At 45.5% G+C, this 57,671-nt stretch carries 44 protein-coding genes, 2 tRNA genes, 3 rRNA genes and 1 pseudogene (1 of these 50 running past the window's edge); 24 read left to right on the top strand and 26 right to left on the bottom strand.

The features are described 5' to 3' along the window. Positions 1-11 precede the first annotated feature (11 nt). Both ftsZ and lpxC read left to right on the top strand, forming a co-directional pair. Positions 12-1,184 carry a cell division protein FtsZ gene (ftsZ, locus tag FM037_RS26135; RefSeq protein WP_144048406.1) on the top strand — a complete coding sequence of 391 codons (1,173 nt, stop codon included), beginning with the start codon at positions 12-14 and terminating at the stop codon, positions 1,182-1,184. Positions 1,185-1,349: 165 nt separating this feature from the next. Continuing rightward, complete coding sequence (gene lpxC, locus FM037_RS26130) at positions 1,350-2,270, top strand: UDP-3-O-acyl-N-acetylglucosamine deacetylase (RefSeq protein ID WP_144048405.1); 921 nt, start codon at positions 1,350-1,352, stop codon at positions 2,268-2,270. 7 nt (positions 2,271-2,277) lie between these two features. Here the strand turns inward: lpxC and FM037_RS26125 are convergent, their stop codons facing one another. Next, on the bottom strand, positions 2,278-2,730 hold the full coding sequence (locus tag FM037_RS26125; RefSeq protein WP_144048404.1) for a DUF721 domain-containing protein: 453 nt from the start codon (positions 2,728-2,730) through the stop codon (positions 2,278-2,280). 27 nt (positions 2,731-2,757) lie between these two features. Between FM037_RS26125 and FM037_RS26120 the strand changes: the two genes are divergently transcribed. The 7 genes from FM037_RS26120 to rrf all read left to right on the top strand — a co-directional run bounded on the left by FM037_RS26120 (position 2,758) and on the right by rrf (position 12,736). After that, the gene (locus FM037_RS26120) at positions 2,758-3,657 is read left to right on the top strand and encodes a M23 family metallopeptidase (protein ID WP_144048403.1); all 900 of its coding nucleotides are present in this window, start codon (positions 2,758-2,760) and stop codon (positions 3,655-3,657) included. A 60-nt stretch (positions 3,658-3,717) separates the two neighbouring features. After that, positions 3,718-6,441, top strand: a complete 2,724-nt coding sequence (secA, locus tag FM037_RS26115) for a preprotein translocase subunit SecA (RefSeq protein WP_144048402.1) — start codon at positions 3,718-3,720, stop codon at positions 6,439-6,441. A gap of 740 nt (positions 6,442-7,181) precedes the next feature. Continuing rightward, positions 7,182-8,726 (top strand): 16S ribosomal RNA (locus FM037_RS26110). 205 nt (positions 8,727-8,931) lie between these two features. Then, positions 8,932-9,008, top strand: a tRNA-Ile gene (locus tag FM037_RS26105). 135 nt (positions 9,009-9,143) lie between these two features. Next, positions 9,144-9,219: transfer RNA gene (locus FM037_RS26100), tRNA-Ala, on the top strand. Between the two features lie 322 nt (positions 9,220-9,541). Beyond that, positions 9,542-12,446 (top strand): 23S ribosomal RNA (locus FM037_RS26095). Between the two features lie 174 nt (positions 12,447-12,620). Further along, positions 12,621-12,736, top strand: a 5S ribosomal RNA gene (rrf, locus tag FM037_RS26090). Together the 16S, 23S and 5S rRNA genes with 2 tRNA genes alongside form the textbook arrangement of a ribosomal RNA operon. A gap of 804 nt (positions 12,737-13,540) precedes the next feature. Here rrf and FM037_RS26085 read toward each other — a convergent pair. The 5 genes and pseudogenes from FM037_RS26085 to FM037_RS26065 all read right to left on the bottom strand — a co-directional run bounded on the left by FM037_RS26085 (position 13,541) and on the right by FM037_RS26065 (position 21,091). Further along, positions 13,541-14,983, bottom strand: coding sequence for a phosphomannomutase (locus tag FM037_RS26085; protein WP_144048401.1), 1,443 nt, complete (start codon positions 14,981-14,983; stop codon positions 13,541-13,543). A gap of 121 nt (positions 14,984-15,104) precedes the next feature. Beyond that, positions 15,105-16,544 (bottom strand): mannose-1-phosphate guanylyltransferase/mannose-6-phosphate isomerase, encoded by a 1,440-nt coding sequence (locus FM037_RS26080; RefSeq protein ID WP_144048400.1) that lies wholly within the window; start codon positions 16,542-16,544, stop codon positions 15,105-15,107. A 501-nt stretch (positions 16,545-17,045) separates the two neighbouring features. Next, positions 17,046-17,843, bottom strand: coding sequence for a substrate-binding periplasmic protein (locus tag FM037_RS26075; protein ID WP_144048399.1), 798 nt, complete (start codon positions 17,841-17,843; stop codon positions 17,046-17,048). Between the two features lie 45 nt (positions 17,844-17,888). Next, positions 17,889-19,534: pseudogene (locus tag FM037_RS26070) on the bottom strand (hypothetical protein). A gap of 336 nt (positions 19,535-19,870) precedes the next feature. Next, a complete protein-coding gene (locus tag FM037_RS26065; protein WP_144048398.1) occupies positions 19,871-21,091 on the bottom strand; it encodes a threonine/serine exporter family protein in 1,221 nt (406 codons plus the stop codon). A 161-nt stretch (positions 21,092-21,252) separates the two neighbouring features. Between FM037_RS26065 and FM037_RS26060 the strand changes: the two genes are divergently transcribed. From FM037_RS26060 to FM037_RS26050, 3 genes are all read left to right on the top strand, one after another. Then, positions 21,253-21,669 (top strand): MAPEG family protein, encoded by a 417-nt coding sequence (locus FM037_RS26060; RefSeq protein WP_144048397.1) that lies wholly within the window; start codon positions 21,253-21,255, stop codon positions 21,667-21,669. 265 nt (positions 21,670-21,934) lie between these two features. Further along, entirely contained in the window at positions 21,935-24,235 is a 2,301-nt protein-coding gene (locus FM037_RS26055) for a YgiQ family radical SAM protein (RefSeq protein ID WP_144048396.1), read from the top strand. Positions 24,236-24,561: 326 nt separating this feature from the next. Beyond that, positions 24,562-24,909, top strand: a complete 348-nt coding sequence (locus FM037_RS26050) for a YkvA family protein (protein ID WP_144048395.1) — start codon at positions 24,562-24,564, stop codon at positions 24,907-24,909. Between the two features lie 19 nt (positions 24,910-24,928). On the opposite strand, the gene FM037_RS26045 is transcribed toward FM037_RS26050, so the two are convergent. Beyond that, positions 24,929-25,870: an isochorismatase family protein gene (locus FM037_RS26045; protein ID WP_144048394.1), complete on the bottom strand. Its 942-nt coding sequence runs from the start codon at positions 25,868-25,870 to the stop codon at positions 24,929-24,931. Between the two features lie 87 nt (positions 25,871-25,957). Between FM037_RS26045 and FM037_RS26040 the strand changes: the two genes are divergently transcribed. Then, positions 25,958-26,884: a LysR family transcriptional regulator gene (locus FM037_RS26040; protein WP_227993212.1), complete on the top strand. Its 927-nt coding sequence runs from the start codon at positions 25,958-25,960 to the stop codon at positions 26,882-26,884. Positions 26,885-26,902: 18 nt separating this feature from the next. On the opposite strand, the gene FM037_RS26035 is transcribed toward FM037_RS26040, so the two are convergent. The 6 genes from FM037_RS26035 to FM037_RS26010 all read right to left on the bottom strand — a co-directional run bounded on the left by FM037_RS26035 (position 26,903) and on the right by FM037_RS26010 (position 33,821). Further along, entirely contained in the window at positions 26,903-27,961 is a 1,059-nt protein-coding gene (locus tag FM037_RS26035; RefSeq protein ID WP_144048393.1) for a porin, read from the bottom strand. A gap of 165 nt (positions 27,962-28,126) precedes the next feature. Further along, entirely contained in the window at positions 28,127-29,092 is a 966-nt protein-coding gene (locus FM037_RS26030; protein WP_144048392.1) for a formate dehydrogenase subunit gamma, read from the bottom strand. A 109-nt stretch (positions 29,093-29,201) separates the two neighbouring features. Continuing rightward, positions 29,202-29,819, bottom strand: coding sequence for a TorD/DmsD family molecular chaperone (locus FM037_RS26025; RefSeq protein ID WP_324617101.1), 618 nt, complete (start codon positions 29,817-29,819; stop codon positions 29,202-29,204). Further along, positions 29,816-30,361 carry a 4Fe-4S dicluster domain-containing protein gene (locus FM037_RS26020; RefSeq protein ID WP_144048391.1) on the bottom strand — a complete coding sequence of 182 codons (546 nt, stop codon included), beginning with the start codon at positions 30,359-30,361 and terminating at the stop codon, positions 29,816-29,818. Before FM037_RS26020 ends, FM037_RS26025 begins: the two co-directional genes overlap by 4 nt. 10 nt (positions 30,362-30,371) lie before the next feature. After that, entirely contained in the window at positions 30,372-32,588 is a 2,217-nt protein-coding gene (locus FM037_RS26015) for a molybdopterin-containing oxidoreductase family protein (protein ID WP_144048390.1), read from the bottom strand. A gap of 267 nt (positions 32,589-32,855) precedes the next feature. Continuing rightward, positions 32,856-33,821 (bottom strand): LysR family transcriptional regulator, encoded by a 966-nt coding sequence (locus FM037_RS26010; protein WP_144048389.1) that lies wholly within the window; start codon positions 33,819-33,821, stop codon positions 32,856-32,858. A gap of 527 nt (positions 33,822-34,348) precedes the next feature. On the opposite strand from FM037_RS26010, the gene FM037_RS26005 reads away from it, so the two are divergent. The 3 genes from FM037_RS26005 (at position 34,349) to FM037_RS25995 (ending at position 38,798) form a co-directional block, all read left to right on the top strand. After that, positions 34,349-35,044, top strand: coding sequence for a 4Fe-4S dicluster domain-containing protein (locus FM037_RS26005; protein WP_144048388.1), 696 nt, complete (start codon positions 34,349-34,351; stop codon positions 35,042-35,044). A 9-nt stretch (positions 35,045-35,053) separates the two neighbouring features. After that, positions 35,054-38,092: a molybdopterin-dependent oxidoreductase gene (locus FM037_RS26000; protein WP_144048387.1), complete on the top strand. Its 3,039-nt coding sequence runs from the start codon at positions 35,054-35,056 to the stop codon at positions 38,090-38,092. A gap of 112 nt (positions 38,093-38,204) precedes the next feature. Next, positions 38,205-38,798: a hypothetical protein gene (locus tag FM037_RS25995; protein ID WP_144048386.1), complete on the top strand. Its 594-nt coding sequence runs from the start codon at positions 38,205-38,207 to the stop codon at positions 38,796-38,798. A 514-nt stretch (positions 38,799-39,312) separates the two neighbouring features. On the opposite strand, the gene FM037_RS25990 is transcribed toward FM037_RS25995, so the two are convergent. The 4 genes from FM037_RS25990 to FM037_RS25975 form a co-directional block, all read right to left on the bottom strand. Next, on the bottom strand, positions 39,313-39,879 hold the full coding sequence (locus tag FM037_RS25990) for a lipid-binding SYLF domain-containing protein (protein ID WP_144048385.1): 567 nt from the start codon (positions 39,877-39,879) through the stop codon (positions 39,313-39,315). A 167-nt stretch (positions 39,880-40,046) separates the two neighbouring features. Next, positions 40,047-42,110, bottom strand: a complete 2,064-nt coding sequence (locus tag FM037_RS25985; protein ID WP_144048384.1) for a S9 family peptidase — start codon at positions 42,108-42,110, stop codon at positions 40,047-40,049. Positions 42,111-42,221: 111 nt separating this feature from the next. Further along, on the bottom strand, positions 42,222-43,136 hold the full coding sequence (locus FM037_RS25980; RefSeq protein ID WP_144048383.1) for a hypothetical protein: 915 nt from the start codon (positions 43,134-43,136) through the stop codon (positions 42,222-42,224). A gap of 377 nt (positions 43,137-43,513) precedes the next feature. Beyond that, on the bottom strand, positions 43,514-43,909 hold the full coding sequence (locus FM037_RS25975) for a nitrous oxide-stimulated promoter family protein (protein WP_144048382.1): 396 nt from the start codon (positions 43,907-43,909) through the stop codon (positions 43,514-43,516). Between the two features lie 382 nt (positions 43,910-44,291). Between FM037_RS25975 and FM037_RS28705 the strand changes: the two genes are divergently transcribed. From FM037_RS28705 to FM037_RS25940, 6 genes are all read left to right on the top strand, one after another. Beyond that, complete coding sequence (locus tag FM037_RS28705) at positions 44,292-45,107, top strand: hypothetical protein (RefSeq protein ID WP_185976915.1); 816 nt, start codon at positions 44,292-44,294, stop codon at positions 45,105-45,107. A 101-nt stretch (positions 45,108-45,208) separates the two neighbouring features. After that, positions 45,209-45,508 carry a hypothetical protein gene (locus FM037_RS25960; RefSeq protein WP_144048380.1) on the top strand — a complete coding sequence of 100 codons (300 nt, stop codon included), beginning with the start codon at positions 45,209-45,211 and terminating at the stop codon, positions 45,506-45,508. A 132-nt stretch (positions 45,509-45,640) separates the two neighbouring features. Then, positions 45,641-45,934 (top strand): DUF3630 family protein, encoded by a 294-nt coding sequence (locus FM037_RS25955; RefSeq protein ID WP_144048379.1) that lies wholly within the window; start codon positions 45,641-45,643, stop codon positions 45,932-45,934. Next, entirely contained in the window at positions 45,931-46,935 is a 1,005-nt protein-coding gene (locus FM037_RS25950; protein ID WP_144048378.1) for a serine/threonine protein kinase, read from the top strand. Before FM037_RS25955 ends, FM037_RS25950 begins: the two co-directional genes overlap by 4 nt. Positions 46,936-47,070: 135 nt before the next feature. Further along, positions 47,071-47,682, top strand: a complete 612-nt coding sequence (locus FM037_RS25945; RefSeq protein WP_144048377.1) for a thiol:disulfide interchange protein DsbA/DsbL — start codon at positions 47,071-47,073, stop codon at positions 47,680-47,682. 735 nt (positions 47,683-48,417) lie between these two features. Then, positions 48,418-48,630, top strand: a complete 213-nt coding sequence (locus FM037_RS25940; protein WP_077753430.1) for a DUF1107 domain-containing protein — start codon at positions 48,418-48,420, stop codon at positions 48,628-48,630. A 49-nt stretch (positions 48,631-48,679) separates the two neighbouring features. On the opposite strand, the gene FM037_RS25935 is transcribed toward FM037_RS25940, so the two are convergent. From FM037_RS25935 to FM037_RS25910, 6 genes are all read right to left on the bottom strand, one after another. Further along, on the bottom strand, positions 48,680-48,883 hold the full coding sequence (locus FM037_RS25935; RefSeq protein ID WP_144048376.1) for a cell division protein ZapB: 204 nt from the start codon (positions 48,881-48,883) through the stop codon (positions 48,680-48,682). A 236-nt stretch (positions 48,884-49,119) separates the two neighbouring features. Continuing rightward, positions 49,120-49,404 carry a Rho-binding antiterminator gene (locus FM037_RS25930; protein WP_144048375.1) on the bottom strand — a complete coding sequence of 95 codons (285 nt, stop codon included), beginning with the start codon at positions 49,402-49,404 and terminating at the stop codon, positions 49,120-49,122. A gap of 171 nt (positions 49,405-49,575) precedes the next feature. Continuing rightward, on the bottom strand, positions 49,576-50,142 hold the full coding sequence (locus FM037_RS25925; protein ID WP_144048374.1) for an outer membrane beta-barrel protein: 567 nt from the start codon (positions 50,140-50,142) through the stop codon (positions 49,576-49,578). 373 nt (positions 50,143-50,515) lie between these two features. Next, positions 50,516-51,058 carry an outer membrane beta-barrel protein gene (locus tag FM037_RS25920; protein ID WP_229381025.1) on the bottom strand — a complete coding sequence of 181 codons (543 nt, stop codon included), beginning with the start codon at positions 51,056-51,058 and terminating at the stop codon, positions 50,516-50,518. Positions 51,059-51,172: 114 nt separating this feature from the next. Beyond that, positions 51,173-51,748 (bottom strand): outer membrane beta-barrel protein, encoded by a 576-nt coding sequence (locus tag FM037_RS25915; RefSeq protein ID WP_144048372.1) that lies wholly within the window; start codon positions 51,746-51,748, stop codon positions 51,173-51,175. 257 nt (positions 51,749-52,005) lie between these two features. After that, positions 52,006-52,176, bottom strand: a complete 171-nt coding sequence (locus FM037_RS25910; protein WP_185976914.1) for a hypothetical protein — start codon at positions 52,174-52,176, stop codon at positions 52,006-52,008. Between the two features lie 224 nt (positions 52,177-52,400). On the opposite strand from FM037_RS25910, the gene FM037_RS25905 reads away from it, so the two are divergent. Next, positions 52,401-53,759 carry an esterase/lipase family protein gene (locus FM037_RS25905; RefSeq protein ID WP_144048371.1) on the top strand — a complete coding sequence of 453 codons (1,359 nt, stop codon included), beginning with the start codon at positions 52,401-52,403 and terminating at the stop codon, positions 53,757-53,759. A 105-nt stretch (positions 53,760-53,864) separates the two neighbouring features. Next, on the top strand, positions 53,865-54,953 hold the full coding sequence (locus FM037_RS25900) for a branched-chain amino acid aminotransferase (RefSeq protein WP_144048370.1): 1,089 nt from the start codon (positions 53,865-53,867) through the stop codon (positions 54,951-54,953). Positions 54,954-55,064: 111 nt separating this feature from the next. Here the strand turns inward: FM037_RS25900 and FM037_RS25895 are convergent, their stop codons facing one another. The 3 genes from FM037_RS25895 to FM037_RS25885 all read right to left on the bottom strand — a co-directional run. After that, positions 55,065-55,475, bottom strand: a complete 411-nt coding sequence (locus FM037_RS25895) for a hypothetical protein (RefSeq protein WP_144048369.1) — start codon at positions 55,473-55,475, stop codon at positions 55,065-55,067. 683 nt (positions 55,476-56,158) lie between these two features. Then, positions 56,159-57,103, bottom strand: coding sequence for an acyltransferase (locus tag FM037_RS25890; RefSeq protein WP_144048368.1), 945 nt, complete (start codon positions 57,101-57,103; stop codon positions 56,159-56,161). Between the two features lie 7 nt (positions 57,104-57,110). Beyond that, positions 57,111-57,671 carry the 3' portion of an acyltransferase gene (locus FM037_RS25885; RefSeq protein ID WP_144048367.1) on the bottom strand. The gene runs 345 nt beyond the window's last position, so the window shows 561 of its 906 coding nt (coding positions 346-906); its start codon lies off the right edge, out of view; it ends in the stop codon at positions 57,111-57,113.

Raw genomic sequence — 57,671 nt, 5'->3', positions numbered from 1 at the left:
GAGAGAAGACCATGTTTGAGATCATGGACAGTCATACAGATGAAGCGGTGATCAAGGTCATCGGTGTCGGTGGCGGTGGCGGAAACGCAGTAGAGCATATGGTTAAGCATAACATCGAAGGTGTTGAGTTTGTTGCTACTAACACAGATGCGCAAGCACTGAGAAAGTCGTCTGCTGGTACAACTATTCAATTAGGACGCGATGTCACTAAGGGTTTAGGCGCCGGAGCTAATCCAGAAATAGGTCGTTTGGCGGCAGAAGAAGACAGAGAAAATATCAGAAATGCTCTTAAGGGCTGTGACATGATTTTCATTGCTGCGGGTATGGGCGGTGGAACGGGAACAGGAGCCGCACCAGTAGTCGCAGAAATAGCCAAAGAAGAAGGGATCTTAACGGTTGCTGTCGTGACCAAGCCGTTTCCTTTCGAAGGTAAGAAGCGTATGGCTTATGCTGAACAAGGCATCGAAGAGCTGGCTAAGCATGTGGATTCACTGATCACAATTCCTAACGAAAAGTTGCTTAAGGTCTTGGGGCGCGGCACATCACTGTTAGATGCGTTTGCTGCGGCTAACAATGTACTTCTTGGTGCCGTTCAAGGCATTGCCGAGCTTATCACGCGTCCGGGTTTGATTAACGTCGATTTTGCCGATGTGAAGACTGTGATGTCTGAGATGGGCAACGCCATGATGGGTACTGGTGTCGCCAGTGGTGAAGACCGAGCCGAGGAGGCCGCCGAAGCTGCTGTAGCCAGTCCATTGTTGGAAGATATCGATCTGGCTGGAGCCCGTGGTGTATTGGTTAACATCACAGCGGGTATGGATATGAGCATAGAGGAATTTGAGACCGTGGGTAACCATGTCAAAGCTTATGCTTCTGATAACGCTACCGTAGTCGTCGGTGCGGTTATTGATCCAGAAATGAGTGATGAGCTACGTGTTACTGTAGTTGCTACTGGTATAGGCTCAGAGAAGAAGGCTGATATCCAATTAGTGACTAAACCTGCTCCTCGTCCTGAGTCCGTCGTGACTCCCGAAGTACGTACAGAGCCGCAAGGTGACGAATTGGTCCAGCCTATGGTTAGCGGCAATGTAGTTCCTGTGGCGCAGACTGCAGCAGCCCCAGCATTAAGGAATGAAACTGATTACTTAGATATTCCCGCTTTCTTACGTAAACAGGCTGATTAAGCTATTCGTGTAGGCTGGTATTAATTAAATTTTGCTGCATGTTCTACAGGTGATTTTTGGTTAATCTACAAAGGTATGCTAGCATATTCGACCAGCCACGCCTGAATCTAGTGATTCAGGGGGATAGGTTGAGTGCTTTTTTTGTTGATATATACAGGTAAGACTATGATTTTTCAAAGAACTGTTAGAGAAATGGTAAAAACTACCGGCGTCGGATTGCATTCCGGCAATAAGGTGACTTTGAGCATCAAGCCTGCACCAGTTAATTCGGGTATCGTACTAGTGCGCACAGACTTGGAGCCTGCAGTTTCTATCCCTGCTAAGGCGGAACTTGTCCGTGAAACCACTATGTGTACGGCACTAGTGAATGACGATGGCATTCGTATATCAACGATCGAGCACCTATTTGCAGCGCTTGCGGGACTCGGTATCGATAATGCGATTATTGAAGTCGATGCGCCTGAGATACCTATTATGGATGGCAGTGCAAGTCCATTTGTTTTCTTATTACAATCAGTAGGAATTCAAGAGCAAACCGCGCCAAAGAAATATTTAAGAATCAAGAAAAATATACGCGTTGAAGACGGTGATAAATGGGTAGAGTTAAAACCTTATAAAGGCTTCAAAGTAGATTTTACTATCGACTTTGATCACCCGGAAATTGCGCGTAGTAAGCAGCATATGGTGATGGATTTCTCATCTTCAGCCTTTATTCGTGATATCAGTAGGGCGAGAACTTTTGGGTTCATGCGTGATATTGAGTATTTACGTGCTAATAATTTAGCGTTAGGCGGCAGTATGGAGAATGCCGTTGTGCTTGATGAATATAAAGTTCTCAACCCCGATGGCCTGCGTTATGAGGACGAGTTTGTTAAGCACAAAATTTTAGATGCATTTGGTGATTTGTATGTTGCAGGCTATGCCATCGTCGGTGAGTTCTGCGCATACAAGACCGGGCATGCGCTAAATAATCAATTGGTACGTGCTCTATTGGCTCAACAGGATGCCTGGGAGTTAGTCAGCTTTGAAAAAGAAGACGAAGCTCCAGTGAGTTTTTCGGTTCCTAGCGGTGCAGTATTTGCCTGATAGTGAACTAAGATTGTCTTGAACGACTGGCTAAAGCAGCCAGTCGTTTTAGTTTTATCCCTAAAGATCCTTCCGTATGTTCAGCTAGTGCCTCTATGTGTTCTGCAGCTGCTTTAGTGATTTTGTTGTTATTTGTTTTGGGTTTTGTTGCATACAAAAACAGACTCGGGTTGACTTTAACTTCGATAGCGGACAGCATGGGTAACGTTTCGGCTTGAAGCTGTTGCAAAATCTTGGCTTTTTGGAAGTTTATTCTTGCAGCCCATGCAGCAGTTGTCGTTTCGATAACTAGAACACCCTGACGGAGATTGGCAACCTTGAGCTGCTGTGACACTGGACCAGTCAGCACTTGTTTTACGTGATTATCCAAGTGCAACAGAAGTTCTGCTTTTTCAGCTATCTCAGGGAATTTCCCTTGCTGATGCAGTAATTGGCTTAGGTCTCTAGGGGGCTTTTTCATATGATAATAAAATGGCTTAATTAGGCTATGAGTGTAACAGTTTTTATTCAAGGTCGAAACGGCGCCACAAGATGGCAGCCTGGTAAACGTTGGCTATTATTGCCCGTTCTGTTGCTCGCAGCCGGAACTGGTTTGTATCAGCACAACGCCAAACAAATTCAGCAACAGCAGACTAATATCGATAATGAACGTGTTGCTCGTGAAGAGCAGAAAAAAGAACTTATCGAGCTTAAAGGGGCGACTGAATCACAACTAGCCATGCTGGTAACTCATGTTGCCCGTATGCAAGCTAAGGTGACACGTCTCGAAGCACTTGGTCTGCAAATCGCTAAGAACAATCAATTAGAAGATCAGTTTGATTTCTCTTCCGAAGTCGGTGTCGGGGGCCTGAGTGATTTGGGTGCCAACATCGAACTCGATCAACTTATTCTGGATATGGATAAGTTAGTGTCACGAATAGATAATAATAATGCTCAACTTTCAATACTTGAAACTGTCTCATCTAATCTCCATATAGATGAAGAGCGTTATATATCTGGGCGTCCCATCCGTAAAGGTTGGTTATCGTCGCCCTACGGTTTACGAAATGACCCTTTTAGTGGGCGCAGAACGATACATAAAGGTATCGACTTCGCTGGCAAAGAGGGCACCAAGGTGGTTGCAACTGCAGCAGGAGTGATCACTTGGGCAGGAAAAATGTTTGGGTATGGTGAGTTGGTAGAAATAGACCATGGTAATGGTCTGCGAACTCGCTATGGACATAATAAATCTCTGTCAGTAACTGTGGGTGATGTCGTCGCCAAAGGCGAAGGTATTGCGCTTATGGGGAGTACTGGTCGTTCGACTGGACCTCATGTGCATTACGAAGTGTTGCGGGGTGGGCAACAGATAGATCCACAGAAGTTTGTCTACCGCAAAGCAAGTTAACTTAATAATCGGCTTCCAGACTCGACAGGGACTAGGCCAATAACATAAAAAGTGGTTCAGATGTTTGGTAAAATACTGACAAAATTATTTGGTAGTCGCAACGATCGTACACTTAAGTCTCTTAGCAAGGTTGTTACTGAGATTAATGCTCTCGAAGAAGATTATGAAAAGTTAACTGATGATGAGTTAAAGGGGAAAACCTCGACTTTTCGTGAACGTTTAGATACGGGGGAATCATTAGATGATGTTTTGCCAGAAGCGTTCGCCGTTGTTCGTGAAGCATCTAAGCGCGTATTCGATATGCGCCACTTCGATGTACAGATGCTCGGCGGCATGGTTCTAGATAGTAATCGTATTGCTGAGATGCGTACCGGTGAAGGTAAAACCTTGACGGCGACACTACCTGCTTATTTGAATGGATTAACTGGTAAAGGCGTACATGTCATTACGGTTAACGATTATCTCGCACGTCGTGATGCCGAAAATAACCGTCCACTTTTTGAGTTTTTAGGCTTAACCGTTGGCATCAACGTAGCAGGCTTAGGCCAGCAAGAGAAGAAAGATGCATATCACTCAGACATTACTTATGGAACCAACAATGAGTTTGGTTTCGACTATCTGCGTGACAACATGGCATTTTCACCTCAAGAGCGTGTTCAACGCCCACTTCACTATGCCCTGATTGATGAAGTCGATTCGATTCTTATCGATGAAGCGAGAACGCCACTGATCATCTCTGGCGCGGCCGAAGATAGTTCGGCTCTCTATACTAAGATCAACACCCTAATTCCACTGCTAGTCCGCCAGGATAAAGAAGATACGGAAGAGGTGATCGGCGATGGAGATTATTCTATCGACGAGAAAGCGAAACAAGTACACATGACCGAACGTGGTCAGGAGAAAGTTGAAGTTCTGCTTACCGAGCGAGGCATGTTAGCCGAAGGCGATTCCCTCTATTCGGCAGCTAACATTTCATTAGTGCATCATGTTAATGCTGCGCTTCGTGCTCATACACTCTTCGAGAGAGATGTCGACTATATCGTTCAGGACAATGAAGTCGTTATTGTCGATGAGCATACTGGGCGTACTATGCCGGGTCGACGCTGGTCGGAAGGCCTTCATCAGGCTGTTGAAGCCAAAGAAGGCGTCAATATTCAGAATGAAAACCAGACGCTGGCTTCAATCACTTTCCAGAACTTCTTCCGTCAGTATGAAAAGCTTGCGGGTATGACGGGTACCGCCGATACCGAAGCGTTCGAGTTTCAGCATATTTATAGTCTAGATACTGTTGTGATTCCGACCAATAGACCTATGGTGCGAAAAGACAATGCTGATTTGGTTTATCTAACGCCGGATGAGAAATATGCTGCAATAGTCGAAGATATTCAGGGTTGCCGCGAACGTGGTCAGCCTGTTCTTGTGGGTACCGTCTCAATCGAACAATCTGAACTTCTGGCTCGTCTGATGCAGAAAGAGAAGATTCCCCATGAAGTCTTGAATGCCAAGTTTCATGAGCGTGAAGCCGATATTGTTGCTCAAGCAGGAAGGACGGGAGCCGTTACCATCGCCACTAATATGGCGGGTCGTGGTACAGATATCGTCCTTGGCGGTAACTGGGCGATGGAGATCGAGGCGATTGAGAACCCAACTTCTGAACAGAAAGCTAAAATCAAGGCCGATTGGCAAATTCGCCATGACGAAGTCGTTGATGCCGGTGGATTGCATATCTTAGGTACCGAGCGTCATGAGTCACGTCGTATCGATAATCAGCTGCGTGGACGTTCGGGTCGACAAGGTGATGCAGGTTCTTCGCGTTTTTATCTTTCAATGGAAGATAGCTTAATGCGTATCTTTGCTTCCGAGCGTGTTTCTTCGATGATGAAGAAACTTGGCATGGAGCAAGGTGAAGCAATTGAACATCCTTGGGTATCACGCGCTATCGAGAATGCCCAACGCAAAGTAGAAGCTAGAAACTTCGATATCCGTAAGCAGTTACTCGAATTTGATGATGTAGCCAATGACCAACGTCAGGTCGTTTACGCCCAGCGTAATGAGTTAATGGATGCCGAAGATATTCAAGATACTATCGTTAACATTCAAGCCGACGTAGTTAATGGTTTAATCGATATGTATGTTCCACCTCAGTCACTAGAAGAATTGTGGGATGTGCCAGGCCTTGAAAAACGTTTGGAGCAGGAATACGCTATTAAAATGCCGGTACAAGACTGGTTAGATAAGGAAGATGATCTTCACGAAGAAACACTACGTGAGAGAATAGTAGATACCTGGGTGAAAGCTTATCAAGCAAAAGAAGAGACGGTAGGTGCACAGGTTCTGCGTCAGTTTGAAAAAGCTGTCATGCTACAAACTTTAGATGGGCTTTGGAAAGAGCACTTAGCTGCGATGGATCATCTGCGTCAAGGTATCCATCTTCGTGGTTATGCGCAGAAAAACCCTAAGCAGGAATATAAGCGTGAATCTTTTGAGATGTTCCAAGAGATGTTGGAGTCATTGAAGCATGACGTTATCAGCGTTATGTCAAAGGTACAGGTACAGGCACAGTCAGATGTCGAAGAGATGGAAGAACGCCGACGTCAAGAAGAAGCTAAGATCAGCCGAAATTATCAGCATGCTGCTGCAGAAGCGTTAGTGGGGGCTGAAGAAGCTCAAAATTTAGCTGAACATATTCCGACTGTACGTGAAGGTGCTAAAGTAGGTCGTAACGATCCTTGTCCATGTGGTTCTGGCCGTAAGTATAAGCAGTGTCACGGTAAGCTTACCTAGGTTAGTTAGTCTGGAAAGCAGAATGAATCTAAAGCCACTCATCTGAGTGGCTTTTTTATATTAAGCTTACTAGCAGGTTTTAAAGCGTATCAAAGAATATCGCCGACTTAATGAGCTAGAATGCACATTCTGTGGATAAATCTGGGGGTAAGCGGTGGTTTAATTGTGACTATCAGAAAAGATCGTTTTTATTTATAAAACTGCTTGCGATCATTCTCATACTCCCTATAATGCGCATCCACTGACACGGCAAACCAGTCCTACTAAACATTACGTTAAGTAAGACGCAGTTGAGTCAGGGCAACAAGTTAGCTTAGTTTTAGAATAGTTTTTAAGTTGTGTTAAACGCTTAAAAATCTTTTTAAAAAAAGCACTTGACGTCAACCTAGGAAAGCGTAGAATACGCCTCCTCAAGCCAGCGACCTAGCGTCTAACGGCGGTGCTACCAAGCACCAAGCTCTTTAACAATTTATCAAGTAATCTGTGTGGGCACTCACAGGTGTTGAGTTATTCGAAGCCATCTTACTTTGTAAGTGGCAGCAAATTTTCTCAATGAACTACTGAGTGACCATAGCAACTTTGGTTTCTACTTTCTTACTCTCACGAGCAAGCAAAGTAAATTCAAAGAAGCAAAATATGTAAGCTTCATTGACATTCTCTTTATAGAGGGTGGTTAATGAAAAACAGTATAATTCGTTGAGCCGATGTCATTGCCGAAAGGTAATGCATCAAAAAAACTTTAATTGAAGAGTTTGATCATGGCTCAGATTGAACGCTGGCGGCAGGCCTAACACATGCAAGTCGAGCGGAAACAGGAAGTAGCTTGCTACTTTGCTGTCGAGCGGCGGACGGGTGAGTAATGCCTAGGGAACTGCCCAGTCGAGGGGGATAACAGTTGGAAACGACTGCTAATACCGCATACGCCCTACGGGGGAAAGGAGGGGACCTTCGGGCCTTTCGCGATTGGATGTACCTAGGTGGGATTAGCTAGTTGGTAAGGTAATGGCTTACCAAGGCGACGATCCCTAGCTGGTCTGAGAGGATGATCAGCCACACTGGAACTGAGACACGGTCCAGACTCCTACGGGAGGCAGCAGTGGGGAATATTGCACAATGGGCGAAAGCCTGATGCAGCCATGCCGCGTGTGTGAAGAAGGCCTTCGGGTTGTAAAGCACTTTCAGCGAGGAGGAAAGGTTGTAGTTTAATAAACTACAGCTGTGACGTTACTCGCAGAAGAAGCACCGGCTAACTTCGTGCCAGCAGCCGCGGTAATACGAGGGGTGCAAGCGTTAATCGGAATTACTGGGCGTAAAGCGTACGCAGGCGGTTTGTTAAGCAAGATGTGAAAGCCCCGGGCTCAACCTGGGAATTGCATTTTGAACTGGCAAACTAGAGTCTTGTAGAGGGGGGTAGAATTTCAGGTGTAGCGGTGAAATGCGTAGAGATCTGAAGGAATACCGGTGGCGAAGGCGGCCCCCTGGACAAAGACTGACGCTCAGGTACGAAAGCGTGGGGAGCAAACAGGATTAGATACCCTGGTAGTCCACGCCGTAAACGATGTCTACTCGGAATTTGGTGTCTTGAACACTGGGTTCCCAAGCTAACGCATTAAGTAGACCGCCTGGGGAGTACGGCCGCAAGGTTAAAACTCAAATGAATTGACGGGGGCCCGCACAAGCGGTGGAGCATGTGGTTTAATTCGATGCAACGCGAAGAACCTTACCTACTCTTGACATCCACGGAATTTTTCAGAGATGAATTAGTGCCTTCGGGAACCGTGAGACAGGTGCTGCATGGCTGTCGTCAGCTCGTGTTGTGAAATGTTGGGTTAAGTCCCGCAACGAGCGCAACCCTTATCCTTATTTGCCAGCACGTAATGGTGGGAACTTTAGGGAGACTGCCGGTGATAAACCGGAGGAAGGTGGGGACGACGTCAAGTCATCATGGCCCTTACGAGTAGGGCTACACACGTGCTACAATGGTCGGTACAGAGGGTCGCAAAGCCGCGAGGTCAAGCTAATCCCACAAAGCCGGTCGTAGTCCGGATCGGAGTCTGCAACTCGACTCCGTGAAGTCGGAATCGCTAGTAATCGTGAATCAGAATGTCACGGTGAATACGTTCCCGGGCCTTGTACACACCGCCCGTCACACCATGGGAGTGGGCTGCACCAGAAGTAGATAGCTTAACCCTTCGGGGAGGGCGTTTACCACGGTGTGGTTCATGACTGGGGTGAAGTCGTAACAAGGTAGCCCTAGGGGAACCTGGGGCTGGATCACCTCCTTACCTATACGACTAACTCAATATTTGCTGAGTGTTCACACAGATTACTTGATAGAAAGAAAGAGCAAAAATATACGTGTCTGTTTAGACGACGTTAATTTGCTTCAAGACAAGGTGCTTGAGGAATGAAAGAGGGAGTGTAGTTCACTACATGACTGATTGAATGACGAAAGGTACGCAGTATTGAAGTAAAGAAGCAAGTATAAATGGGTCTGTAGCTCAGCTGGTTAGAGCGCACCCCTGATAAGGGTGAGGTCGGTGGTTCAAGTCCACTCTGACCCACCAAAATCTTTGTGTTACTGCGTTATGTAGTTCGTCGTTTAGCAGGCTAAACGTCCTCTCTACATACCTTGTTACACTCGATTTGGTAATGACTTAGTAATAAGTAAACGTATATATTTTGTTTGACTGCATGTAAATGGGGCTATAGCTCAGCTGGGAGAGCGCCTGCCTTGCACGCAGGAGGTCTGCGGTTCGATCCCGCATAGCTCCACCATTTACTTACTTTTCTAGCTGAATAAGTAGGTCATGCATATGGATAGAGATGCCAAAGATAAATGCAAAATTTATCTTTGGCTTTTTTAAGCCCGTTCTTTAAAAATTTGGAAAGCTGATAGTGTTAATGTGAAAGGGACTATTGTGAAAACTGCTTCGTAAGAGGTAAGGATTGCAGTGGTTAATAGCATTAGCGCGAAAAATAAATAATTGAGTTCTCAAACACTTAAATCAAGTGCCGAATTGCAGCGATGCAATTCAAGAGTATTCTTTTGGCGAAAGTAAACACCATTAGTTGCGATACAGTCCCATGTGGGTTGTATGGTTAAGTGACTAAGCGTATACGGTGGATGCCTTGGCAGTCAGAGGCGATGAAGGACGTAGTAACTTGCGAAAAGCGTTGGCGAGCTAGTAACAAGCATTTGAGCTAACGATGTCCGAATGGGGAAACCCACTCACATAAGTGAGTATCACTACATGAATACATAGTGTAGTGAGGCAAACCCGGGGAACTGAAACATCTAAGTACCCGGAGGAACAGAAATCAACCGAGATTCCCCTAGTAGCGGCGAGCGAACGGGGATTAGCCCTTAAGTCTATAGGGTGTTAGTGGAATGAGTTGGAAAGCTCAGCGGCACAGGGTGATAGCCCCGTACATGAAAACTAACTATAGATGAAAACGAGTAGGACGGGACACGTGACATCTTGTCTGAACATGGGGGGACCATCCTCCAAGGCTAAATACTCCTGACTGACCGATAGTGAACCAGTACCGTGAGGGAAAGGCGAAAAGAACCCCTGTGAGGGGAGTGAAATAGAACCTGAAACCGTATACGTACAAGCAGTGGGAGCGGTTCTTGAGACCGTGACTGCGTACCTTTTGTATAATGGGTCAGCGACTTACATTTTGTAGCGAGGTTAAGCGAATAGCGGAGCCGTAGGGAAACCGAGTGTTAACTGCGCGTTTAGTTGCAAGGTGTAGACCCGAAACCCGGTGATCTATCCATGGGCAGGTTGAAGGTTGAGTAACATCAACTGGAGGACCGAACCGACTTATGTTGAAAAATGAGCGGATGACTTGTGGATGGGGGTGAAAGGCCAATCAAACCGGGAGATATCTGGTTCTCCTCGAAAGCTATTTAGGTAGCGCCTCGAGCGAATACCATTGGGGGTAGAGCACTGTTAAGGCTAGGGGGTCATCCCGACTTACCAACCCTTTGCAAACTCCGAATACCAATGAGTACTACTCGGGAGACACACGGCGGGTGCTAACGTCCGTCGTGGAAAGGGAAACAACCCAGACCATCAGCTAAGGTCCCAAAGTTATTGCTAAGTGGGAAACGATGTGGGAAGGCTTAGACAGCTAGGAAGTTGGCTTAGAAGCAGCCATCTTTTAAAGAAAGCGTAATAGCTCACTAGTCGAGTCGGCCTGCGCGGAAGATTTAACGGGGCTAAGCAATACACCGAAGCTATGGGTTTGCTAGTTTACTAGCAAGCGGTAGAGGAGCGTTCTGTAAGCCGTTGAAGGGAAAGGGGTAACCCATCCTGGAGGTATCAGAAGTGCGAATGCTGACATGAGTAACGATAAAGGGAGTGAAAAACTCCCTCGCCGAAAGACCAAGGTTTCCTGTCCAATGTTAATCAGGGCAGGGTAAGTCGACCCCTAAGGTGAGGCCGAAAGGCGTAATCGATGGGAAACAGGTTAATATTCCTGTACTTCTGCTAACTGCGATGGAGAGACGGAGAAGGCTAGACTAGCGCGGCGTTGGTTGTCCGCGTTTAAGGTTGTAGGTTGTATTCTTAGGCAAATCCGGGAATACGCATTAAATTGCAAGACTGAGGACTGATGACGAGACCCTAAGGGGTTGAAGTAGTTGATGCCATGCTTCCAGGAAAATCTTCTAAGCTTCAGGTTAGTAGGAATCGTACCCCAAACCGACACAGGTGGTTGGGTAGAGAATACCAAGGCGCTTGAGAGAACTCGGCTGAAGGAACTAGGCAAAATGGTACCGTAACTTCGGGAGAAGGTACGCTGCCGGCGGTGATAGGACTTGCTCCTTAAGCTGCTGGCAGTCGCAGATACCAGGTGGCTGCAACTGTTTATCAAAAACACAGTACTGTGCAAACTCGCAAGAGGAAGTATACGGTATGACGCCTGCCCGGTGCCGGAAGGTTAATTGATTGGGTTATCTTCGGAGAAGCTCATGATCGAAGCCCCGGTAAACGGCGGCCGTAACTATAACGGTCCTAAGGTAGCGAAATTCCTTGTCGGGTAAGTTCCGACCTGCACGAATGGCGTAATGATGGCCACGCTGTCTCCAGCCGAGACTCAGTGAAGTTGAAATTGCGGTGAAGATGCCGTATACCCGCGGCTAGACGGAAAGACCCCGTGCACCTTTACTATAGCTTGGCACTGAACATTGAACCTACATGTGTAGGATAGGTGGGAGACTTTGAAGTTGGGACGCTAGTTCTGATGGAGTCAACCTTGAAATACCACCCTTGTAGTTTTGATGTTCTAACTCAGGCCCCTGAATCGGGGTTGAGGACAGTGCCTGGTGGGTAGTTTGACTGGGGCGGTCTCCTCCCAAAGAGTAACGGAGGAGCACGAAGGTTGGCTAAGTACGGTCGGACATCGTACGGTTAGTGCAATGGCATAAGCCAGCTTAACTGCGAGACATACACGTCGAGCAGGTACGAAAGTAGGTCATAGTGATCCGGTGGTTCTGTATGGAAGGGCCATCGCTCAACGGATAAAAGGTACGCCGGGGATAACAGGCTGATACCGCCCAAGAGTTCATATCGACGGCGGTGTTTGGCACCTCGATGTCGGCTCATCACATCCTGGGGCTGAAGTCGGTCCCAAGGGTATGGCTGTTCGCCATTTAAAGTGGTACGCGAGCTGGGTTCAGAACGTCGTGAGACAGTTCGGTCCCTATCTGCCGTGGGCGTTGGATGATTGAAGGAAGCTGCTCCTAGTACGAGAGGACCGGAGTGGACGAACCGCTGGTGTTCGGGTTGTTATGCCAATAGCATTGCCCGGTAGCTACGTTCGGAATCGATAACCGCTGAAAGCATCTAAGCGGGAAGCGAGTCCTAAGATGAGTCATCCCTAGGAATTTAATTCCTCTAAAGAGCCGTTCGAGACTAGGACGTTGATAGGCAGGGTGTGTAAGCGTTGTGAGGCGTTGAGCTAACCTGTACTAATGACTCGTGAGGCTTAACCATACAACCCAGATGGGTTTGTGTAGTTAGTGTGTGTATTACTTCATAAGCACAAAAGAATACGAACTTGATTTAAGTCGAACCTAATTATTTATTATTTAGAGAAATCTAGATACAGCTTTCTAAATTCTTTTACCTTTAGCTTTTTTAAAAAGCTGAAAGTAATCGTCAAATTAGTCTGGAAACCATAGCATTGTGGCCCCACCTGATCCCATCTCGAACTCAGAAGTGAAACGCAATCGCGCCGATGGTAGTGTGGGGTCTCCCCATGTGAGAGTAGGTCATTTCCAGGCGCTCATTAAGTGAAAAAGCCACCTGAATAAGGTGGCTTTTTTGCGTCTGGGATTTAATAAAGTTTGGCTGAATAGCTCGAACTTACCGGTACAGATATCAGGTGACTTATCCACTTAGGAAGGCATGAATGCCTACCCCCGATGTCGCCCCGCCGCTGAGCGGGCTCTCCCGCTACGAAACGAAGTTTCTCCGCGTTCAATTAGGGCTGAATACTACGTATTCAAATCGCCGTAATTTCACCCCCATGTGTCCACTTCGTGGACTACGAGAGTAGGTCATTTCCAGGCGCCTAATAGTCGATAAATCCCCAGCACCTAGTGTTGGGGATTTTTTCGTTTAACAGCTTTTGAAATGAGCTTCTCACATGGGGAATATAGATAGCGCATGCGCAGCATGCATCCTTTTATGTGCTAGTAGGGTGATATCGCTGCGTTCAGCAAACGAAGTTTGATGCTGCGGTAGAACGCGGAGGATTTATCCGAAGCTGGGCTATTGGAAGGCGCCTCCGCTTTTTGCGTCTGGATATTTTTAAATATAAATTCTATTGCCCATATCCAACGTCAATATAGGCAGGTGGCTTATCCACTTAAGCACGTACGTGCAATGCCTACTCCCCATGTGTTCGGCCTTCGGCAAGTATCATGACCATTTCAAGCTGGGCCATTGGAATTTGAAGGCACCTTGGTTGCAGGCTACAAAGGAACTAGCCTCGATATTCAATATCGACACTTCCGTATCTGTCCCATAGGGATACGAAGAATGTCTTTGAAGCGTAGGGAATGCTTATACCAATCGGTATAGGTTTATTCGGATAAGAGATCTACAAACCCATTAACGCTGACCTTGCTTAAACAAGAATGTACTAGGAATTTTGCCATGTCGACGGTATCAGCTTCAGCGTAGCATCTGAGTTCAGGCGCATTTCCGGAGGGGCGTAAGTGGATTATTCTGTTGTCGTTGAGGGTCACTCGTAAGCCATCGGTACAATCAAGGGTCTGAATTGATACTTCTTCAAATCCTAAGGCCTTGAGTAGTCGGTTAGGATTGTCTTGGCCTAGAGTCAAAATTATTTGGCTACGTTCCGTGGCAAAGTTTTTTATACGGTCGCTGTATGTCACTCTTTTGGGGAGGGAGTCGACTACGGCTGAAATAGTTTTATATTTAGCCTCTGCAAAAAGCATTAATGCTGGTAAGAGGGCATCTCGAGTCGGCAGGGCTTTAAGTGTATTTTGCTTGAGTCTTACATCACTGCCGAGCAAGAAGCCCCCGTTTGCTTCAAAACCTGCGATTGTTTCATAATTTTCTGCTAGAGCAGAAAACTCAGCAATAACATAGGGCGAGCCAATCTTTGTTCGTTTCACATGAGAGAAGTATGCACAACTCTCGATGGCCGTATTGCTATTAACAGGTATTGAGAGTGCCTCTATGTGTAATGCATTGGCACAGAGTAAGCCTAAAATATCACCCCGTAACCAAGTGCCATTCTCATCGGCAACGAGGGGACGGTCGCCATCGCCATCGGTTGAGAATATGGCATCGAGAGCATATTGTTTTGACCACTTGTTCGCTTTAACTATATCCTCATCGGATACTGCCTCGGTATCGATAGGCACAAAATCATCACTTCTCTCTAAAGCTATGACTTCGGCGCCCAGGGCCGAGAATATCTCAGAATATAAGTCTCGCCCAGCACTTGAGTGCTCATAAATACCAATACGCTTGCCTGTGAGAAGCGAAGCATTAAACAATGATATGTAGCGTTGGACATAAAGCCTTGCAGCACGCGGGTTAACAGCAAGGTTAGGGATGTCTTCTAAGGGGGAAAACTCTGCCCGAGTACACAAGATCTCTTGTTCATCAGATTTGCTTATTTCTCCATCGGGGCGATAGAACTTCAAGCCATTACGGTCAAATGGAATGTGGCTTCCGGTGACCATGATACTAGGTATATTATCTTGCATTGCAGCATATGCTAGTGCGGGTGTTGGAACTACGCCATAGTAAATAGCTTTGATACTCAAGTGTTCCAGTGCCTTGGCACAGGCCATTGCCATCCGAAAACTACTAGGGCGATTATCAATAGCGATGGCGACATGGTTGAAAGTGAAGGTTTGCCGCTGAGTCGCGACAAATGAGTGGGTGAAAGCCGCACAAACTTCATTGGTAAATTGAGTGACCAGCCCACGAGCACCGCTGGTGCCAAAGGCTATACCACTACTTTTAATTACATTTGAACTCAATAACATCAAAAATCCTATAGGTGAGAGTAAGCACTCTCCCATGAAGATGGTATGACTATTTCTTTATTTAGCGTCAATACTAGAGATTCAAATATTGAAGCTAAAGCTTAGAAAGCTGGCCTGTCGTTTACACCTGCTCATCTTTGCGGCCGTAGCGGTCTTCAAGGCGGACAATATCATCCTCGCCAAGATAGGACCCCGACTGTACTTCGATCAGCTCTAATGGGATTTTACCGGGGTTTTCAAGGGCATGGGTAGTGCCAATGGGTATGTATGTTGACTGATTTTCTGTTAGTAAGATCTCTTGATCACCGTTAGTCACTCTTGCAGTGCCGGATACCACGATCCAATGTTCGGCCCTGTGATGGTGCATCTGAACTGACAGTTTAGCGCCTGGGTTTACCGTGATATGTTTCACCTGAAAACGCTGACCGTAGTCGATGGAGTCATATTTCCCCCAGGGGCGATATACTTCACGATGGTGCTGCCATTCACTTCGTTGGTTTTCTTTTAATTGCTCAACAATCTGTTTAACTTGCTGAACTTCGGTCTGTTTTGAAACTAAAATAGCATCTTTTGTTTCAACGATTATCACATCTTCCAAGCCTACGGTAGCCACTAGCTTGTCGGTAGCGTGAACATAGGAATTTCTGGTGTCTATGCTTATCACATCGCCTTGAAAGGCATTACCGTTACAGTCCTTGTCTTTCACTTCCCAAAGCGCAGACCAGCTACCTACGTCACTCCAGCCACAATCCATGGGAACGACCACAACTTTATCTGAATCTTCGCTATTGCACAGAGGCTCCATTATTGCGTAATCGATAGAGTTATCCGGGCATTCCTCAAATGCGGCCTTATCCACTCGTAAAAAGTCGAAGTCATGGGCAGTATTAGAGATAGCTTTTTCACATGCTGCATAGATCTCCGGGCTATGAGTTTTAAGCTCATCTAAGTAGCGACTGGCTTTAAATAGGAACATACCACTGTTCCAATAGTAGTTCTTGCTATCCATATAGGCCTGAGCCCTTGCTAGATTCGGTTTCTCCACAAACTTTGCCACACAATAGCCTGCGCCTTTACCATAGGTATCGCCGCGTTTTATGTAGCCATAACCGGTTTCTGGCGCCGTGGGCACTATACCGAACGTAACCAGCTTGCCAGCTTGAGCAAATTCAGTGGCCGTTTTAACTGACTGACGAAACGCTCGTTCATTTTTAATCAGGTGATCGGCAGCTAACACTAACAATAAGGGATCATCATTATTTTTAATCGCGGTTAATGCCGCCAGAGCGATAGCCGGAGCCGTGTTGCGCCCTACAGGTTCAAGAATAATCCCGCTATTGGGGATCTTGTTGGCTCGAAACTGCTCTGCAACTGAAAACCTATGTTCTTCATTACAGATCACCATGGCAGGAGCATGTTCAATCCCCTTGAGACGCATAGCCGTGCTTTGTAGCATAGAGCTATCACCGTTTAAGGTGAGAAACTGTTTGGGGTACATTTGTCGCGACAAGGGCCAGAGCCGTGAACCTGCTCCACCTGCCATGATTACAGGTAAAATCATTCTTTCTCCAAAAATAATAATTAAATCTGTTTAATTAGAGTCACATGTTAAATTTATTATAGTTGCAGCATATTTTTTTTAGCATGCTTATTTTCATTTTTCGTCGCTAATATCTCACCAAGTGAGAAGCAGTGATTAATCTATCACTCAGTTTACTCTGCTTTAAGATTAGATTAATTAGAATCGAAGAATATGCGGGCCTGTATGGGCCATGTCCTATGGGTAAAGCAATGGCACCTCTATTATCTAACGGGTTACCGATGGTTTTACTGGTCAACATCCTTGATCTAGCTGTCATAGGCTGTGTGTAATTCATATTGAGGTGGATTAATTAAATTGTGACTATGAAGTATTGACCCTAAAAAGTGGAGTCGAGGCCGAAATGGTACGTGTGCATTATGTTATTCGCAAAGAGACGGTACATGAGCATGTATTCGAGTTCGAGGAGGTGAATGTGATATTGAGAAAACAGCAACAATGAATTTATTCAAGCATAGGTTTTTAGAAAGGAATGTTGAGACTCGGGTATTGCGATGGGTTTAGCTTAGGTGTTTTCACATGCCAATGCTTAAACAGCGGATCGAATACGCCTTGATGTAACAGTGTTGCTAGATGGTGATTGAATGATTTTATGGTGTCGTAGTCGTTGTACTGCATTTTAAAGCCAAGATAATAATGGGTCTTCTCATTACTGCTTAAGTAATCTAGATCTGAGATATTTAGTTGGATGGCGTAGTAAGCACCTACGTCTCTATTGACGAAGTAAGCATCGAAACGTCCAATAGCTAACATTCTTAGAGGTTGTTGATTTGCAGAGTTAAGCATGATGATTTTCATCGGTTCCAGCCCTAGTTGCTGTTGGTTAAGATCTATATTTAGCAAGGATTGGTAAGTATTTGAGGGGGCAAGGACACCTATGGATTTACTTGATAACTGATTTATTTTACTGAGGTTACTTTGCTTGAGAGAGTAAAATCCGTATTCAGTCTCAAGCATTGGTACTGAGAACCATATGGAGGTGGCACGCTCTTCATTCCAGCCCAAAAAATGTCCATTGGCTTGTCCGCTGTGAAAGGCTTTCTTCGCTCGTTTATTCGGGAGTAATTCAATCTCGCAGCCTTGCTGCCAGCTTTTACAAGCGAGTCTGGCTATTTCGACGAGAATGCCAGTGATCTGATTGTTCGAGTCCTGAAAGCTGAAAGGCGCAAATTCATGGCAGACGATCTTCAAAGGCTTAGCATCGACATTGGCGAGCAAGCTGGTGAGAGAGACAAGGAATATGAGGAAGTAGCGAAACATAGATAGCCAAATGATGAGCCTTAACTATCAGTTTAGTCCTTCTCTCTAGAAACGGTTTCTTACCTGGAAGCGCCATTCCCAGCTGTTTACTTCTACTCCTGAGGTGAAAGGGAGGGTGAGGTCTATGTGAGCCACGTTACCGTAACTCGAACGAGATGAATAGATTCTTGCGCCTATGCCTATGCTGCCTATTGGACCCGATACTTCATTATTTTCATCGGGTCCGCCAAAGGCTTGCCCTACATCGACAAAAGCAGCCCAGCCGAGTTCGGCGAGTTGATATAGGTTAATATTCGGGTAGTTACGCAGCTCTGTAGTAAATAACCATTGATTATCACCATGCTGGTAATTGTTAGGGTAGCCACGTGTGCCCGTGTCATCGCCCAGGGCAAAGGTCTTATCTAAATAGTTATTTCTAGATGTACTGAGCCTGGTCTTAACGTAAACCGTCCACTTTGGATCTATCTGATAGAAGTATTCCGCCATCATGTTGACCTTATAGAAGTCTTCTTGGCTGGTAGCAAACACCCCCGAACCGTCAAACTCCAGCAAGAGAAGCTCTGCATCGGCCTGATAGCCGTGGGTCGTTTTCCAGTTAAGGTGGTAGCCAAGGGCAGAACCGTCCCCGGTATCTTGGGTTTCCAGGCCCAATTTAAAGTAATGATGCCAGCCTAAGTTAAAGTCTTCGTTATAGTTGATGAGGTGGACATTGTTCAACACCTTGAAGTCATCTTGCAAATACTCATAGGCGAGCCAGGGGTAGAGGAAGTCCCGGTCTTGGGGATCTCTGAGTCGGGGTATTTTTCTGTGATGGCAAACAAGCTTTGATCTTGGGTGATACCTGTGATGATACGAGTGCGAGAGTTGTCACTCTTGCTCACCCGCCAGCCATACATCAGACTATTGAAGTCATGTTGCTGTTCAAACTCATTGATGTCCATGCCATTTTGCCTAAGGGTATCGATTCTGAGGTCGTCACTGTAGATAGCCGAATACATATCTTGGGTATCTAAGGTATAGAAGGGCTTGTTGAAGTAAAGCTGTGTCGCCTCCCCGTCACTATTGTCTTGATAGTTAAAGGCGACTTTTGAGTGTTTGATAAAACTATCCAGAGGGGCTTCCAGTGAGATTTTATAGCCGCTTCTATCGGCGTCAGATTTGTACTTAATCCGGGTACGTATACCGTAGCCAAGTAAGTTATCTTCCTTAATGCCTATGGAATATTTACTTTCACCGCCGCTATGACTCAGACTCATAGTCGGTAACAGTGACCAGTTATCCCAAGTTTCAACCAAGAGTGTATCCCCTTCTTCGGCAATATCTGAATCGGGACCTTTTTCTACCAGACTGACTTTTGCATCGCGTATGTAGGGCTCGTATCTCAGTAGTCTTTGAGCCTCATCGAGGTCTTTCTGTGTGACACGATTGCCAGCCTCAAAGTTTAACTTGTTGAGAATGATAGATTCACGGGTATTAATATGAAGATAGTTAGCCCAGCGATGGATAAAGAAGGCATCGGGAGCTGACTCATCGAAGATGGGATTACTGGAGACCACTATTTTGCGGATGAGTTTCTTCTGGGTGATCTTTGGGCTGGTGTCCTCTCGAGCAAAAGCCTCATCGTCAGCCAGTATTGAAGGTTCATCTGATGATGTTTCAGTTAACGTCGAATCGTCTCCTCTGCCAGGCATACTGGCCATAAAGCAGACAATAAACAGAGATAAATTCGACGTGCATCTCATCATATAGAGGCCTTTTATAATCTTTTCGTGTGTTTGATTACCTAATAGAATTTTTTGGGCTACAAGTTAATAACACACGCCAGACAGGAGTTAGTCAAGGTTAAAGATGAAATATGTGAGTGATTTAACATAGGTAGAATGGTGGGTTACAAGTGTTAAAAAGGCATAGGTACTGGGAAAAGTCCTACTGGCGGGGCTTGAACTGATTGCGGAAAACCTCTCAGCGCTAAATGCTAGTTTTAACGCTGAGTATGGTTAGCTGGATGAGCGAGTGGTGACAGACTTCTAGAGTGTTCTTCGCGGAGGCACGGCAACATTGGCGAAGATGAGTCCGGCAATGAGCGACATAAAGATCAGAAAGACCTGGCTGCCTATGTGTGATTGATTAAGCATGGTCTCACCTAAGATAAGTGTATTCAGGCCTATGTAAGTTTTACTGCCGGGCACTAAGATCACTATGCCTTGTAGCAGGGCAATAGAGGCCGGAGCCTTCATCCAGCGGGCAAATAAATTGGAATAGACTCCAACGGCGAATGCGCCGAAGAAGATGCCGATGGAGTCCCCGAGATAGATACTGCCTAACATGGATGAGAAGAATGCGACTATGCCAGCGAGTATTCCCCAAGGAGCATCTTTCATACGGGCTTTAAAGATGATCACCAATGCCATAGAAAGAATCGGCACTGCCGACCAAATAGCCCATCTGGGTAAAGGTGCGGGCTCGAAGCTGATTGCATCGCCGAAGATGGCTGAGCCTACAACCATGCCCAATATCGCGCCGAAATAGAGCTTAAACAGTAACATGAAGGCATCCATGATACGTGCAGTACCCGAGATCAGATCTCTGGCGGCGAGTTCTGCCATGCCTAATGTTAGTGCCAACCCTGGGATAAAGATGATGATGCCGGAGAGGATCACCACTGGGATATTTATACTCGGGTCGAAATGTGAGATAGCTGTCGCCGAAATGGCACAGAGGATGGCCGCTAAGGGTTCAAGCATCTCGGCCATACGCTTGGATCGCTCGGCGCGGTAGACCAAACCGTAGACCATGAGTCCTAGCATTGCCGACCAGAATACATCATTCCAACTGGTTCCCATCAACATAGCAAATGCGCCGGCTGAGCTGCCGAAGGCCAATAAGGTTTGCTTGGTACCGTAGGGGTTTGGCTTGTTGGCGATCTCTTCGAGGCGTTCTAATGCCTCGGTTAGCGTACGCTTACCTGAGACTAATTCTTCGACCAACTCATCGGTACGAGCCAGAGAGCCAAGATCTAATTCACCGGGGTTTACTCGGGCGACATGGTTATACTCTTGATCTGTATCGTGCTGCAGCACAAAGGTCATCGCCGTTGGCGAAATAAGAAAATATCCTTCTATGCCAAGTAAGCTCGAAACGGCTTGAAGATGGGCTTCCAGTCGATAGGCCGGAGTACCAAACTTATGCAACGACTTACCTAACTTGATAATAAAACGTCGTTTCTCAAGAAATTCTTCGTTGTCCACTAGCGAGGTCCATTTGTGATTTAGATATTGGGGTGTTTAGGCGAGCGCATATTAACCTAGTTTGTAGAAAAAAGGTTAATCGACTGGAAAATATTTACTTAGGCTCAATTAGTTGTAATGCTGGTTTATCAAAAGCAATAGTGCAAGCAAAAGGATGGCATATGTCAGTGGTTATTTCGGGTCTGTATATCAGTTTAACAGCGATATTAGTGGTGGCATTGGCCATGCGGGTGGTTAAGTTACGTCGCAAACATAAGATAGGCATAGGTAGTGCTGATAATAAAGAGCTAGAACTCGCCACTCGAGTCCATGCCAACTTGATCGAGAATGCGCCGATCGCCATGGCCTTGCTGCTGGTGGCGGAATTGAACGGCCTCTCCGGTATCTATCTTCATCTGCTCGGAATTGTCTGGATCGTCGGACGTATCTTACATGCCGTGGGACTGACCAGAAGTAAGGGTGGATATCACCTGGGGAGGTTCTGGGGTGGTCTGCTTAGTTGGTTAGTCATTTTGATCTTAGCCATTGTTAATATCACTCAGTTTACTCTGGACTCGATAGGCTACCTAGCTAAGTAAGAAGTTGTTAAAATAAGCTGTAGCAAAGTAAGCCATTAGCCGACTATATTCATCTTGGGAAGGACGACTTAAGTGCAAAACCTAGAGCCAGTCCTATTCCCTTACCAGATCTAGGGTTAATGATTTTTCTTGTCTCAAGCCTAACTTTCTTTACACTTGTTCGTTTTTTGTTCGCCTAGATGGTCTGTCCCCTGCTATACTCCGCGTCCCGTTAGTGGGCGCGAATACTCTATTTTCACCGTTTGATAGTCAGGCTTTATTACTCATGCAAGTTGAATCTACCTTATTTACTCATCCCAAATATCGCTCTGAGCAAACGGAGGCGGCCCCATTTCTGCCTATGTCTCGCAAAGAGATGAAGAAACTAGGCTGGGACAGCTGTGACATCATCATTGTGACCGGGGATGCCTATGTGGATCATCCCAGCTTCGGTATGGCCGTGATTGGACGTATGCTTGAGTCTCAAGGCTTCAGGGTCGGTATCATCTCTCAGCCAGACTGGTCTAATAAAGAAGACTTCATGAAGCTGGGTAAGCCAAACCTCTATTTTGGGGTGACTTCGGGCAATATGGACTCGATGATCAACCGTTATACTGCCGAGCGTCGCATGCGTCACGACGATGCTTATACGGCAGGAAATATCGGTGGTAAGCGCCCGGATCGCGCCGTAACCGTTTATACCCAGAGGTGTAAGGAAGCTTACAAGCAAGTGCCGGTTGTCATCGGTGGCATAGAGGCCAGCTTGCGCCGCATGGCCCACTACGATTATTGGTCTGACAAGGTGCGCCGCAGTGTGATCTTAGATGCTAAAGCCGATATTCTGGCCTATGGTAATGCCGAACGCCCTCTGGTGGAGATCTCCCATCGACTGGCGGCGGGTGAGTCTATTGCAGAACTGCACGATATTCGCGGTACCACTGTGATACGTAAAGAGCCACTTGCCGAATGGAAGGGCATGGACTCACGCAAGATAGATCAGCTACATAAGATAGACCCTATTCCTCATCCCTATGGCGCCGATGATGTGGGTTGTAAGAACATGTCCGGCCCGTCGGATGTGAAGATATTCGATAACGAAGCTCCCAAGGCCATCAGCGTACAGGCTCCGAGGCCTAAACCTTGGGAGAAGACCTATGTGTTATTGCCAAGCTTCGAGAAAGTGTCCGAAGACAAATACCTTTATGCTCACGCGTCTAGAATTTTGCATCAGGAGCAGAATCCGGGCTGTGCCCGTGCCCTGTTTCAGCGTCATGCCGAGCGCGCGATCTGGATAAACCCTCCTGCCTGGCCGTTAAATACCGACGAGATGGACGGTGTGTTTGGTCTGCCCTATAAGCGGGTGCCACATCCTTCATATGGTGACGACAAGATCCCCGCCTATGACATGATCAAGACCTCGATAAACATCATGCGTGGCTGTTTCGGTGGTTGTTCCTTCTGCTCCATTACCGAGCACGAGGGACGTATCATTCAGAGTCGCTCCCAAGAGTCTATCGTGAATGAGATCAAAGACATTCAGGATAAGGTGCCAGGCTTCACCGGCGTTATCTCAGATCTTGGTGGCCCGACGGCTAACATGTATCGTCTGGGCTGTAAGAGCGTCAAGGCCGAGAAAACCTGTAGACGACTCTCCTGTGTATTCCCCTCTATCTGCGGTCACTTAGATACAGATCATTCGGCGACGATCGATCTCTATCGTGCGGCAAGGGATGTTCCCGGGATCAAGAAGGTACTCATCGCCTCGGGTGTCCGTTACGATTTGGCCACCGAAGATCCCCGTTATGTGAAAGAGTTGGCGAGCCATCATGTGGGCGGCTATCTCAAGATTGCCCCCGAGCATACCGAAGATGGTCCGCTCAATAAGATGATGAAGCCGGGCATGGGCACCTATGAAAAGTTTAAGGAGTTGTTCGACAAGTACTCCAAGGAAGCAGGTAAAAAGCAGTATTTGATCCCTTACTTTATCTCGGCGCATCCAGGTACGACCAACGACGACATGGTCAATCTGGCGCTCTGGCTCAAGGGAGAGAAGTTTAAGCTGGATCAGGTGCAGAACTTCTATCCATCGCCGATGGCGAACGCGACCACCATATACCATACCGGACTCAATTCGCTGAAGAATGTAAAACACACCAGTGAAAAGGTGACTGTGCCGAAAAAAGGACGTCAGCGTAAGCTGCACAAGGCCTTGCTGCGCTACCACGATCCTGCTGGTTGGCCTATGATCCGCGAAGCGCTAATCGAGATGGGCAGAGAGGAGCTTATAGGCAATAGTCCCAGCTGCCTGGTTCCGACCGAGTCTCGCCATGAACGTGAAGCCATACGTAACAAGGGGAAGGGTGGAGCTAATAACGCTGACAATAAACCGTCTTCTGGTGGCAAGAAGGCCTTTACTCGCTTCTCTGAAGATCAGTTTGCCGACAGAAAGCCTAAGAGCAAGGCTGGCAGCACGTCGAATAAGCAGGGTGGGAAAGCATTTGGCACTCAAGAGAGTAGCGCCAATGGCCAAAGGCAACGTCCGGCGAAGAAGAATGTTTGGGGCACCACACCTAAGCATCAAAGGTAGCGCTGCTCTAGTCTGTTCTAGCTAAATAAGCTGAAATAAGGGAATATCATGGATATTCCCTTATTTGTATTCAGGAGGTAATACCAGTTCCATTAAGTAAGTGAGCATTCAGCGGGAGTTAAAAATGCTGTAGGCAAGTAAGGGAATTGAAGCTAATAGTTATTCTATATCGAAAGCCACTTGTGCGGCATAAAGTGTTTTTAAACCCGCACTACGTGAGCTTCTCTGGACTTCTACTTCTGTGTTGCATTTCCTCAACAATGCGCCGTGAATTAAAAGCCTTGAGAGAGCTCTGAATTGATCATAAATTTAATGGAATTGGTATTATGTCCGATAATTCAAACCATGGCGCAACCGATGGCTATAGTGATGCAGGCTTCTGGCACAAGCTTAAACTGTTTGCCAAGAAAGCTGGTCTGGAGGTGATAGACAAGGCTCTATGTCTCTATTATGCAGCGCAACGCCCAGACACACCTAAGTGGGCCAAGACAGTGATCTTCGGCGCATTAGCCTATTTTATCGCGCCTATCGATGCCATCCCCGACTTGACTCCTGTGGTCGGCTTCTCAGATGATTTAGGTGCATTGGCTGCTGCGCTTGCTATGGTCAGCATGTATATCGACGACTCGGTAAAGAGTCAGGCGGCAGAAAAGTCCGCCGCCTGGTTTGATTAGCCAGAAGCTCTCGATTGAATTAGCTGTTTTGCGCTAACCAGGCCTGGCTGGTCTTCATCTGAGCGCCGCCGAAGGTGAGGGATAACAGGTTTGCCGCGACAATTTCTGCCCCGCTGAAACTATGCTTTCCGTACTCTAATGCTGGTGCGGCTATTCCATTTTCGATCACTTCACACTCATAACCCTTATTCACTGCGCTGCGACAGATAGTCTGCACACAGGCCTGTGCCATGGCGCCGACGATAACGATCTTATCTATGCCCAGCTCAACCAAGGTCTGCTCCAGAGCCGTATTGATGAAGCTGTCTATCTGATGCTTGACGATCACGGACTCCGCCTCAATCGGTGCGACACTGTTTTCTATCTCTATGCCTGTGGTATTGGGCGCAAAGAAGGGGGCGTTATCATCTTCGAAGATATGTTGGATATGGATCACCGGCAAGTGCTTAGCTCTGAAGTGGGTTAGCATAGTTTTGGCTACTTTGTTGGCGTCACAGATGCCTTCTAGTTCGAAGCGTCCGCCGGGAAAGTAATCATTTTGCAAGTCGACTAATATCAGAGCGGAACGTTGCTCATTGGCCAAAGGTGCTTCGAGTTGAGTGAGTAGGCTGAAATCATCTTCTTCCAGATACCATTGGCCATCATCGGCTAAGGTCCATAGTTCTTTGGTTATAAAGCCGCTGGCGATATTCATCGACCAATTGGCCGATAGGATGGCCTGTTTGTCGTTAAGCACCTTGATCTCAATATTGCGATAAACGAGTTCCCCTGGCTTGCTTTCGGCGAATTCTAGCCAGAATTGGGCGATGGCCTCTAGACCGTCGAAACGACCGAAGGGCGAGACCTGCATCTTGGCTTCGGGAAAGTAGCGGGCGATGCAGGCTTGGGTGTCGCCTCGGTTGAAATCGGCTATCCAGTCACGACTGGCTTGCATTACGGATTGGCGTATTGATTGAGTCATTTTATTTCTCTCTATGGTTGTTGTGTCCCTATGCAAACCAGTCTATTGTATTTATTATTTATAATAATTAGCCTAAAGGTGAATTTAATGTTCATTAAAAGTGAACAAAGGCGACTGAGCTATCAGATGTTGGTGTTCGATGAGGTCGTCAATCGGGGCTCCTTTACTGCGGCGGCCGAAGCATTAGGCCATACCAAGTCGGCGGTGAGTCAGTATGTGAGTCAGCTTGAAACCGGGCTTGGCGTTCGCCTACTCAACCGCAGTACACGTCAGCTTAACCTCACAGCAGCTGGTCAAAAACTGGCTAGGCGCAGCGAGCAGCTGGTGGATCTGTTGTCGGCGACCCTGGATGAGGTGCAATCTCTCGAGCACGCTCCTGCTGGTCGAATATCAATCACTGCGCCCCATGCCTTTGAAACGAGTATGGTGACGCCCATAGTGGCAGAGCTTTGCAATGAATATCCTAAACTGACCCCTGAACTGATTTTTACCGATGAACGGCTGGATTTACTGGAGCATAAGCTAGATATTGCCATCTCAGTTGGGCCACAGAAAGACAGTAACTATCAAGCCATACCCATAGGGAAATTAGACAGCATCTTGGTGGCTTCGCCGCGCTATTTAGCTAGAGATGGTGAGATACGAGCCGAGCACTTGAGCGAGCAGACTCTGGTGATCTTACCCTGGCAAAATTCGGCAATATTAAAGGCAAAGCAAGGGGTAGAGATAAGTTATAGCAGCGATCAGAGTTTGAGAGTTAACACCTCCATCAGCGCTATCAATGCAGTTAAGTCTGGAGTAGGGATTGGTCTGATGCCGTCAATCTTCGTGCAAGATGAATTGGAAACCGGCGTGTTACAGCGGGTATTACCCGAGTTTGAAGGTGAGGTGCGTGTTGTCTATGCGCTGCACTCCTATCAAAAACAACTCCCGCTAGTCATGCGACGCTTCGTCGATCGTTTAAAGTTGGAATTTCAACAGCAGAGTAAGCTGAAACTCAAGCGCCTCGACTAAATGAGGCGCTTTAGCTTACTAGTCTGTCCAAATTAAGTTGAAGTCGTATCTAAAGCCTATGGTGATGGCTTGGTCATCTTGTTGATGCTCGAAGTTTTTAGCTAGATACTCTAAGTGCAGGCGCACATTATCCATAGGGTTCCACTCGAGAGTCGTATTGAAGCCACTGTAGTCGGCGGAGGTATCATCATTGATGCCATCTTTAAACTGAAAATAGCCTAGTTTTACTTTGTACTCATCACTAATCGGGTAGGCTAGTGCTGTATCTAAGGTACTGCCACTTCTATCTTGGCTTAAGGCATTCAAATGATATTGCTTGTCCTGATAGCTGACAGCGAGATAGAGATCGTTGCTGAAGGTATAAGCGACGACGCCGCCAATAGTCTGGTCATCGCCTTCGCTACCGGCATCTGACATTGTGTTTTGGCTGACATAACCTAAGCCTAGGTGTAACTGGCCTAAATCGTAACCGACACCTAAGTTGACCATATCGGTACCATTCTCACCGCTGTCGCCGTCAACCTGCGCGCCTGCCATCCAGGTGAGACCGCCAGTAATCAGTTTGTAAGTGACGAAGTTATCGACGAAGAATGGGCTCTCGTGATCATAGGCGTATGGGCTGTTACCATGGTTGAAGATATCGACGTACTCGGCAACTAAGGTGTATTGAGCCGGACGCTGCTTACCAATACCCACTTGTCCGTATGGTGAAGCGATAGCGGCATAGGCTAGACGTGCCTTACCGAAGTTACCCGAATTGGCAATATCTATGCTCCACTCACCCTGAGCGATAGCGCTCCAGCCATCGGCAAATTCTGTGCTGGCCTTAATGCCTACACGCGATAGGGCATCACGAACATCCCAGGTTTTATCCTGATCATCATCCAGGTAGCTAAGCGTTGGACGAATGGAACCGTATAGACTGACCTGGCTGTTTTTAAACTGTGATGGTGCGGTGTTGTGTTCGAGTTTAGCAACCCGCTCCTCTAATGATTGAGTCTCATCGGCATAAGCGTTATAGCAGCAAAGAGTAACGGCAATTGCCACGAGTGATTTTAATGTATTCATCGTATTCATCTTCTTTATTTTTTATTTGGGGTGCAGCTAGCCACCATCCTCTTAGGCAAGAGTCGGTTAGTGCACGGCTGAATGTCTAATGTCAGAGCCGAAGCTCTATTTGAGAATGCTCACCAGCACATGAAATCGCTGGTGAGCAAGGCTTGATACTCGGGACTCGCTCGCTTACTTAAGTTCTTTGAACCAAAGGTTGTGGTGCTGCTTCGCCCAGTTTTCGTCACAGTATCCGGATGTCATGTTTGACATGCCGCCTTCAGACATGACTGTCGCCATGAAGATGTGCACCACAGAGAAGGCGCTGATGATGACAGTAGAGATGATATGTGTGAGTAACATAAGGTTAGCCGTGTTCTTGCTGACCTCGAACGTGGCTGGAAACATCATGATTAACCCGGAAATGATCATGAAGCCGCCGAACAGTGCGAAGACCCAAAACCAGAGTTTCTCACCGGCGTTGGCAAAGCCCGCATCCGGATGCTGTTTCTTACCCATATTGATGTAGCCGCCTAATACGGCAAACCATTTGAGATCGTAGCTTGCGGGAATTTGCTTAGGTGCCCACATTAAGATCATCAGGATGTAACCTAAGATGAATGGGAATGCCATTAACTCATGCAGCCCACTGGATAGCCCAACCAAGGACGCCCAGCTTGAAGCATTCATGCCTGGTTCCATATAGAGTCGACCACCCGCTAAGACCAGACCCGTTAGCATTAGCAGGATGCAGGCAATCGCGCCTAACCAATGCACACTGATGCTTAAGCCTGACCAACGCTTGATCATCTTGCTTGAAAAACCTTTATCCAGGCGAGAGATACCGTTCACCATGATGAAGATGATAAACAAGGCTATCACGCCAAACAGGCTGGCAAAGACTAAAAATGCGATACTGTCGGTCGCACCTAAATAGCCGAGAACAGTTTCATTGGCATCTTCCGGGATGGATGCCGGCAATAGCAATTCTGTTTGTGTTGGCATACCTCTAAGTTCAGGTATGTCTCCTGGTATTGTATGTATCTCTATCGTTTGCCACTGCTGCGGCTGCAGTGTGGCAACGTCGGCAGCCATTGCTGATCCATAGGCAAGCCAACCGACAAAAATACAGCTAAACCAGCGTATTACTTTGTTCATTAATAACTCCTTTGCGACTCGTGTCGCTTAGATGACGCTACCCGGTATACCCGAAGCATGTTGAATTCGGCTATATGTGGATAATGCCGTTTTACTCGGTAGCGATGAGTTAACAGGGCTCGGGGCTGTTAACATCATCATTCATCTGATTGATGATGAAATGATGAAGTTCTATAGCGAACTCACGCCAAAAATTGTGAAAGGCATGTTGGCGTATTCCTTCACAGAAGGGAGCGATCCAATTGCCTAGATGCTTGGTGATAAACTCATTAGCTAATTGCTTGAGTTCTATGGATGCATCAAGATTACTTGCCTGTTTTTGTTCCCAGGCTAAGGCGTGAACACAGTAGAGAAACTCAAGTTCATTACCGATAAAGTCGGCAGGTTCATTAAACTGATCGTCGATAACCAGCCCTATCTCTTGATAAAACTCGGCAACCCTGACGGTTTCATCAGTATTCATGACATGATTACCACTGATATGTACTCCTTCATAAGGTGCTACCAGTAGCTTATATGGCCCAATACACATGCGATTAAAATCAAACTCAAGCTCCGCAGGATCTTCGACAAATTTTCTAGCTTCGATGATTAGAGGACTTTTGGGTCTGTTTGCACTTAAGTAGTCGATGAGGCCTTTCAATGCCTCTGTTCCCGAAGGATTGAAAATCATCGATTTGTAAGCGAAGTATGCCGTTGTGGTTGAGCCATATTCAGCTTTCATCATGCACGTTCCTTAATGATCACCATGTTAGGTTTCGTAATGCAGTCGCCGTAGCCAATGCCTTCTTTACTTGCCGAAGGCTTTTTCAACACTTCATTGATATTGCCGACTTCTATGCATTGCACCGGACAGCCGGTAACACAGGCTGGTTTCATGCCGCGATCTAGCAGTTCGACACACATGTTGCACTTATCGGCCTTGCCATCATCTTCGCGAATACTGACTGCCGAGTAGGGGCATGCGCTGGCACACAGGCCACAACCTGTGCACTTTTCTCTATCTAGCACGACTATGCCATCGTCTCTGATATGGTAGGCTTTAGCTGGGCAGACAATGAGGCAGGCTGGGTTTTCACAGTGCATACAAGAATGAGATAACCACACATCAATCGCGCCATCTTCGCGCTCGACTTCATAGCGATCGACTTTACGGAATCTGTGGTTTTCAGGCAGCTCGTTGTGAATTTGACAGGCGACAGTACAGGCACCACAACCGACACAGTTTTCTTGTCTGAAGACAAAGCCCACTTTCTGATTAATAGACATCTTTTACTCCTTAGGCTTTTTCTAGCGCGACATTAGTCGAATGGTAGGCAGAGCAGCCGCCCATATCGGTCAATTTGTCGGTGGTGAGGTTGTTGGTACAGCTGGCCTTGCCCTGTGGATCCATGCGGCGCCAGTTGTTCTTCGGTGCCATTACGGTGCCGCGGCCAACCTGACTTGAAACCTGGGCGATGAAGAAAGCTTCGCCTCTGTGGTTGCTGAGTCTGACTCGGTCGTTATTGTTAATCCCAAGCTCTTTGGCATCTTCGGTATTAACCTTGGCAAAATACGCCGGGAAGTTACGAATGTACTTCACGTTATAGAAGGCGCTGTTGGCACGTTGAGGGATCGCCGGAGATAACATGCGGAATGGTAAGTTTCTCTCTTCAGGGGTCATCTCATCTTCAGGCAGACCAAAGTCGATCACCGGGTGGTAGCCCGCGTCCTTCATCATCTGAGAATGGAATTCAATCTTGCCACTGTCAGTCTTATACTTGCCGTCACCGAAGTAAGGACGTTGATCGTAAACCGTGACAAATTTCTCTTTGATGATCTGCTCGTAGGTGATGTTGTTGTGTCTAAATGCTGGTTCATCTGTGTCTAAGAAGTCACGCAGGATCTGTTCATAATCGACCCGCAGCTCGGGGTGATGATCCAGTCCCATATGGGCGGCTAACTCTTTGAAGAAGATCCAGTTATCTTTGGATTCACCCAGAGGTTCGATCACTTTTTCAGACGTTTGCATGTGGTAACAGTTGTAATCGGTACCCATATCCGGGAACTCGAACTGTGTGGTCGATGGCACGATAATATCTGCTAACTCGGCGGTATCTGTCATCAAGAAATCATGAACGACTAAGAATAGGTCATCACGCATCGCACCAAGGCGACAGGCATTTGAATCTGGGGCAACAGATACGAAATTACCGTTGTAGTTAATCACCGCCTTGATTGGCTTGATTGGCTTGCCATAGGCTGTCGGGTTAGTCGGGTGAATGGCCTTGGCGATCTCCGTCATGTTGACGTGACCCACGGTATCCGGGTTCGGGTGAATGTGATCCGCACGACCCTTAGAGTAGTTCAGGCTGTCATCGGCTTGGGTGTTATCGTAAACGAAACCGTTACCAATTTTACCGAATTGACCCGCAACGGCGTGCATCATAGCGATGGCACGAGACATACGGGCGCCGTTGTAGTTGCGCTGCATGCCATAGCCCAGTCGTAATACAGATAGTTCAGATTCACCGTAGACCTTGGCGAACTTGAACATCTTCTCTCTTGGTATGCCTGTGACCTTCTCAATTTCGTCGTAGCTCATTTCGTCTAGACGTTTTAGCAGGTCCTGGTAACCAAGGGTGTTGGCTTTGATAAACTTAATATCGGCTAAGTTGTTCTCGATCAGATACTTCATGATACCGGCAGCGAGATGGGTATCGGTACTTGGTTTTGGCTGTAGCCAGATATCGGCTTGGGACGCGATAGGTGTGCGTATTGGGTTCACTACCAATAGCTTGGCACCCTTATCGCGTGCCTGGTTGATGAACTTGATGCCGTGAACGTTGGTTGCCGTCTCGTTCTGACCCCAAGAGATATAACAATTGGTATAGATATTGTCGTATGGATCTGGACCTTGATAAGTGCCGGTCACAGATTTAAGGCCTTCATAGGCGGCGAATACGCACACCTTACGGTCTAGCTTACGTGCTCCTACGGCGTTGAAGAAACGGCTAGGTCCGCCGTACTTACCGATAACTCCTTCGTGGCCCGAATAGCTGTATGGCAGAATCGAATCCGCACCGTGCTCTTTAATGATAGTCTTCAGGCGCGTGCTGATTTTTGCATAGGCTTCATCCCATGAAATACGACGCCACTTACCTTCGCCTTTTTCACCCGCACGTTCCATCGGATGTAAGATACGATCGGCAGCGTAAGTGTACTGCACATAGGCATGACCCTTAACGCAAGGTGAGGTGCCCATCTTCTTCATCTCTGAAGCACCTTCAACATAGGTCATACGACCATTTTGCACGGTAAACTTCAGCAAACAGCGGTCAGCACAGTTACGTTGGCAAGTGTGATATTTGATCTCACCTTCGCGCTTGAGTAACTTGTCTGGCGCGCCGCCACGTTGTTCCGTAGCACTGGCAATGCCGGGCATCAAGCCTGACAGAGAGCTGACAATGGAGCTGGCTCCAACCCCCTGCAGGAATGCGCGTCTGTTAATCTTCATATGTATTCCCCATCTTGGTAGTTTTGTTCACTACTTAATTTTTATTTGCAAAGTTAGATACTTAACCTTGTGGCTATGTACGGCTCAGGCTTCAGGCGTAGCTTGATGGTGCCGTTACATGCTTTTCTGCTCACACTCTTTATTATTTAGCTCACTCTTTGGCACTGATTTACATGTTTGTTGGACATGCTCCTATTGGTTCAATTGGCTGTAAGTGACTAGACGGTTGCAGGGACTAAGTCATCCATGAGCCGGTGAAAATGTAATTTATTCATCGCTGGCGAGCCGCCATTCTTTTTCTAAGCCACAGATTAGTTTGGATTTTACCCAGTTAAATGCGGCTGAGTTATTGGTATTTCCAAAGAGAATATAGTTACCTATTTCTCGGTTTTCTCTGCGGCGGATACGGCATTTTTGCGCCAGGTTATCGGGTAATTTGATGTATTGGATCTGGGGAAGCATCTTGACGAACTGACGAGTGAATTGATTGCAGCTCAATGTTATGGCATTGCTTTCGCTAAGCAGTCTCATGGCTGATGCTAGGCTATCGGTATAACCTTCAACTTCCATGGTGAGATTTTGTTCGCGGCAAAGATTGACTAACAGCGGGCAAGTCAGGTCGTCATAATTATCTATTTCAAGGCAGGGGTAGTGTGAAATGGCTTCCAAGGTCAGTGTTTGAGATAGTAATGGATGATCTTTTCTGGCTAATATATATAAGCTGTCTGTTTCAGCAAACATTTCATAATTAAGATTTTTACCATTGAATCCTTCGTATACCACCACGAAATCCATATCACCATTGGCCAACTCCATACTGCAATCATGGGTGAGAACGCGAACATCGAAACGAAGATTGGGTGCTTCGAAAAGTATGTCATCACGTATTACCTTCTTCACCGCGTAGACGAATTCATCATAGGCATGAATGATGTATTGGCCCCCTGACTCGGCAGGAGTAAAGACTGAATGCTGCTCCTCTATTTGTTGGTACTGTTCGACCAGGGCCTTGGCCATTGGAATTATCTGATGAGTTTTTTCTGTGGCAACAAATCCGGAGGCACGACGTATAAAGAGTGAATCTTTAAATATCTCTCTTAATATTTTTAAAGTTCGGCTTACAGCAGATGCTGTCATCCCTAATTCATTTGCTGCTTGATGACTTTGACCATGTTCATATACTGAAATAAACACTTTTAGTTGGTTATAATTTAACTGGTCTATTTTATTCATGGTCTATATCGAGTGATTTGTTATTGGCAGGTATCATCTATGTATGTAAGAGTTAATACAGTGCTATATGTCACACTTTTAATGTGGTTATTATTCTTATTTTGATGTTGGTCTCACTTATCAAATATCGATAAATGCAAATATCAATATTCGATATTTGTGTGTAATCCAATAATAGCTTGAATGTCAGAAATTTAATTATTGTGGTTATTCTTATTGGTCACCCTGTGACTTTCATTAACCTCTTGTTTTTGCGTGTGTCTTTGTGTTTTATATAGGGCGATTTTAATCTTGTTGATTGCTTATTCGATTGTATGACGTTTAATTTATTATCGAAAAACTCATTCTTAAATACTAGCTGCTATTTTATTTCAAAGTTTTGTTTTTTATTTTAAAAGTGTGACCTTTGTTTTATTGTTATATTTTAAATTCAATTCTAGTTATTAATTTAATTTTATTTGTGTATTTTAAAATAAAGGTCAATTCATATTGGCTATATAAATATAGTTTATGTGTAAGGGTGGATTATGCTGGATAGACGTTCGATATTAAAAATGGCTGCTGGTGGTGCCATGCTATCAATTGTGCCGATGGCACAATTACAGGCAAAAACTGCAGGAAAACGTTTGGCTATGGTGTTTGATGTTCGTCGTTGTACTGGGTGCTTATCCTGTACCGTCTCTTGCGCTATGGAGAACCAGACTGATGCTGGTCGAGGAAGAACTCGAGTTAATCAAGCGAGTATTGAGCATCAAGGCCAGATATCAACTTTGGCCGTTCCGAATCAGTGTAATCAATGTGATAACCCTGCATGTGTTTATGTATGTCCGGTAGAGGCAACATATAAGCGCAAGGAAGATGGCATTGTTGTCATTGATCATGACGAGTGTATCTATTGTCAGCTTTGTGTCGATGCGTGTCCATATGGGGCTAGGCGCAAAGATGAGACCTTAGAGTCTCCCCCGGAAAAGTGTAATTTCTGTATTCACCGCGTATCAGTAGGCCTACTGCCTGCCTGTGTTGAGACCTGTATTGGTGAAGCTAGGATATTTGGAGATCTGAATGATCCTGAGAGTAAGATCTCTCGGCTACTTAGAGACAATAAGGCTTATGCCATGCTATCTGAAGCAGGTACTCAGCCCAATATTTTTTATATCGGTTTACCAGAGCAGGCAGATGATCAAGAGATCTTGTCACTTAATTTTCTCGAATGGCAGCGCTAGGAGTTGGCAATGGATAGACGTAAATTTTTAACCCAAGCGGGCGTTGTTTCTGTCGCTGCGGCTACTCTAAGTTGTAGTGAAAAAACTCAACCCATTCACCCTGTGCACAGCGAAGATGTATCCCGTTTCGGTCACCCAATTCCTCCAGAGTGTCTACAGAGTGCTGATGGTCAATGGAGTAAAATGCCTGGAATAAGAACGGCATATTCCCGCTGCTTTAGCTGTTACAACATCTGTGGTTTGCGTGTACGTATAGATGAGAAAAGTGACAAGGTTTTGAAGGTGGGTGGAAACCCATACTGTGAAAATAACTCAGGTTCACCGCTGCCGATGGATACCAGTGTGAAGCAAAGTTATATCGATATGGCGGGTGAGGCGGGGTTGGAAAACCGTGCTACTACCTGTGCTAAGGGAGCGAGTTGTGCCGATTCGGTCGATGATGAACGCCGCGTGACTCAAGTGCTTAAACGCGATGGAAAACGCGGTGAAGGTAAGTGGGTCAGCATCAGTTATGAACAAGCGTTAGAAGAAATATTAAAGGGCGGAGATCTGTTTGGTGAAGGCCATGTAGAGGGGCTACGTAGCTTGCGTCAGCTCGATAAACTGGTCAAGCCGGGATTTCCTGAGTTTGGTAGTGCCGCCAATCATCTGTTCGCGACTTACTGCGCAGAAGATACCTTACGTGGCAGTTTTTATGCGCGCTTTATGCAGCAGTCTTGGGGTACCAGTAATTTAGGGACTAAACATGCTTATTGCGGTGCCGCTCAGGCGACGGGATACAGTCTAGGTATGGCATCGGGCTTCGAAGAGTGGCTCAATGATGTCGACTGGGACAATGTCGAATACGGTCTGTTTATGGGCACCAGCCCGGGATCATCTGGTGCTAGCCTTAACCTAGTTGGCCGTGGTCTTGCCGATAGCCGCGTCGATAGAAAGTTTAAGTATGTGTGTGTCGATCCATTGCTCAGAACGACAGTCGCAGCAGATACTAATGCTAAGTGGTTAGCGGTTAAACCTGGCCAAGATGCGGCGTTCTCCTTCGGTGTTATCCGTACCATGTTAGAAGAGGGCTGGTTTAATAAAATCCACCTCGAAGGCGCGAGTGAGAAAGCTGCCAAGGCTGCGGCTGAACTTAACTATACCAATGCGGGTCATTTAGTCGTCGTCGATCCTAAGCACCCTAAGTATCGTCGTTTCGCGAAGGCAAAAGACTTTGGTCTAGGTGGTGATGAAGCCATTATCATCAAGGCTAATACCCAAGAGTTTATCTCGGCTGAAAGTGGTGATAAGGCGTCACTTTTTGTCAGCAAAGTATTTAAAGATAAGTCTGGTCGCAGGGTAAAACTTGCTTCGTCTCTCTATCTGCTTAGAGAAGAGTCCCAGCGTACAAGTATGAAAGAGTACGCTGCTAAATCTGGAATTAGCATAGAAGATATGCGTCAGGTTGCAAAAGATCTTGGCCATTACGGCCGCAAAGCTTGTGTTGCGGGTAATGGTGGAACGAATTCATCGGATGGATTTGTGATGGGATGGATCTGGGCAACCTTAAATACCTTAGTGGGTTCCCATGATGCTAAAGGTGGCGCAATTTATGGTAATGGACCGATTGGTGGCATGGAAGGCCGCTACGATCTGGCCAATATCGTCACAGGCGTTAATTTAGAGGGTATTGTCAATGCTTGTCGTGATGGTGCCTATGAGTCTTCGACCGAGTATCGACAGAAGGTGGCTAAGGGGCAAAACCCATACCCTGCGAGTACACCATGGCATGAAGTGCTGCCGGCCATGAACGCGGCGGAGCAGTGGACCAGTCATGCCAACGCCGATCCATATCGAGCTAAAGTGCTGTTCAACTGGCGTAACAACTTCCTCTATAGTGCGGCATCGATCAGCCAGGAGGTGGTGGCGAGTATTGCCGATCCTAAGCGTCTACCGTTAATTGTCGGTATCGATTGTCATATGAATGAAACCAACCGCTATGCCGATTACTTTATTCCAGACCGTTCTATGTTGGAAGAGTATGCAGCCGACCGCATGTGGGGTTCTCACATGCTAGGCGTCGTGGCCGCGGCGCCACTGGTTACTCCTAGAACCGTTAAAAATGAACGTGGTCAACATGTTTGTATGGAGCAACTGTTAATCGATATAGCCCTAGATATGCAGCTCCCTGGTTTCGGTAAAGGTGCTATCGGTCATGAAGATGGGAGTAAAGCCGATCTACTTTGCTTCGAGGACTGGCATGCTAAGTATTTAGCCAACGTAGCATCACAATGTGAAAACTTACCGATTGTTACCGCAGAAGACAGGCTGTGGGCAGGGCTTGAATATGCGATGAAGCCGCTTACTTCAAGATTAACCACAACTGAGGCCAATGAGGTCGAGGCGCTGCTATCTCGCGGCGGTTATTATGTGGCTGATGAACGCTACGAGGGGGAATTCATTAAGGGGGCTGGGTCTAAATGTCTGCAAATTTATCATGAAGCAGTAGCCCAGCTACGCCATGCTTATTCTGGTGAGCATTATCCGGGCATTATTACCTACCAGGAGCATAGATTCTGGAATGGGGATACCTGGGAGAGTCACTGGCCTCAAGCAGAGTTCCCTCTGTTATTTTCAAGTTATAAAGCCACGGTGAGATCTAACTATGCGGTGGCCTATAAGCGTATTGCCGAGATAAGCCCGACTAACTATATCTATATGAATCAAGATACTGCCAGTGAGCAGGGGTTAAGCGACGGCGATAGCGTCAAGCTGATCACGGCTAACGGCAAACCTGCCATTGGCTTGCTGCAAACTGACTTTGGCGTGGTAAAAGGGGCTGTGTGTGTGTCTCATGGTTTTGGTCACACCCAAGGATTTGGTGGCGATGACAGGATTATCAATGGTCAAAAGCTGGCGGGCTTAAAAGAGCGTGCTGGTGGAGTGGCAATTAACCAGATGATCCCATCGGATCCAACTCGGAAGCAGAGAGCCAGTATGCTCAATGATTATTGGACCGGCGCTAACTGCCGGCACGGGATCCCTGTGAGAGTTGAAAAGCTTAGTTAATCATCCTGCCCTTTTCCCCTCCATGTATTGTTTATGGAGGGGCTTTTAGACCCTTAAGTTAAAATTTATCTGCTTATGTTAGGCTGTCTGGCTCAAATTGACGGAGATAATAATGAAAACAACAAAATACTCACAGCTTGCACTCTTGCTCACTACGACCTCATTTATTACCTTGCCAGCTCTTGCCACTACATCTGAACAGGATGCCTTCTTCGACAGTATAGCCGCCCATTGTGGTAAGGCTTTTGAGGGAACGGTTACTGCGGGTAACTCTGCCGACTCGGCGTTCAGCGGCAAGAAACTCATCATGCATGTGCGCGAGTGTAGCGAGACTGAGCTTAAGGTGCCGTTTCATGTGGGTGATGATCACTCGCGTACCTGGGTGATCACCAAAACCCAATATGGCCTACATTTAGCGCATGATCATCGCCATAAAGATGGCAGTGAAGACAAGGTGACCATGTATGGTGGCATGACAGCAGATATGGGCAGTGCTGAGCAGCAGTCTTTTCCCGTCGATGCATCTTCAATCAATAACTTCAGAGAAAACGGTTTAGATGTTTCTATTACAAATGTGTGGCACATGTATATCGAGCCAGAAGAGTTTACTTACCGTTTGACCCGTGAGGAACGTGATTTTAGAGTGGATTTCGATCTGACTAAGCCGGTAGCACTACCACCGGCTCCTTGGGGCATAAGTAGTTAGCCTTCGAATGAAGGTTGACCACATTTTTTGATTTAGCTTCTGGCTGAGTTGGTATTGGGGAGCATATTGATAACTTTTCCTCCATGGTTATCTATCGCCTGGCCGGCGAGGCAGGTGCACTCTTGTTTTGAGAAAGTTCTGCGAGACGCCGCAAGCACTTCTGACCTCCATGGTCTTAAGCGTTCCAGACGCTTTTAAGACATTCCCCATATCCATATGGGTCAGCGGAGGAAATGCCAAATTTTGTATGGAACAAAATTGGCCCTGTGGGCTTCCAAAACATGGAAGTTTTGGTAGAGCTTACAGGGACTGTACTTGCAGCGACCCACAGAAGTAGCTACATGTGAGCCTGCTGCAAGCAATAGATAGCAATGAAGCCATGGCTACCTAAAGATAACCAAATAACAAAACAGTTAAATGAAACCTGATTCAAGAAAGATATTTGAAACTTGTTATCCGACAACAAGTAATGAAGGTCCTAGTTCCTAGTTCCTAGAGCCTCGAACCTAGGGCCTTATTTCTCTTCAAAGGTAAACGATTGTCCAGCCAGCGCTGCTTCAAACATCAAGCCGCCCTTAGCTAAAGTATAAACAGCCATACCATTAATGTATGAGGCCTTAGCTGCTGACTTTCCTGCACTACTGGAGTTTCCGGTTGTGCCCACCTGAGCGTTAGCGCCTATAGTGATGGCTACGGCCGATGCCTGAGCGCCAAATTCGAAGCTGCCGCTGGTAAACTCATCATAAGATTTAGCATCTTTGAAGAAGATGATCTCGCTATAGGCTTGACCGCCAATCTGGAATCCAATGGATATCTGAGTCAGGCTGGTATCACCTGTGTAGTCGTTGCCTTTAAACACTCGCCCCTTGCCGTATGCGGCTCCGATACCGAATCCACCTTTGCCGACGGTAGGAAAGATGGCGTAACCGTAGGCGTTATCGAAAAACTTATGGGTATCATTAGCCTGCTTGAAGTTGGCGACCGTCTCGGCATAGCTTTCATCGGCTAGGGCGACTTGAGACATGAGCAAACTGGCGACAAGGGCGCAGGAAGTGGCAATGATAGAAATGAATTTTTTCATTCTGGACTCCGTTTCGAAAACTATTGGAATACAGCATACCCAGCTATGAAGAGAAATAGAATGCTGTAAAAGATAAAAGCGCCTAAAAATAGGCGCTTTTATCTTACTTGTCAGCTTATGTTCAGGCTAAAAAACACATTTTTGTCGCTCGCTTTAGCCTTGAACTTTTAATCGACAGCCTTGCCTAGAACATAATGTTCGAACCATTTCTGATCCCACTCCATCTTAGCTTTCCTGTGCTGATACTTGCTCAGTCCGTGGCCTTCACCTGGATAGACGATGAGTTCGACTGGCACATTCAGGTAATGCTTGAGGGCACGATAAAGACCTTGTGCATGACCTGCTGGTACGCGTTGATCATTTTCACCTATGTGGATCAGTGTTGGTGTCTTTATCTTGTCCGCATGGGTCAATGAAGAACCATGAGTGTAAGCATCAGGCTTCTCCCAGGGGAGTCCTTGCATAAAGTTGACCACATGACCTGGGGTGTCTTCCAGCATCCATTGCAGGCGTTGGTCGAATACACCAGCACCAGAACTCGCCGCCTTGAAGCGGGTATTTGTGCTGATGATGGCGTTGGTAAGATAGCCACCATTACTCCAGCCCATCACGGCCATCTTATCGCCATCGACAATGCCGTCGGCAATCAGTTGATCTACGCCAGCCATGATATCTTTGACTTCAATATCATGCTCCTTGCCGACCAAGTCAGTGAGGAATTTATCACCGTAGCCGGTGGATCCGCGATAGTTTGGCGACAGTAGCGCCCAGCCTTTTGCAGTAAATGTCGAACGACCATAGGATCTGTGTTGCAGTGCATAGGGTGTGGCAGATGTGGGCCCGCCGTGGATCTGTACGATTAGCGGCAGGGGACCGTCTTCTTTCTTGTATCCGGCGGGTAGATCTAATATCCCCTCGACACTCGTTCCATCTGGTGCTTGCCACTTAACTATCTGGATCTGCGGTAATATCCAGCTATCGACCTGAGGGTTGATATTGGTCATGCGTTTATATTTAGCGCGCTTGCTATCGGCGTCGGCGATAAACAGATCATAGAAATGATCCAGTCCATTGTGACTGAAGGCGAGCTTCTTGCCATTATGGCTGAAACTGTAGCTGCCGATGACCAGATCCCCTTTGATCACTGTACGGGTATCGCCCTGTTCATCGTCGTCTATCTCGGTACAGAATAGCTTAACGCGGGCATGATCGGCGCCGCGATAACAGATCTCGTCACTATTGGGACGCCAATGAATATTGGCTGCGCTTAGGGTCACATCATCGGGGCGAGTGATCTCGAGTAATGAACCTTTCGCCGTATTGCTGACGAAGAGTTTGCCCGGATGTCCATCGAAGTCGATTCTAAAGGCGAGTTGTTGATTGTCACTGTGCCAGTCTAAGCCGAGTAACCAGCCGTAGGGTGATGGCGCTTGCTCACGCCACGCCGTGTCTTCTAACACCTTGCTGGTCTTACTCTTGGTGTCATAGATCTCTATATCAGACCAACCTTCCAGATTAACTAGCTCATTATCTGATGTGGTAATACGGGCTATCTTACTGCCATCGTTATTGACGCTGAATTGCCATACCACCTTGTCATCGTCTAATACGAGCTGCTGTTTAAAATGCTGTAGATCGAGTTTATAAAGCGGGTTGGTCTTACGTTCACCATGGGCATATTCAGGTTTATCATGGCTGGCGCGCATGTCAGCCCATAGATCTTCATCTTTAACTGTTTTACTGGTCAGGAAGTAGAGGCTGTTACCATCATTGCTCACTGAGAAGGCGCTGACTCCTTCGACCTCTTTGGTCATAGGTACCGCTTCACCACCATTGTGACTAATTCTAAAAATTTGCTTCTTGCCGTTGAAAGGGGCTTTCTTATCCTCATGGGTGATCTTACTCAAGTAATAGATGTAAGTGCCATCCGGACTCCATTGTGGGCTAGACTCGCTCTCATTAGTAAAAGTGAGTCGAGTTGTCTGGCGGGTCTTAGTATTGACTTGCCACAGGTCTTTTTGTGATTTATCTAATTCTTTGTCCCAACGCGACTCGAGCCAGAGTGCCCGTTTACCATCAGGGCTAAGCTGCACACTGCTCATGCCGCCGATATCGAAGAAATCATCTGTGGTTATCTGATGGCTTCGGTCCGATGCCATTGAATATGATGTGGTAAACAGGAGACCCGCAGTGAGCACCGCAAGCTTAGAAATTGGATATGCCTTTCCCATCTTGATCCCTTATATGACTGGTTTTAGTTATTTTTTATTGCAGTCACCATAGCGTAAAACATCTTGGGCTTAAATGAAGAGAGTTAAAAAGTGTTAATATTTTTATTCAACTTAGCTGGTTTGATTACTGTTTTTATCTATTTGAGATTCCTCCTTTAACAGCTGCTGTAGGTAGTTGAGCTCCTCAGAGCTGAGTAGCTGAGTGCTGGCCTTATTTTTCAAAGCCCCTGAGTTTGTCGTGATGGTGAGGCGACCTCTTAGATAGGCGGCTCTGGTAATTTGTTGGAGCCTATAGATAGCCAGCACATATATTGTCAGTAACAGAGCTAAACGAGTAAAAGCTTGGGTTAACTCTGAGATTTGGTCGCCCAGATAGAAGGGCAATATGACCAAGACAGTACGTATCAGCCAATTTGCCATCATGGCGAACGTGAGCACCAATAACCAGCGAAATTTGATGTCCCGTAAACTTTCCTGATGTGCTTTATGCGTTCTTCCTCGGTACTTTTTGAGCATGCGGATGATTAGAATGAAATAAACGCAGGTCTGTATGGTGAGCAAGCTAGGTAATAATGCGCCTAACTTGCTTATTTGACTCATGTTGGATTCATTGCTGAGTTCGATGATGCTGACATCCGGAGCGAAATTTTTGCTCCATAACGAGGCTATGATGACCACTATGGCAACAATCAGTGCAAGGTAAAAATGTCTGGAGAAGTGAATAGAACGTCTAATATTATGCAGGCTTCTATAGCAGTAGAGGTACAGAAGTGGCATCAGGAGAAAGTATACCGGGATGATGAGAGTAAACAGCAGATGGATTGGTGCCGGAGAGTTATCTCGATTCAACATTCCGGTGAAGAAATACAGTGCCATTAAGCTGAATATGCTACCTAAAAGCTTGTGGTTACCATTGCCCTCTCGATAGATATAGCGGATATAGAGGCCCAAGGCGATACAATGAAGACCGCCCAGAAGTGATAACCACCAATAACTCTGTGAGAAAAAGCTGCTAAATTCATTCATACAAATTCATTGTCATCTCTACAGTAGGCAAGATCAAGATAAACAGGGTAAATAATCATCAATCTATAGAGTTTGAAATATATGTGCCACAAGATGATAATTATATACAAGCTTTGGTAAATGAAGCATTACATTGGCTAATAATGACCATTGAGTAAATTTATCGATCGCGGCTTATTGTTAATTACTGGCTGATGATTCAAGGCGACAGAATCAATCCCAGAATCGAATCTTAATACTGCAGTTCTGCGTTATGTATATTTAGCCGAGTGAGAGCATTCGGGAAGTTTTTTTTTACTTGCTGAATAGATAGGTATCAATATTTCTCGAGTTCAGCGAACTCGAGTCCTGAGAAGCAGGTAAGCAGTTTTTTCCTGCTATTGAGCTTCATCATTCTTTCTAAGGTGGCGGTTTGATTGGTTGAACGGAGGCTTGCCCGGAACCGGATCTCTACCCGATAGTAAGTGGCGTATTGCCATAATCGGATGAGGGAATAACATCTTTGGGCCCGCAAACACCATTATCTCTCTCGCTTTCTCCTTCATGTGGGGCTTGTAGCAATGAACAGGACACTTATTACAGGTTGGTTTATCTTGGCCGTATGGACAACGGTCCAGCTTGGTGTGGGCATAGACGAGAAAGTCTTGGCATTCTTGGCAGTCTGAAACTGGCTTGGCGTTATGCTTATGGGCTTTGCAATATATTTCGACCATGGCTGCGATGGTCTGATATTCGCGAAGTAATTTTCCGCTTAGCAGCTCTGAATTTGCCATATTCAATCCCCTAACGCTATCGATTTAACTGCACTTGTTGAGTCAATACTCAATAACAGTACCTTAGTGGTTTACTCGGTTATTATATCGCTTCATTCGAGTTAGTCTCAAAGTGGGTCGTCTAAACTATGAAGGGGCGCACAAAATGGTGGGTTATTGCCTTGTCACTTTAATTATTTTTCATCTGAGTCGGGTGTAAATAAAGATAAATTACTGCCAGAATAGTGGCTAGGGACTGTAAATTAAGAAAAAATATCTAAAAAGAGATATAAATACTTGATTTATAGCAAGAGAATGAATTAATAATATCGGTTACTATCTGTACATGGATAGGGAATATGCAGCCTGATACTAGGCTGGGGTCAATCACTGGTGGACGACAATGAAATATATAGCGATTATTTTGCTAGTTGCTTTAGGCATTTATCTGTACAAACGCGCTAAGAGACTTGCGGAAGATGAACAAGAGCAAAGCAGCATGCCTGCTGAAAAAGAGATATTCGACGAACCTAAGGCGGATGATACTCAGGAGACTGATGTTGATTCTAAGTCTGAAGAGCGAGTAGCTGAAGACAAAACGGCTGAGCAAATCGTTGAAAAAATCGAGTCTGAAGACGTAGAAAGGGCAAGGCCAATAGATGAGGGGCTAACTTTCGAGACTAAAGACTCCCTTGAGGTTAAAGAAGAGCTTGCCCCTTCTGAGCCTGAGGTGAAGCTTGCTGCAGAGCCAGAGCCAGAGCCAGAGCCAGAGCCAGAGCCAGAGCCAGAGCCAGAGCCAGCAGAAGATGAATCTAAAGTCGCAACGGTTGCGGTCACAGATGAGTCTTGGGCAAACGAAAAGTTGACTCTGGCGTTATCTGAATATCGCGGCGCATCGAATAATACGATAAAACATGTCGGCTTACTCGGAGCCATTGCCGAGTGTTATAAGCAACGTAAGCAAGCTCAATATAAAGAATATGGCGCGGCATTATCGCCATATTATTTGTCATTGTTTGCCGTGCTCGAGTCTCCATCATCTTACAAGGGCATAGGTTTCATGCACCTAGCTACTCTACTCAATGATTGTGGTGAGTTTGATAGTGCTATGGATGTTTGTCGTAAAGCTATAGAGTATGGTTTGAGCGATGGCACAGTAACGGGTTTCGAAGGGCGTGTTATACGTATCGAGAAAGCGAAGGCGAAATCATTGAAGTAACTCTTTTACTTAAAGGGGTATAACAAGTGTAAAATAGGCGAACTGAGTTTCGCCTTTTTTATTGGCTCTTGTTAACTTTTAAGAGCATTTATGGAGTTATTATGGGATTTCGTAAGTTAGTTTTTTTGGGGTTGTTGTCTTCATCTTTGACCGCTTGCACACAAAGCCCCGAGTGGACCTTATTCTATTATGCCGACGCTACAGAGATCCCTCAGGGAGCCGTGCAAAGTAAAAATATCTCAGGTTATTATGCCGAAGTAGACCAGTGCCTGATGAAGGGGGCTGGCATGGTAAAGGTCAGTGATTCAGGACAAGGCCGTTATCAGTGCGGTCTGCAATGTGTTACAACCCAAGATAAGGGCTTAAGTTGCAAGGAATTTGTTGATAAACAGGTATTCTAATCAAGTTAACGCATGACAGTGCAGAGAAGTGTTACCTGGTTGCTATTTTGAGGTCGAAATCTTATATGCTGCCTAATCCTCATCGTCTATTTACCGAGTCGCTCTTCATCTGATTTTACAGAGACAATATTAATGAAGTTAGAATCATTACAACTAGATCCAGTTGCAAACAGCTTGTCTATACAAGCCAAAATCGACTTTGAACAGTTTCATCTTTTTGCAGATCCGCTAGCGGCTGCCATGGATGCCAGAGTCATAGAGCGCCATGATGGAGCCGATAGGCATCAATGGTTGCTCATATTTGAAGGTACCCATATGCAACTCAATTATGAGTTTTATGCCGATATCTGCTGGCTCAGTGTTGAGAGTGAAGCCGAGTTTGAGGTGCTAGAGTATTTAGCGAGCTTGTTGAGGAGGTTATTATGAGTCTAGGTCAAACAGGATCTGGATTACATTATCAGGCATTAACTCCAGATCTTATCTTAGATGCAATTGAAAGCTTAGATATATTTCCAGAGACAGGATTATTAGCACTCAATAGTTATGAGAATCGCGTTTATCAGTTTCGTTGTGATAACGGTGTGCGTTATGTGGTGAAGTTTTATCGCCCTGAGCGTTGGAGTAATGCCCAGATCCAGGAAGAGCATGACTTTTCCCAGGCGTTATTCGATGAAGAGATACCGATTGCAACGCCGCTGATCATTAATGACCGCTCATTGCATGAGTATAAAGGTTTCAGATTCGCCCTGTTTCCCTCCATAGGCGGTCGTGCGTTTGAGGTAGATAACTTAGAGCAGTTAGAGGCAACAGGGCGCTTCATTGGTCGTATCCATCAATATTCGAAGCAGGGGCAGTTTGCCCATAGGGATCTCGTGAACCCACAGGTCTTGGGGGATGAGTCTCTGCTTTGGTTGAAGGAATCGGGACATGTACCATCATCCTTGGTGTTACCCTATTTCACTATTGTCGAACAGGTATTGGATAAATCGAAGGAGATCTGGAATCAGCAGAATCCCAAGCATATACGTTTACATGGGGATCTTCATCCGGGCAATATCTTGTGGACTCCCGATGGCCCTGGATTCGTCGATCTGGATGATGCGCGCACAGGGCCGGCAATTCAAGATCTGTGGATGATGATCACCGGTGATAGCTCACAGAGGCAACTTCAGTTAGAGATCTTGCTGGAAGCTTACGAAGAGTTTTGTGAGTTTGATGCTAAAGAGCTAAGGCTGATTGAGCCATTAAGAGCTATGCGCATGTTGCATTACAATGCTTGGCTCAGTCGTCGCTGGGAAGATCCGGCATTCCCGATGAATTTTCCCTGGTATGCAGAGGAGAGATATTGGGAGCAGCAGATCCTCTCGTTTAAGGAGCAATTGGCAATCCTGAATGAGCCTGCACTGAGTTTGATTCCAGGCTATTGAGGCTAGTGACTTGTTTGAACTCTCATTTTGTAACAGAAAAATGAACTAATGCTCTTGAGGTACACTCGAAAGAACATTATGTTATTCTCCAAATTATTAAGATCACGCTGCGTAACGCGCGAAAAAGGAATCATCATGAAAAAAGCATTATTGATTGCCCTGGCTCTATTTATGGCCCCTATGGCTGCCATGGCTGTAGATTATAAAGAGGGAGTTCACTACACAGTGATCAATCAGGGGCCTGCGACGGCGAAACCTGAGATTACCGAATTTTTCTCATTCTACTGTGGTCATTGCTACAATTTTTCTAAGACCGAAGTGCCAAAAATTAAGGCTAACCTTCCTGAAGGTGTCGTTTTTAAGCAGAATCATGTGGACTTCATCGGTAGAGAGATGGGCGTCGAGATGTCTCGGGCATTCGCCGTTGCTCACCAGTTAAAAGTCGAAGATAAGATAGAGAAGGCAATTTTTGCAGCGATTCATGATAAGAAGCAACACTTCACTAGTCGTGATGACGTGCGTAAGCTATTTATCGCTAACGGTGTAGAAGGTAAGACGTTCGATGCTGCAGCAGATTCATTTATGGTCAGTGCACAGATGTCACAGATGAAGCGTGCCACGACTAATGCCAAGATCTCAGGCGTACCAACGCTGGTGGTCAATGGTAAGTATCGTGTCGAGACTGGTGCTATCAAGTCTTATGACGAGCTTCTCGACATCGCCTACTACCTGACTTCAATGAAATAAGCTTATTTCAGCCATAATGAGTTTATCCTAAAGGAGCCTATCGGCTCCTTTTTTGTGTCGTGTCTGGACTGCTTGTAATCAAGAGTCGTAATAAAGAGCGGTGTCGATTGCCCATGGGCCGATGATGTTCCCGACATCATTGCGGCATTCCCTTGTCTGCCCCATATGGATATGGGAAATGTCTTCGGAATGTATGGAACATTTAAGACCGTGAGGGTCAAGGTGAACAATCGGCTTTGTGTCTGGACTGCTTGTAATCAAGAGTCGTAATAAAGAGCGGTGTCGATTGCCCACGGGCCGTTGATGCTTTGCTTGAGGGCTTTCTCTGCCTGAATGACACATAATTTTATGAAGAGTTTAGCTATTGGATGCTTGAATGCGTTAAGCAAGACTTGCCTTAGGGTCTTATACTTATTTTAAAAGCATAAAAAAAACCGTATTTCCTGGTCGCAAGAAATACGGTCATCGAGCCATAGGGCTCAGTTTTACCCTGAGTAACCATTCTAATCTAGCAGGGTGTCAATTTATTGGCAAGCGACAATTAAAAATATTTATTGGTTATAGGTCTGATTGACAAGAAAAAGTTTTACCGTTGCGGATACTGTTTCAATTATTTACAAAAAAAACATTTATTAATGAAACTCTCATGGTAAAACATGTGTCCAACTCAGAGTCGAGTTCAAAAAATAATAAAGCGGTTTAGTAGTTAGTAAACAGTTATAACAAGGAGGCCATGTGAGAGTTTTTCCTGTCTATGCACCAAAGCTTATCGTGAAACATGCGCGTATTTTTTTATCTGGAGTGATCTGGGTAAAAGATCTAGGTCGTTTAGAGTTTGAGAAAGGGAGATTTTTATTACCAAGGAAGAGCTTACCGCAAGTAAAACAAGCCATTATAGAACTTAATGAATTGATCGAGGCTCAAACTAGCGAAGCGAAGATGGCTTAAGTCTTCGCTCATGCTATAAAAGGCAGTACAGAGAGTCTGACTCTCTGTACTAGCTCACTTCTTCATTGAGCAAGCCAACGAGTCCGGTGACTTTTTCGTTCCAAGAATTAAGATCTTGGCTCAGCTGTTGGTTTTGCTCAATAAGGCTAATGCCTTTCTGCTTCTCTTCTTCAAGCTCCATTTTCAATAGCTCAATAGTTTCGAGTGTTGCTTGGATTTTTGTTTCCAGCTTGGACAGTAGTTCAAGGCTCATGGGAGTCCTAATAGTTTCTGGATGGTGTGATTATTCTATCAGCGCAGGGACTCTAGTGAATAGTTAATTATGCTCAATGATGAAAAAATTCGTTGAAAACTGAAAGGAAATGGCTTTTTTCTGTGCTTGTTGCTTAAGGGTTAGTAAAAGAGTCATTTTTTAACTAGAAAATTGCGACCCTTATTGGGTATTTACTTACAGGTGTCTTACTGTGGACAGTCAGTAACATAATTTAATTATGTTATCTGGACTTCTATTTTTTCAAAGCTGGCATCTTTAGAGATAGGAGTGAAAGCGACTATCTGATCGAGTCTAATAGAGATTGTTTTCAGCTCTTGCCCCTGATCCTGTTTCAGCTTGATCATCAGGTATTCCGATTTATCCCGGCGAGTTTCTATATTTAATGCAGTGCCTGTTATAGTTTTCTTGCCTGTTAACTCAATAACCAGAGAATAAGATCTCATGCAAGCTAGTTCTAGGTAATCATGAATTCCGCAATCTAATATCTTGTAAGTGCTCATAGTGTTTTCATGTAACAAAGGGAGTAGAACAGATTAGATTGAATTTATCGGGATGAATAGTGTTTGTTATTTCTAGGGGACTTAATGAGGCATTTGAGTAAACAAATACAGGTTGTTCCAGAAATACAGACGTAAAAAAGCCCCTCGCGGGGCTCTTCTTAAAATTATTGTTTAGAAGCGGTAATCAACACCTAGATAAACTTGCTGAGTATCGTTAAGAGAGAAAGTTCCCTTATTGGCACCATTAGATATATCTAGATCATAATCTTGCTTCAGGTAACGGTAGCCTATTTCAGTGCTTAGTTTGTCATTGATCTTGTACATGAAACCTGTCTGGCCACCCCAAACGAAGGTATTCTTAGAGCTGAAGTCTTTAGAGTCAGGGCTAGTGTGATTCATACCAGCTGTAGCACCGACAAACCAGTTAAGTTTGTTACTAGCATCCAGACCGATTAGGTAGTCATATGACATTAAGAAACCTTGTTGCTTTGCAATATCATCTGAGTTGTACGAGTAAGTACCGTAAACACGGTTATTATCATTTAAGTAAGCACCACCGCGTACTTGGTATGTCATATCCTTTTGCTTGTCTTTATCTTTTCCTTCTAGCAAAGAATCTGTTTTGTAGGTGTCTTGTTGGTAACCTACTGCACCACCGATGAACCAGTCTGCAGCCATCGTTGGGGCTGACATTGCTGTGGCGATTACTGCTGCTAATGCTAAAGATTTGGTTTTCATAATATGTTCTCACTCTTTGGAATTATTGTGACTCAAATTTAAGTAACTTATGTTCAGTTACTTAGATTTAAGCGACTTAAATTTAAGTCATTTGTTTTTCGTTGAGGGCATACTAGTCGGATCAGTCTGAACGATAACTGAATGGAATAATAGAACGCTGTTTTATGAGGGATTAGAATAAGGAGTTATTCTTTAGTCGTACTGCTCTATGTTGCTGATTATCTTTGTTTTTTTAGTTGTCGTTATGGTTTTTTGTTTTAAATGTTTTTCTTTTTATTAAGAACTTTAATTAAACTTTATATCACATTGATTTTTTGGATTACTGATAAACGAAAAAAGCCCCATAAGGGGCTTTAACAATGTGCTTTCAGAATTAGAAGCGGTAGTCGACGGCAAGATAGATATGATGGTTGTGGTCTGTATTCATTGCGCCTTCAGTCTCTGTCGCTGCAAACTTTATATCTTGTGTCAAGTAACGGTAACCTACCTCTGTGCTAATGCTGTCGGTGATCTTATACATAAGACCTGTTTGACCACCCCAGGCGAAGCCGTTTTTAGAGCTACGTCCATCTTGTTTTGGGTTTAAGTGGGTAACCCCCGCTGTTGCGCCGACAAACCAGTTTAGGCTTTTGCTAGCATTTAGACCGATCAAATAATCATAAGAAACTAAGAAGCTCTGCTGCTTTGATAGATATTCAGAGAAATAGGAATAAGTACCGTAGACACGAGAGTGATCGTTCAGGTAAGCACCACCACGTAGTTCATATGCTATACCTTCCTCAGATGAGTTCCTAGACATGCTATTGTCGGGAGTATCACCTTGTATTTGCAAAGAAGAACCAGTCTTATAGTTGGTCTGATGTTCTGCTATACCGCCACCGACAAACCATTCGGTTGCCATTGTTGGAGCTGACATAATTGTTGCGATTGCTGCTGCTAACACTAAAGATTGGGTTTTCATAAATTACTCTCATTCAGAAATTAAATAGACGAAAGCCCCATAAGGGGCTTTAACAATGTGCTTTCAGAGTTAGAAACGGTAGTCGACGGCAAGATAGACTTGCTGGCTATTGTCTAGGTTGAATGCATGAGTGTCTTCGCTTGCTTTAAATTCATGATCTTGCTTTAGGTAACGATAGCCAAACTCAGTACTTATGTTGTCGGTGAACTTATACATAAGACCTGTTTGCCCACCCCAGACGAATCGATTTTTTGAGCTTAGTTCATCAGTCTTAGGGCTAAAGTGGTTAACACCAGCTGTTGCGCCGATAAACCAGTTCAGCTTGTTACTTTCACCTAAACTAACTAAGTAATCATATGATATTAATAGGCTTTGCTGTCTGGAGAAATGATCAGAGTTGATGGAATAAGTTCCATAAACTCGATTGTTTTCATTCAAGAAAGCGCCACCACGTAGTTCATAGGTGATATTGTTTTCAGTATCTCGAGAGCTTGTAGTGCCATTTCCGGTTACAGATGGAGCTGTACTTTTATGGGTATTTTGTTGTGCACCAAGCCCGCCACCGACAAACCATTCGGTTGCCATCGTTGGGGCTGACATAATTGTTGCGATTGCTGCTGCTAACACTAAAGATTGGGTTTTCATAAATTACTCTCACTCAGAAATTAATATGTTTCGATTTTCGACGGGCGCATACTAGTTTGGTTAGTCTGAACATTAACTGAATGGAATAAGAGGGTTGAGTTAATAATGAACAAGTATAAGGGCTTGTTCCTTAATTATATTTTTGTATGGATTTGATTTTAGAGTATTTAATCTAAAGTGTGTTGTTTGTAATAATTTTCATGTTTTAAAATGAATAATGAGAAGCGTAAATAAATAGTGATTAAGTATTCATCAAGTCAGTTTAAAGTTGGTCCAAGTGAAGGAGTGAGTTCCTGTTTATAACCATTTTGTTGTGCACCAACACCACCACCACCAACAAACCAATCGGCGGCCATAGAAGGCATTGCAAATGCGGATGTGATCACAGCCGCTAAAACTAAGGTTTTCTTATTCATCTTGTTGTTCATAAAAGTGCTCTTATTGTGGGTACGGGTCTTGTTGTGGGGGCATAGTAAGTGAACCGGGCTGAACCTTAACTGAATATTAAATTAGTATTAACTGGCTTGTGTTCCCGTGTGGCTTGTGGGAAATCTGTACTTTTTATAAAGCTCAAAGGAAAATATATCAGCTTGTTTTTACTCCCATGATTGATATATTAACTATCTGAAATATAAACTTAATTGAGGTTGTGATGAAGCTGGTTTTTGTTCATGGTTGGAGCGTGACTAGTACTGATACCTATGGTGAGTTACCCCAAGCCTTAACTAAGCTAGCGGATCCTGAACTTAAGCTAGATATCCAACATATTCATCTTGGTCGCTATATCAGTTTCAACGATGAGGTGACGTTAGAGGATATTTCAATTGCCTTCGAAGCGGCGCGCCTTAGAGAGCTGGGTGATGAGACATTTTCTGTTATCACTCACTCTACGGGTGGCCCCGTGATCCGTGCCTGGCTTGAACGTTACTATGGCAAAAGCTTAATCCAAGCGCCCCTCAATCACTTGATCATGTTAGCTCCTGCTAATCACGGTTCGGCATTAGCTCAGATAGGAAAATCCAGAGTCAGCAGGCTCAAGGCTTGGTTCGACGGTGTTGAGCCTGGCCAGAGGGTGCTCGATTGGCTGGAATTAGGCAGTGATGGCCAACATGTATTGAATCTACACTGGTTAAGTTACAGTTTTAGTGAGGCAGGTATTTTCCCCTTTGTGCTCACTGGTGAGAAGATAGACACTAGCTTGTATGACTATATGAATAGTTATACTGCTGAGCCTGGCTCTGACGGTGTGGTGAGAAGCGCCGCAGCGAATATGAATTTCTCATATATACGCCTAGCCCAAGAAGCCGAGCTGACTTGTACGGGATTTGAAGGTGACTGTGTGAGTCGGTTGACTCTGGCCGAGTATAAAGTACCGCTGCAGGAGTGCGCATTCGAGATCATCCCGAGAGCCTGTCATAGTCAGGGTGCTATGGGTATCATGGCTTCAGTGACGCGAAAAAATGCCAGTAAGAAGAGGGTGGTCTCTTCGATACTCGAGTGTTTATCTGTTGGAATTAGCAGTCAATATGCTGCTGTATCTGAGGCTATGGTGTTGCGTTCGGACAAGGTAAAGAAAAAGCTGCGTCATAGCATGTTAGTGGTGCGAGTCACGGATGACCTTGGACATAAGGTGACGGATTTCGATTTATATCTACTCAGTGGAGCTGATTTTAATCCTGGCAAGTTACCTAAAGGCTTTATGCTGGATAAGCAAAAAAATAGCCAAAATTGTAATTGCATTACCCTGTATCTGGATACTAATAAGCTACTATCTGTGGCCGAGGGGAAAATGGGGTTTAAAATTGTTCCCAGGCCAGATTCTGGGTTCAGCTATTATCGAACCGCCGAATATCATTGCGAGCCCAAGCAGGTGAGTCAGTTAATTAAGCCTGATCAGACGACACTCGTTGATATCGTGTTGAAACGCCATATTCATTCTGAGACCTTCACCTTAGTTAGCACTGATGAGGCTGGCAGTTTTGCATCTCTTGCTGGGATGCAGAAAGAGTAAACTTGCAAGCTTGCCAAGGTATGATTTTAATCGCAGTCCCCATTCTGCTTGACTTTACCGCCGTCCATCCATAGTCTGCTTATTCAGTAATCAAGGTGGTATGCAATGCAAATAAACTATAATTTAAAACCTGCGTCTGAGCGCCGTACTGAACAGTTCGAGCCTAAAGAAAATGTGGGCTTCGGTAACCTCAGAACCGATCATATGTTTTTAATGGATTATCGCGACGGAGAGTGGCGTGATCCTAGAGTTGTACCTTATGGGCCTTTTCAAATTGCACCTGGTGCCATCGCCCTGCACTACGGTCAATCAGTGTTCGAAGGTGCTAAGGCATTCAAGCACGATGACGATGAGATCTATACCTTTCGTTTGAATAAGAATGCCGAACGTCTCAATCGTTCTGCCGATATTCTCTGTATTCCAGCCTTGGATGAATCGATGCAACTCAAGGCGATTAATGCCCTCATAGATGTCGACAGACTCTGGTTCCCGATGCAGGAAGATGCCTGCCTCTATATCAGGCCGTTTATCTTCGCTACCGAAGACAGATTGTCGGTGAGCCCGAGTGAAGAGTACACCTTCTGTGTGATCTTGAGCCCGAGTGGCCCTTATTATTCAGATGGTTTCGATAAGGCGATTCGTTTACTGATCAGCGAGCGTTTCCATCGCGCCGTGTCCGGTGGAACCGGTGCGTCGAAGGCTGCGGGTAACTATGCTGCCTCATTGAAAGCGGGTAAGGCTGCTGCCGAATACGGTGCGGCTCAGGTCTTGTATCTTGATGCTAACAACAAACAGATCGAAGAAGTCGGCGCAATGAATCACTTTCACGTGCTGAAAGATGGCACTGTGATCATCCCTACGTTTACCGATACGATTCTTAAATCGATCACCTCAGAGTCGATTTTGGAACTCGGTGACTTGCTAGGTTGCGTCGTTCGTCAAGAGACTGTGATGCTGGATAAGTTTATCGCAGATATCGAGTCAGGTGAGATTATCGAGGCTGGAGGTTTTGGTACTGCGGCTGTGGTATCGCCTGTCGGTTCTTACATCTTCGAAGATAACCGTGTCGTGACTGTGGGTGATGGTCACGTGGGTAAGAATACTCGCCGTATCTACCAGGTATTGACGGATATCCAGAAGGGCAAGATCGAAGGCCCTCAAGGTTGGATGCAGCTGGTAAATCGAATTACTTAGTCATTTGTTCACTGACAAATCGACAAAATTAATAAAGGCGCTGTAAAGCGCCTTTATTGTGCCTGGATTTACCGTTCGATATTATACCGATTGGTATTCATCGCTAACCAGCTAGTTCAGTATGACTCTTGCGGTCACAGATACTGGTTGATTTGAATAGTTTCCCTTGGTTGCGATAAAGCTCTGACGAGAAAAGCTTTCGAGTTTAAGCTCATCGGTTTTCAAGCTGCCTGAGATCTGGGTGAGCTCCATGAGCTGTATCTCTCCCTGAGAGTTAATGGCAAAGTTAGCGGTAAAGTCGCCTGTAATTACTTGATCCTGAAATAATACTGACCAGTCCATCACGCCATCTTTCACAATCCAATATTGGCCGAGCTCGGATACACTAACATGCAGTACTTGCTGGGAGTGAGTGGTTGGTGCCAATATGCTGGTGCAACCCGTTATCGTTAACGAAATCATTATAATGATGCCGTTGAGCCAAGGTGATAACTTTTTCCCTGAAAACATTAAATTTCTCATTATTTTTACATCTTTAAGATTTATTTGTCTGGTTGAAGGATTTCAGTAGACATAAGCATCAAATAATAACTTTTCATCAACATAACCAGTCAAGAAATGACCTTGGGTGGTTTGTCGGCATGTTATAGAGGATTAGCTTAGTCACTAAATGTATCAATTTTACCGCGCGTAGCTGTTACGTCTGTTAATTGATCGCTTCTTAATTATAACGTTTAGAAACTTCCTTAAACAGAAGATTTTTATACTAAATTTGAATTTATGGGATCACAGTACATAAATTATTGGGTTTGATGGCAAAAGTATTTGGTCAATTGTGCCGGCTGCTGTGATTTGGATGTCTTTCGGATGGATGAAATTGGTGGATAGGAGATGTTATACCATTCCATATAAGTATCTGGTCAGTTCAGAGACTCTCAGATTTTTCAATTCAAGGCACATTGATGAGGAAATGGTTATTCCCTTTTAAGTCAATGTAACACAGAAGTGGAAACGCTGAGAGCCTCACGCAGTGCGGGTTTCAAAGCCCTTTATGCTGCGTTGAATGTTCTCGATATAGAATAACTATTAGCTTCAAACATTCGTCTTGCCTACAGTGCCTTGAACTCCCGCTGAATGATCAGATACTTACTCGGAATGGTATTAAGCCGAACAATCTAGGTCATGTTCGGCTAAACCGGATTAATCTATTGGTTAAGGCTTTGCTTTGCGTTTGTTGAATCAGCCTCTACTGCACCATGTTTTATCATCAACTGATGGATCTGCTCATCTTTCTCTTCCCAGACTTGATTTAACCAACGCTGGAAATCGACTCGGCACTGAGGCTCAGAAAAGTAGCGTTTGTTATCGACTTCAGGAACCGGAAGTATCTGAACTCTGATGACTACCTTCTTAATTTTACCGTGCATGACTTCCGATAGAGGATCGTCTTTCGCCTCAGGATAGACCACAGTGACATTAAGCAAATTGGTAAATTGTTCGCCCATGGCCGATAGCGTGAAGGCTATGCCGCCCGCCTTGGGGCGTAATAGATATCGGTAGGGAGAGTCTTGACGTCTATGCTTCTCTTTGGTGAAGCGACTGCCCTCGACATAGTTGATGATAGAGGTGGGCATGGTTTTAAACTTCTCACAGGCGCGTCTGGTAGAGATAAGGTCTTTACCTTTAAGCTTGGGATTCTTCTTTAGTTTTGCCGGGCTGGTTCGGCTCATGAATGGCATGTCTAAGGCCCAGCAGCCCAGTCCGATAAATGGAATGTACATCAATTCACGCTTGAGGAAAAACTTAAGCATAGGGATATTATTTCGCAGTACATAAGTTTGTACTGCGATATCCAAACCACTGAGGTGGTTACTGATGAGTAGATACCAGGATTTTTTATCCAAGTTCTCCAGCCCTTCGATGTCCCACTCTATGTCGGCAAGCAGGTGGAGAATGCCTCCATTACCGGTAGCCCAAGCCCACATAAAGCGATTCATAAGCTTAGTGAGCAAGTCGCGTCCCGCAGTAAAAGGAACAAACAACTTAATTATTCCACCAAGACTAATCAACCCAGCCCAAATGGTGGTATTGATGATTAATAGGAGTGAGCTCATAAAAAAGAGCACTGAACCAGGTAAAAAATTTAGCATCTTGAGGTCACACCTTCTGGTTTACGGCTTTTTCTTGGGCCAACAAATCAAGGGTCTTATCTTTCTCTAGCCAAAGTTGATTTAGTTGCTCCTGAAAAGCAATTTTAAACTCACGGTCTTTCATATAATCACCACGCATCGCCGTTGGGATCTCTGACACGCTGATATGCACATGCACTTCTTTTACCTGGCCACTGATGTATTCCCAGTAAGTTGGCACTTTCTCAGGATAGTAGATGGAGACATCGACCAACTTGTGAATATGCTCACCCATAGCCGAGAGGGCGAATGCCAGGCCGCCGGCCTTAGGCTTTAGCAGGTGTTTAAACTGTGAGTTTTGTTTTCTATGTTTGTCGGCTTTAAAGCGTGTGCCTTCGACAAAATTCATCACGCTGACAGGCTTAGACTTAAACTTAGCGCAGGCCTTGCGGGTGATCTCAATGTCTTTGCCCCTTAGCTTAGGGTTCTTTCTCAGTTGGGCCGTGCTGTAGCGACGCATGAAAGGAAAATCTAATGCCCACCAGGCTAATCCCAAGAATGGCACAAAGATCAGCTCCTTCTTGAGGAA

It is taken from the genome of Shewanella psychropiezotolerans (assembly GCF_007197555.1).
GTDB lineage: Bacteria > Pseudomonadota > Gammaproteobacteria > Enterobacterales > Shewanellaceae > Shewanella > Shewanella psychropiezotolerans.
This window is presented reverse-complemented; position numbering and strand designations above follow the sequence as displayed.

Excerpts from the sequence above, each read along its gene's own strand:
- ftsZ (WP_144048406.1), top strand. The coding sequence starts at position 12 with ATGTTTGAGATCATGGACAGTCATACAGATGAAGCGGTGATCAAGGTC.
- lpxC (WP_144048405.1), top strand. The coding sequence starts at position 1,350 with ATGATTTTTCAAAGAACTGTTAGAGAAATGGTAAAAACTACCGGCGTC.
- FM037_RS26125 (WP_144048404.1), bottom strand. The coding sequence starts at position 2,730 with ATGAAAAAGCCCCCTAGAGACCTAAGCCAATTACTGCATCAGCAAGGG.
- FM037_RS26120 (WP_144048403.1), top strand. The coding sequence starts at position 2,758 with ATGAGTGTAACAGTTTTTATTCAAGGTCGAAACGGCGCCACAAGATGG.
- secA (WP_144048402.1), top strand. The coding sequence starts at position 3,718 with ATGTTTGGTAAAATACTGACAAAATTATTTGGTAGTCGCAACGATCGT.
- FM037_RS26085 (WP_144048401.1), bottom strand. The coding sequence starts at position 14,983 with ATGTTATTGAGTTCAAATGTAATTAAAAGTAGTGGTATAGCCTTTGGC.
- FM037_RS26080 (WP_144048400.1), bottom strand. The coding sequence starts at position 16,544 with ATGATTTTACCTGTAATCATGGCAGGTGGAGCAGGTTCACGGCTCTGG.
- FM037_RS26075 (WP_144048399.1), bottom strand. The coding sequence starts at position 17,843 with ATGTTTCGCTACTTCCTCATATTCCTTGTCTCTCTCACCAGCTTGCTC.
- FM037_RS26060 (WP_144048397.1), top strand. The coding sequence starts at position 21,253 with ATGTCAGTGGTTATTTCGGGTCTGTATATCAGTTTAACAGCGATATTA.
- FM037_RS26055 (WP_144048396.1), top strand. The coding sequence starts at position 21,935 with ATGCAAGTTGAATCTACCTTATTTACTCATCCCAAATATCGCTCTGAG.
- FM037_RS26050 (WP_144048395.1), top strand. The coding sequence starts at position 24,562 with ATGTCCGATAATTCAAACCATGGCGCAACCGATGGCTATAGTGATGCA.
- FM037_RS26045 (WP_144048394.1), bottom strand. The coding sequence starts at position 25,870 with ATGACTCAATCAATACGCCAATCCGTAATGCAAGCCAGTCGTGACTGG.
- FM037_RS26040 (WP_227993212.1), top strand. The coding sequence starts at position 25,958 with ATGTTCATTAAAAGTGAACAAAGGCGACTGAGCTATCAGATGTTGGTG.
- FM037_RS26035 (WP_144048393.1), bottom strand. The coding sequence starts at position 27,961 with ATGAATACGATGAATACATTAAAATCACTCGTGGCAATTGCCGTTACT.
- FM037_RS26030 (WP_144048392.1), bottom strand. The coding sequence starts at position 29,092 with ATGAACAAAGTAATACGCTGGTTTAGCTGTATTTTTGTCGGTTGGCTT.
- FM037_RS26025 (WP_324617101.1), bottom strand. The coding sequence starts at position 29,819 with ATGATGAAAGCTGAATATGGCTCAACCACAACGGCATACTTCGCTTAC.
- FM037_RS26020 (WP_144048391.1), bottom strand. The coding sequence starts at position 30,361 with ATGTCTATTAATCAGAAAGTGGGCTTTGTCTTCAGACAAGAAAACTGT.
- FM037_RS26015 (WP_144048390.1), bottom strand. The coding sequence starts at position 32,588 with ATGAAGATTAACAGACGCGCATTCCTGCAGGGGGTTGGAGCCAGCTCC.
- FM037_RS26010 (WP_144048389.1), bottom strand. The coding sequence starts at position 33,821 with ATGAATAAAATAGACCAGTTAAATTATAACCAACTAAAAGTGTTTATT.
- FM037_RS26005 (WP_144048388.1), top strand. The coding sequence starts at position 34,349 with ATGCTGGATAGACGTTCGATATTAAAAATGGCTGCTGGTGGTGCCATG.
- FM037_RS26000 (WP_144048387.1), top strand. The coding sequence starts at position 35,054 with ATGGATAGACGTAAATTTTTAACCCAAGCGGGCGTTGTTTCTGTCGCT.
- FM037_RS25995 (WP_144048386.1), top strand. The coding sequence starts at position 38,205 with ATGAAAACAACAAAATACTCACAGCTTGCACTCTTGCTCACTACGACC.
- FM037_RS25990 (WP_144048385.1), bottom strand. The coding sequence starts at position 39,879 with ATGAAAAAATTCATTTCTATCATTGCCACTTCCTGCGCCCTTGTCGCC.
- FM037_RS25985 (WP_144048384.1), bottom strand. The coding sequence starts at position 42,110 with ATGGGAAAGGCATATCCAATTTCTAAGCTTGCGGTGCTCACTGCGGGT.
- FM037_RS25980 (WP_144048383.1), bottom strand. The coding sequence starts at position 43,136 with ATGAATGAATTTAGCAGCTTTTTCTCACAGAGTTATTGGTGGTTATCA.
- FM037_RS25975 (WP_144048382.1), bottom strand. The coding sequence starts at position 43,909 with ATGGCAAATTCAGAGCTGCTAAGCGGAAAATTACTTCGCGAATATCAG.
- FM037_RS28705 (WP_185976915.1), top strand. The coding sequence starts at position 44,292 with ATGAAATATATAGCGATTATTTTGCTAGTTGCTTTAGGCATTTATCTG.
- FM037_RS25960 (WP_144048380.1), top strand. The coding sequence starts at position 45,209 with ATGGGATTTCGTAAGTTAGTTTTTTTGGGGTTGTTGTCTTCATCTTTG.
- FM037_RS25955 (WP_144048379.1), top strand. The coding sequence starts at position 45,641 with ATGAAGTTAGAATCATTACAACTAGATCCAGTTGCAAACAGCTTGTCT.
- FM037_RS25950 (WP_144048378.1), top strand. The coding sequence starts at position 45,931 with ATGAGTCTAGGTCAAACAGGATCTGGATTACATTATCAGGCATTAACT.
- FM037_RS25945 (WP_144048377.1), top strand. The coding sequence starts at position 47,071 with ATGAAAAAAGCATTATTGATTGCCCTGGCTCTATTTATGGCCCCTATG.
- FM037_RS25935 (WP_144048376.1), bottom strand. The coding sequence starts at position 48,883 with ATGAGCCTTGAACTACTGTCCAAGCTGGAAACAAAAATCCAAGCAACA.
- FM037_RS25930 (WP_144048375.1), bottom strand. The coding sequence starts at position 49,404 with ATGAGCACTTACAAGATATTAGATTGCGGAATTCATGATTACCTAGAA.
- FM037_RS25925 (WP_144048374.1), bottom strand. The coding sequence starts at position 50,142 with ATGAAAACCAAATCTTTAGCATTAGCAGCAGTAATCGCCACAGCAATG.
- FM037_RS25920 (WP_229381025.1), bottom strand. The coding sequence starts at position 51,058 with ATGTCAGCTCCAACAATGGCAACCGAATGGTTTGTCGGTGGCGGTATA.
- FM037_RS25915 (WP_144048372.1), bottom strand. The coding sequence starts at position 51,748 with ATGAAAACCCAATCTTTAGTGTTAGCAGCAGCAATCGCAACAATTATG.
- FM037_RS25910 (WP_185976914.1), bottom strand. The coding sequence starts at position 52,176 with ATGAACAACAAGATGAATAAGAAAACCTTAGTTTTAGCGGCTGTGATC.
- FM037_RS25905 (WP_144048371.1), top strand. The coding sequence starts at position 52,401 with ATGAAGCTGGTTTTTGTTCATGGTTGGAGCGTGACTAGTACTGATACC.
- FM037_RS25900 (WP_144048370.1), top strand. The coding sequence starts at position 53,865 with ATGCAAATAAACTATAATTTAAAACCTGCGTCTGAGCGCCGTACTGAA.
- FM037_RS25895 (WP_144048369.1), bottom strand. The coding sequence starts at position 55,475 with ATGAGAAATTTAATGTTTTCAGGGAAAAAGTTATCACCTTGGCTCAAC.
- FM037_RS25890 (WP_144048368.1), bottom strand. The coding sequence starts at position 57,103 with ATGCTAAATTTTTTACCTGGTTCAGTGCTCTTTTTTATGAGCTCACTC.